This is a genomic window from Microvirga zambiensis WSM3693, assembly GCF_016735695.1.
Lineage (GTDB): Bacteria > Pseudomonadota > Alphaproteobacteria > Rhizobiales > Beijerinckiaceae > Microvirga > Microvirga zambiensis.
Genome location: NZ_JAERQD010000001.1, coordinates 284,118 through 337,768 on the forward strand (window position 1 = coordinate 284,118; position 53,651 = coordinate 337,768).

Below are 53,651 nucleotides of genomic sequence, written 5' to 3' on the forward strand. Positions count from 1 at the left end.
CCGACGCTCGATTACGGCAACAACATCCGCCAGATGGCGAAGGAGGAAGGCGTCGACAACGCGTTCGACTTCCCGGGGTTCGTGCCGGCCTATATCCGTCCGCTCTTCTGCCGCGGCATCGGCCCGTTCCGCTGGGCCGCGCTCTCGGGCGATCCGGAGGATATCTACAAGACCGACGCCAAGGTGAAGGAGCTCCTGCCCGACAACAAGCACCTGCACAACTGGCTCGACATGGCGAAGGAGCGCATCAAGTTCCAGGGCCTGCCGGCGCGCATCTGCTGGGTGGGACTGGGCGACCGCCATCGCCTCGGCCTCGCCTTCAACGAGATGGTGGCGAAGGGCGAACTGAAGGCGCCCATCGTGATCGGCCGCGATCATCTCGATTCCGGCTCGGTCGCAAGCCCGAACCGCGAGACCGAAGCCATGAAGGACGGCTCGGACGCCGTCTCCGACTGGCCGCTCCTCAACGCCCTTCTCAACTGCGCTTCCGGCGCCACCTGGGTGTCGCTGCATCATGGCGGCGGCGTCGGCATGGGCTTCTCGCAGCATTCGGGCATGGTGATTGTCTGCGACGGCACGCCGGAAGCGGCCAGGCGCGTCGAGCGCGTGCTCTGGAACGATCCGGCGACCGGCGTGATGCGCCATGCGGATGCAGGCTACGACATCGCCATCGACTGCGCCCGCGAGCACAACCTCAACCTGCCGAGCCTGCGCTGATGGTGCGGATCATCCGCAACGCGGATCTCATCCGCGTTCCCTGGAAGAACGGCGGCGGCACCACTGCGGAACTCGCCGCCTTTCCGAAGGACTCGAGCTTCGAGTCCTTCGGCTGGCGCATCAGCATGGCGGATGTGGCCTCCGACGGGCCGTTCTCGATCTTTCAGGGCATCGACCGCACCTTGATCGTGGTCGAGGGCGACGGCATCGAGCTCGATGTGGAGGGCATTGCCTATCCGCTCGACGAGGCCTCGCCCAAGCTCTCGTTCTCGGGTGATGACATCACGACCGGGCGCCTGCTCTCGGGCCCGATCCGCGATCTTAACGTCATGACGCGGCGGGGGCGGTTCCGGCACCGGACGCGGTTCGTGGAATCGGGTGTCGCTCTGCTGTCGGAGGACACGAGTGTTGCGTTCATCGTCGCCCTCGACGGCTCCTTCGACGTCACCCTCGATTCGACGATCCATTCGCTCGGTGTGCTCGACACGCTGATGCTGGAGGCGACGCAGGAGCTGATCCTGCTCTCCGGTACCGGGCGGGCGATTCTCGTCGAGATCGCCCATGACGATCCCGAAAGCCTGAATCGTGAATCTCCCGCCTCATCCTGAGGAGCCACGAAGTGGCGTCTCGAAGGAGGGTCCAGAAAGCACTGGAGACGCCCTCGTCCTTCGAGACGGCCTGACGGCCTCCTCAGGATGAGGGCTCAGAAGAGCATTGCTCATGGCCAGACGTTAAGGAGCGCAATTTTCGGCGCGAAATGCTCAAAACAACGGCAGAGATAAATGTCTATACATTTGACATTGCCGCTGCGTCATGGTGCCATTCGCCCGCTCGAAAACGCTGCCGGACGCAGAACCTGCAAAACCTTCCAGAGGGTGCGGTCGGCGGTGCGAGACAGAGATTCGAAGAGAACGGAGGCTTGAGATGAAGGCGTTATTGGGTGGTTTGGCCGTGTTGGCCCTGGCGGTCGGGTCCGCCTCGGCGCAGGAGACGAAGGTGACAGTCGGCATCTCGGGCTGGACGGGCTTTGCGCCCCTCACGCTCGCGAAGGAAGCCGGCATCTTCAAGAAGAACGGCCTCGACGTGACGATCAAGAAGGTGCCGCAGGCGAGCCGCCACCTCGCGATCCAGTCCGGCGACATCCAATGCGCCGCCACCACGGTGGAGACTTGGGTCGTATGGAATGCCAACGGCGTTCCCACCAAGCAGATCTTCCAGCTCGACAAGAGCTACGGCGCCGACGGCATGGTGGTGAGGAACGACGTCGCTTCGATCAAGGACATCAAGGGCAAGCAGGTGGCGGCCTCCGCGCCAGGCACCTCGCCCTATTTCGCCCTCGCCTGGATGCTGAAGAAGAACGGCCTTTCCGTGAAGGACGTGACCGTGGTCAACATGGAGCCAGGCCCCGCCGCCCAGGCCTTCATCGCCGGCCAGAACGACGTCGCCATGACCTACGAGCCGTATCTCTCTTCCGTGCGCGCGGCGCCGCAATCCGGCAAGATCATCGCCACGACTCTCGATTACCCGATGGTGATGGACACCTTCGGCTGCACGCCGAAATTCCTCGCCGACAATCCGAAGGCAGCGAAAGCGCTCGCCGACAGCTATTTCGAAGCCCTCGAGATGATCGCCAAGGATCAGGCCAAGGCCTACGAGATCATGGGCGCCGACGTGAAGCAGACTGGCGAGGCCTTCGGCAAGTCGGCGCAGTTCCTGCGCTGGCAGGACCGCGAGGCGAACAAGAAATTCTTCGCCGGCGAGTTCAAGACCTTCTCGGCGGAAGCGGCCGACCTGCTGCTCGAGGCGGGCATCATCAAGCAGAAGCCGGACATGGACGCGCTGGCGGATACCAGCTTCATCCAGTAACGATCTTGCCGCGGCAATGGCCTGCCTCCACGCAGGCCATTGCCGTATCCTTTCCTCATCGAGGCCGTTCGGACGAGCAGGTCCGAACGGCAGAGCAGATCCTTCATGCCTCGTCCTCTCGAACCCGTCAGCCAGGGCACGCGCGTCACGCTCGGCATCTCATTCTTCATCCTGTTCTTCGCGGCATGGGCCTTCGCGACGCTGGGCGGCTTCGTCTCGCGCACCTTCCTCGCCGATCCGATCACCATGGTGCAGGACGGCTGGCTGCTGCTCACCCGCTTCGGCTTCATGGGCGATATCGGCATCACGGTCTGGCGCGTCGTCGGCGGCTTCATCATAGCGGCGCTTATTGCCGTGCCGCTCGGCATCATGATGGGGGCGTATAAATCCTTCGAGGCCTTCCTCGAGCCCTTCGTATCGTTTGCGCGCTACCTGCCCGCCTCCGCCTTCGTGCCGCTGCTCATCCTATGGGCCGGCATCGGAGAGATGCAGAAGCTCCTCGTGATCTTCATCGGATCGGTTTTCCAGATCATCCTGATGGTGGCGGTGGCTGTGGGCAACACGCGCCGCGACCTGGTCGAGGCCGCCTACACGCTCGGCTCGAGCGATCGAGGCGTGGTGCAGCGCGTGCTCATCCCCGCGAACGCGCCGGAGATCGCGGAAATCCTGCGGCTCGTGCTCGGCTGGGCCTGGACCTACGTGATCGTCGCCGAACTCATCGGCTCGTCTTCCGGTATCGGCCACATGATCATCGACAGCCAGGCGCTGCTCGCGACGGGACAAATGATCTTCGGCATCATCGTGATCGGCATCATCGGCCTGATTTCCGATTTCCTGTTCAAGGCCCTCAACCGCAAGCTCTTTGCCTGGAGGCTCGCATGACCGGCACGATCCTCCAGATCGACAACGTCTCCCGCGTGTTTCCGGGCGTGCGCGGCGGCGCGCCCGTGCGTGCGCTCGAGCCCACGAACCTGCAGGTGGCGCAGAACGATTTCATCACCATCCTCGGCCCGTCCGGCTGCGGAAAGTCTACGCTCCTGCGCATCGTCGCCGGCCTCGACCGCCCAAGCGGCGGGCGCGTACTGCTCAACAATCGCGAGATCAAGGGACCGGGTGCCGATCGCGGCATGGTGTTCCAGTCCTACACGCTGTTTCCCTGGCTCACGATTGGCGAGAACATCGCCTACGGCCTGCGCGAGAAGGGCGTGCCGAAGGCGCAGCGCCAGGACATCGTCGCCTCCTATACGGAGAAGGTGGGCCTGCGCGGCTTCGAGAACCATTATCCGAAGCAGCTTTCCGGCGGCATGCAGCAGCGCACGGCCATTGCCCGCGCGCTCGCCAATGATCCCGAGATCCTGCTTCTCGACGAGCCCTTCGGCGCCCTCGACAACCAGACCCGCGGCCTGATGCAGGAGCTGCTGCTCGGCATCTGGGAGCGCGAGCAGAAGACCGTGCTCTTCGTCACCCATGACATCGAGGAAGCGATCTTCCTCGCCTCCCGCGTCATCGTCATGTCCGCCCGCCCCGGCCGCATCAAGGCCGACATCCCCGTCGACCTGCCGCATCCGCGCCACTACACCATGAAGACGACGCCGGAATTCTCCGCCCTGAAGGCGCAGCTGACGGAAGAGATTCGCGTCGAGGCGATGCAGGCGGAAGGCGTGCATTGAGCTGATCAGCGGTCGCAGCAAGGCCTGAGCACCGCGTGATGCTTCGCGTCCTGTCGCCGTCCAAGCCAACCGGCAGATCAGCCTGACCGCGCAAACATCATCCCGAGCGGCGCGCGAGCGCTGCCGGTGTCCGTCTTGACCTGCACCTGGACCCCACCCAGACCTCTCGTTGCGGAAACACAGACAAAGCCGATACCTCGAATTTTCTAACGAGATAACGTTATTTTTGTCTTGAAGTGACTAAGTTGGTCACTTATACATTGTTACATGAAATTCAGGGCATCAGCTCCGTCGTCCAGTCTCCGCTACGTCCTCTACCTCCGACCGGCGGATCAGGAGGCCATTGCCGATACCCTGGTGCAATACGCCTCCATGATGGTCCTGTTGGAGGAGGTTGCGTCCCGGGAGGGCATCAAATCCGACATCGTTCGGCTGCAGAGGCTTTCCTACGAGCGCATCCGGTCGGAGACGCAGCTTCCCGCACAGATGGTTCTCTTGGGGATCCGCGATTTCGCCGCCCAGCGCAGCTGGGGAGAAGACCTGCCCGGCATCCCGCTCGATGAGAAGCTCTATGCCATCAAGGGGCCGATGACGCTGACGCTATCGACCGTTCAGGGACGCGTCACCGTGCATTACGACGTCGCCGGCTACCTGGAGGGCTGGCGCGGGTCGGCCCCCGCCCGCCTCGTTCGCAGCGATGCAGGCTTCGAGATCGTCATCGGGGTCAAACCATTCATTCGTCCACAAGAGGAGAAGTCGATGGCTTACGAAGGCATTCTATCCCGTGTCGGCCGTCTGGTCGCGGGTTTCGCACATGCAGCGGTCGACATGGCCGAGCAGAAGGATCCCGCCGCCCTCGTCGAGCAGGCGATCCGGGAGATCGACCGTGAAGCCGAAGAGGCCCGCGCCGCGCTCGGCAAGCATACGGCCGAACAGCACAGGCTCGAGAACCGTGCCCGCGAGCTGGATACGGAACAGCTTTCCCTTTCCGGCAAGATCGCAACCGCGCTGCAGCAGGGGCGTGAGGATCTCGCAAAGGCGGGGATCGGGCGGCAGATCGATATCGAGGCGCAGATAGCGGCCCTGCAGGTTGCCGTTGCCGACGTCAACGAGCGCATCGAAGAGGCTCAAGGAGCCGTTCAGGCCGTCATCGCCGCGCGCCGCGAGGGCGAGGCGCGGCTTGCGGAACTGAAGCGGTCTCTGGCCAGCGAGCAGGCAGCGACATCGTCACATGCCGGCGCTGCTCGCACGGCATCGCCTGCGGACAAGAGCCTCCGCTCCCTGGAAGCGATATCCCGCGTGACCGGCGTCCCATCCTCGGACGGCCATCCCCACGCTTCGCAGATGAACGAACTGGAACGGCTGCACAGGGACCGGACCGTCGAGGAGCGTCTTGCCGCATTCAAGGCCAAGACCCGGGAATAAACGGAGCGTTCCATGGACGTCCTGCTGTCAGGAAGCTACCAGCCCTTCATCGTTGCCGGTCTCGTCATGACGTGTCTTGTCGCGATCGAGACGATATCGCTGGTCGCCGGCTTTTCCTTGAGCCACTTCATCGATCAGAGTTTCGAGTCCGAAACCTTCGGCGGGTACCACGCCGACACGGGCGAGACCGGATTCATCGGCGGCCTGATGGGCTGGATCAATGCGGGCCGGGTTCCACTGCTGATCGTCATCATCACGTGGCTTGCGGCTTTTGCCGCCGCGGGCTTCATGCTTCAAACGCTTGCCGCAAGCCTCTTGGCTCCCCTGCCCGTCGCGGTGGCCGGCTTTATCGCATTCGGCCTCGCCGCTCCCGCGACGCGATTCACGACACGCCTGGTGTCCCGCATCGTTCCGCGCGATGAAACCTATGTGGTGTCCGATGCCGACCTGATCGGCCGTGTTGCGGAGGTCACCCTGGGACCGCTCGACCGAGGCCCTGCAGGCCGCGTGAAGGTTCGTGACACCCATGGGAACTGGCACTTTCCCATGGCCAAACTGGCCGACGGGCACGATCCCATCCCGGTCGGAGCCCAGGCTCTTCTCGTCGAGAGAAACGGAACGACGTTCCTGGTCATCCCAGCGCCCGACGACCTCAAGACAATCACCTAGAACAGATCTTCCGGAGAACCCACCATGCTCAATGGCATCATCATCCCGGTCGCCCTCAGCCTCCTTGCCATCCTCGGCATCGGCGTGGTGGTCGGCATCCTCTACAAGCGCTCGACCCGCGACCAAGCCTATGTTCGCACCGGCCTCGGCGGCAAGAAAGTGGTGCTCGACGGCGGCTCCGTCGTTCTCCCCGTCTTTCACTCCAGCGCCTGGGTCAATCTCAACACCCTGCGGCTCGAGGTTCGCCGCGGCGAAGGCGATGCGCTGATCACGCGGGATCGCATGCGGGTCGATATCGGAGCCGAGTTCTATGTGAGAGTGCGCCCGGAAGCCGATTCCATCGCGCTTGCGGCCCAGACCCTCGGCGACCGCACGAACAATGCCGATGCTCTGCGTCAGCTGATCGAAGCGAAATTCGTCGACGCGCTCAGGTCGGTGGCAGCAACCATGTCGCTGAACGATCTCCAGGAGAAGCGCACGGAGTTCGTGAAAGCCGTGCAGGAGACGGTTGCAGCCGATCTCACCTCCAACGGCCTCGAGCTCGAAAGCGTCTCGCTGACGCGGCTCGACCAGACCGACATCAAGCATTTCAACCCGAACAACAGCTTCGATGCGGAAGGTCTGGCGACCCTTACGAAGATCACCGAGCAGCGCAAGAAGGAGCGCAACGAGGTCGTCCGCGATACGGAAGTCGCCATCGCAGAGAAGGATCGCGAGGCGCTTCAGCGCAAGCTCGAGATCGATCGAGCCTCGAAGGAAGCGGAACTCGCCCAGCAGCGCGATATCGCCAATGCCACGTCCAAGACCCGCGCCGAGCAGGCTGAAAAGGAAGCAGCGGCGCGCCAGGCGGAGGAAACCGCAAGGATCGCCTCCGAGCTCGCCATTGCCGAGCGCGAGGCGGAAGCCAAGCGCATCAAGGAGAGCGCCAACATCGTGGCAAGCCGCGCCGTTCAGCAATCCGAGCTGGAGGCGAGACGCGACGTGCAGATCGTCGCGCAGGAGAGCGCCATCGCCGTTGCCAACAAGAGCCGCGAGGAATCGGAGGCGAAGGCCGCCGCCAAGGAGGCAGAAGCGCTCGCTGTCGCAGCCGACGAAAAGGTTGCAACGGCACGAGAGGTCGAGATTGCGGAGCGCCAGAAGCGCATCGCCGTCATCGCCGCGCAGCAGGATGCCGAGACCGAGGCGACGAATGTGACCGTCGCGGCTCAGGCGGACAAGGACGCAGCCGAGGACAGGGCGCATGCCATCAAGACGATCGCGCTCGCGAACGCAGAAGCCGCCAAGATCGAAGCCGCAGGCATTCGCGAGAAAGGTGCCGCCCAGGCCGAGGCCGAGGCTGCGATGACGGAGGCCCGCAACAAGCTCTCTGCGGCCATCATCGAGTTTGAGCTCACCCGCGAGCGGATCCGCATCATTCCGGAGGCTCTGGCGGAGGCCGTGAAGCCCATCGAGAAGATCAAGGACATCCGTATTTTCGATACCGGCGGATTGGTCAACGGCAAGGCGAACTCCGAACGCGGAATTGGTCTTGGGGATGGCTTGGCAGGGCAGCTCCTGTCGCTTCAGGCGAACAAGCCCATCCTGAACAGCATTCTCGCCGAAGCCGGATTTTCCGGCGGAAGCAACGCCCTCGACACGCTCCTCGGATCCGTCACCGCAAAAGGGCAGATCAAGGTCGAAGATGTTACGGGGGCTCCCAATACCCTTGCTGCCTCCGGCAAGGCCCCTTGATTGAATCGTCCCGGATCGTCCGTCACGGTACGGCGATCCGGGAATAACTTCTGCACCACCCGGATATCCTTCCGGGTGAATTGACCCGCTGCCCCGCTCGGGTGACGCTTTTTGCCGTCTTTGTTGCGGGGTGGGCCCGATGCTGAAGTACATGTTTGCCGGCGCCATGGTGCTTGCCGGCAGCCTCCCCGTTCGGGCTGAGATCGTCATCGATCAGGCCATGATCGCCGGCGGCGAATTGCGCGTTCTCGGGCGGTTGAGCAGGCCCCGTCAGGCGCCGGTATCCCTCGACGAGCAGTATCAGACGAAATCGGAAGCCAATGGACGCTTCGCCTTTCGCATCATGTATCACCCCGCCACCTGCATCGTGACGATCCAGGCGGAGGAGGAGCAGCGGCAGGTCGTGATCGGATTTTGCGGGCAGCAGGGCCCGGCCGCTTCGGGCGATGCCCTGAAGGCCGCTGCGACGTCGCTCCCGCCCGGGCCGGCCGGCCCGCAGGGCCCTGCCGGGCCGAAAGGCGAGCCGGGTCCGCAGGGGATCGCTGGGCCTTCAGGCCTCCAGGGTGAGCGCGGCAGCGACGGGCCGCAGGGTCCGGCCGGTCCCATGGGCCCGCAGGGGCCTGCAGGCCCTCCTGGACCTCCCGGCCTGACTGGGACCGCAGAAGCGCGCCTCGCATCCGATGGTCAGCCGGGTCCCGTCGGGCCGGCCGGTCCGACGGGTTCCGAAGGACCTCCCGGGCCTGCAGGGCCGCAGGGACCGCAAGGGTTGGCAGGACATCAGGGACCGCAAGGGCCGCAAGGACTTCCCGGGCCGCGCGGCGAACCGGGCCCGGCCGGACCTCCCGGCTCCATCGGACCGGCAGGCCCCGTGGGACTCGCCGGCACCATTGGCCCTATGGGCCCTCCCGGACCGCAGGGCGGTGCCGGTGATATCGGTCCGATCGGACCTCCGGGACCGATAGGGCCCATCGGCCCTGTCGGCCTCACTGGTCCCATCGGCCCGCAGGGCCCGGCTGGGCCTGAAGGAAAGGCGGGACCGGAAGGCAAGTCGGGACCGGAAGGAAAGTCGGGACTGGCCGGAACGATCCTGCGGGTCCTGGTGCAGGAATGTGCCGCGCAGGCGCGATGCATGGCCCGCTGCGACGAGGATGAATATCCCGTCAACGGCACATGCAACCGCGGCGACCGCTTCGACATGGACGAGGCGGGTGTCTACTGCTTCTCCACCAGCGAGAGCCCGACCGGCATGAAGGCACGGGCAATCTGCGCGAAGAAATAACCGGAAGTGCCACTCCGCATTCTGCTGAACGGCAGGATGCGGTGACGGTTGCGAAACCCGCCGGGTCTCAGCTTTCGGTTGACGGCTTGCTTGTTTCCGCAGCGGGAGCAGCGGCCTCAGTTGCCTTCTCGGCGATCGCTTTCGGCTTGCGGACTGTCTTGCGCGATGATGATGTCCGTGGCGCCTTGCGAGGCGCCGGCTCCGCCTTTTCGACCGAAGCCTTCTTCTCCGCGCTTTCGCGATTGGCGGGGACATCCTCCTTGCGAAGCTGCGCCAGTCCCCTCTGCACGGCCTTCAGGAAGGCCTCTGCAGGCGATCCCGCCTCCTGGACAATGGTGAGCTTGGTCAGCGTGCGCTCCAGCTTCTCGCCACGCCGGATCGCTTTTGCAGTGAGAACGAGTTCATCGCCGACGACACGGGACTTCTTTGCCATAGGGCTCTCTCTTCGGTAAGGGCGCTCCCGGTTAGCAGCCTTGGCGCACCGAAAACAGTGAAGTTTCTATGACAGTTTGATGACACTCCGTCGGGGCGCAGGAATGCTGCCGTCAGGTCCGCGATCGCGCCGTCGCCTCGAGAGCAATCAATCCGCCGGCTATCCTGAACGTCCCCTTCGGCCCGCAAGGTGAATGTCGACGAACATCTCTTCGTACTGAGCAATGACGGATTGAAGCTCGAAAGCGCTGACGGCATCGGGTGAGACGTGCCTCCGCCCTGCCTGAACGAATTCGTCGATCGCTTCGGCAAGAGCCACCGCGGTGAAACCCTTGGCCAACCGGCATTGAGGAAGCTGCTCGAACAGGCTTTCAAGACCGGGAACAGGTGTTGCGACGACCGGCGTGCCACAGGCGAGCGCCTCTATCACGACGTTCGGGAAGCCCTCAAAACGCGAAGACAACAGGAACCCGTCGGCACGCGAGAAAAACCGGTAGACGTTCGATCTATGCCCGGCGAAATGCACCTGATGCTGCACCTGCATCCGGCAGGCATACTGCTCCAATTCCTCGCGGAGCTGACCTGCTCCCAGGATGGTGAGGTCGATATCCCGATGCTTCGCAAGTTTGATCGCCTCGATGGCGACATCGAAACCCTTTTGTGCCTCCAATCGCCCCGCCGCGACGAGATTGAATGTCGAGGGTGCTAATTCAACCTCATCGGAAGTTTCGATCGCGCACTTTCGCAGATGCGCAAGATCGATCGGATTGCGGATCACGATTCCGGATTTCTTTTTCCAGTTGAGATGGGTCGCATAATCATCCCGCATCTCCGGAGACTGGAACACGATTTGGTCGGCAGTCGACAAGGCAGCTTTGGTGAGACCGCGCCAGATGTGAGGGATGCGGCGCCCTGCCAACGACGCGCTCAGCAAGATCGTTGGACGGGCAACGAACTTCGTATGGCGTGGCCAGAAGCGTCGTGTCGCGGCCAAGGCTACGCTGAAGTAGTCCAATGTCGAGAAAACGATATCGGGATTATGATCGCGAATAAGCCGCGTGATGCTTGGCAAGGATGATCTGACACGCATCTGCTTCAGGTCGATCAGATTTATGTCGGGAGGAAGATCCTGGGAGAGCACATCGCCGTGGCGATTGAGAACGGCAAGTGAAATGTCGAATTTTTCTTTCGAGAGATTTCGGATGATCGTCAGCACGACACGTTCAGCGCCGCCGGCGACCAAGGTTGGCAGAAAGAACAAGATTCGTGTGCGCTCACCCATCACTTGGGCTTACCTGACATTTGAGCGAACCATATCGATTCACATATTGTCATCAGCGATCTCGAAGCACTCTAGAGTTCTATCGCAACGCTGATGTCCTCTGGGTTTGTGAGCCGTCATGCGAACGTGCCGCATCAGCCCGGGACCGTTCCAGCCTCATGCTCTCACGGCTACTCGACTGGTGTTGGGTCGAAGCGCACTACCCTTGAGTTGATGTTGGTAGGAGTTCTCGTCCAAATGCTGCCGCTTCCATGAATCGAGGACAAGAAGCCGCCAGAGATACTCGGAAAAGTCACGGCGACCGCGGTTATGCAGATCCAGCAGACGGCTTGCTCCAGCCGCGTCCCAAAGGTCGCACCCACGGGATGCGTCACCCATCAGACGGTCAGTGATCATGGACCTCCATTGAGGTTGCCGCATCCAGGCGCCGATCGGAACCCCAAATCCACTCTTCCTCGCGTGTGCCGTCTTGGCAGGCAGCCTGAGGCGAGCAAGTTGGCGGAGAGGCAGCTTTCCCTCTTCGCCATTCGCGAGAGCCGCGGGAGACAGCGTCGCAGCCCATTCGACCACCCGATAATCCAGGAGCGGCGACCTGACCTCGATGGAGCTCGCCATCGAAGCCCGATCGACTTTGACCAGGACATCGTCCGGCAGATACAATCGGTAATCCAAAGCTCTCTGACGTGAGAGCGAATCGAGCCTCGACCCGTTCTCCCAATTCACATGCACGGAGTCGAGCACATCGCCGGCCTGAGCGAGCAGATCCCGCGGCAGGATGGAGCGAAGCGCGGGGTCGCGTGTCATGCCCTGCCCATCGAAAACCGCAGCCATCTGGTCATGAGGAAGGGTCGCTTTGGCCAGGCGATAGCGCAAGCCGGAATGGAGCGGCATCACACGCGACAGCGCGTATCCAACCATTTTGGCGGCGCTCGGAACTTTACTGATCCAGCAATGCCGGGCTGCTTCGAGGTAGCGTCGATATCCACCGAAAGCCTCGTCTCCCCCGTCCCCCGACAGAAAGACCGTTGCGTGCTCGGACGCGGCGGAACACAGAAGCATGGTCGGCAGAGCCGAGGCATCGCCGAAGGGCTCGTCGAAGGTCCATGAAAGCCGGTCTATGTCGTCGATGCTTGCCGCGCGTTGCTGCAGAACCTTCAGCTTCAAGCCAAGATGCGCCGCCGTCTCCTTGGCGATCGACGTTTCGTCAAACGACTCTTCCGCAAATCCGACCGTCAGTGCGAGAGGTGGTGCGGCGGACTCGGCCGCGAACGATGCCACGAGGCCGCTATCGATTCCACCGGACAGAAATATGCCGACGGGCACATCGCTTCGAAGGCGAATTTTGACGGCATCGGCCAGAAGATCCTGAAACTCCGACAGCCGTTCCGTCGTGACCGGACCGGAACCGGAATCCGGAGAGATATCGACGGACCAGTAGCGGGTGGTATTGAGGGCCGGCCTGTCCAGGGAGCCTTCAGCATACGTGCCGGCCTCCAGCTTCCCATAACCTTCCAGGATGCATGAATTGGCTGGAATATAGCCTAGTGAGAGGAATTCCAGAACAGCCTTCCGGTTGATCGTTCGCGGGGCGTCGGGCCAAGCAAGAAGCCCTTTCAACTCGGAAGCGAAGCGCAATTTTCCTCTCTGATTGTACCAGTAGAGAGGCTTCACCCCGAGACGATCGCGCGCGAGAAGAAATGTCCTTTTCGTCAAGTCGACAAAGGCAAAGGCAAACATGCCGTTCAAGCGCTGCAATGCAGCGGGGCCATGGCGCACGAGAAGCTGCAGAAGCACTTCCGTGTCGGATCCGCTCCGAAACGTCACACCGTCCTGTTCAAGGCTGCGGCGAAGCTCCAGATAGTTGTAGATCTCGCCGTTGAAAACCAGCCAATGACGCCCGTCGGGCGTGGACATGGGCTGATGGCCTGCCGGGCTTAAATCGATGATCGCAAGCCGCCGAAAGCCGAGCATCCAGTTATTGCCGCTTTCAAGTCCGTAATCGTCCGGGCCTCGATGCTCCAGGACATTCAGCAGCCCGGCGTATGTATCGGAATTTGTCGAGGATTGGGGAGATCCAAACTCGCCGAATATGCCGCACATTCTGCCTGTCTCCTCACCCGGTATCGTTTTTTATTTGGCTGCAGTACGGAACCTGCGCTTCCTTGAATCTAACTTAGCAAGTGGCGACATGCGGAAGACCCGGAAGGAGTGAATCATCGCGTGCGTCTGGGATTGGAGGGTAGGTAGCTATTCAGATCGATCCAATTCAGACACACGAACCTCGGTCACGAGCGTTGTCGACAGGGACCGCTTGCGCTGCGGGCTCATGGCCTCCTCTTCATCGAATCTCACGCGAGGCGAATATGAGATCAAGTTGCGTCTGCTGATCTACTCCGACCCAGTTGTACCCGGTTAATCCGTTCGTTTGATTGATAAGCAATCACTCCCATAGGCAAAGATTACGCATGTCGGCACGCCGCAGCTAGATTCTATTTGGGTTACGAACGACGGCACAAGGCTACCAATTGAAGTACATCTTAAGGGCGCGCGCCGCGGTGGATCTTCTCTCCAGATCTCCAGAAATTGGACCATCGAACGTGCGAGGTGCCCGGCAAACGTGATCGCGACAAAGGCGATGGACTCACGGAGATGTCCCCGGAGCGGGCCGATCACTGCCGTGCTCTGACGGGTTGGCAGCGGCAGGATGGATCCATCCTGAGGCTATGGAGGCCGTCGGCGATGCCCCGCTTGTTCCCTGCTCTTCGTTCGAAGGCTCTGGAGCCGGCGGAGAGGAAACAGGAGTGCGCGAACCTCCGAAGCGGGCTCGAAAAGGATTCTTACTTCAAGGAGATAAATGGTGCCCAGGGGCGGAACACACTAAGCCTTATCCCCCAAAGACTTAGGCCGAAGTGGGACCCAAAGTCATTCGCTGGAATCATTAGGCTTTTTCCGCCTTGAGTCCCACCGATTTTGTTATCATCGGCATAGCGGCTTGGCGGGAGGCTGATTATGCTTTCCCGAGGACGAATGTAATAAGGACGGAGGGCACAAAAGCCCTCTCTCTACAAGAAAGGGAGGTGACGTGACCGAGGAGGAAGCCGCCTATTATGAGGCCAACCGGCAGGTCAGGGCTTACAAAGGGCACACCCGAAGCCCTGAATGGCGCCGGCTGCTCGACGCTGCTCAACAGGCCGAGTGGCGATGGCTCGCCAAGAAACGGCAAATGGAGTCTCCTCCTCCTGCTTCTCTTCCAGAGGAGTGATCAGGGCTGAAGTGGGGCAGCCGCCTGCGCAGATTGGATTTGCTCGTTCATCAGGCGCTCGACGATTGAAAAAAGGTGGGCGAGGTCCGGACTGCCAGTCGCAGAGAATGAATCATGAGCCTTCTGGAGCGCATCACAGTACTCATTTCGCTCACGTCTGATAAGTTCGGGCAGGATCGGAGCGCCATCAGGCCATCCGCCAAGCTTGAGGCAGAGCACGAAATAGCAGGCTGCTCGCGCAGTACGGCCATTGCCATTAATAAATGGATGAATGTTATTGAGCCGCCAGAGGACGTAGGTTGCGAGGAAAATCGGATCCGCAGACTCCCAGTTGCGGTTCACTTGGTTGATGAAGTCATCCATCGCCGCAGAAACGCGATAGTATGGCGGCGGAATATGAGGGCCAACCTGCACGTCGCAAGGCCTATACTCGCCTGCAGCGATATGCAGACAAGTAATCGCTTGGAAATTCAAGGCCTTAATAACGTGCTGAGAGAGAAAGGGCCGCCCCATATCTAATGAAGCGGCCACGATAGATCTCAAAAAATCGTACTGACGATTACCATTAGCGACTTCAAGGGCCTTGTATACAGGGTGAGCTTCGCTGTTGGTCAGCTCGTGGATAATCATTTTAGCCCTGCTTCTTGCCTTCCTGCTGCTCCAGCACGTCTTGGATCTGCTCACGGGTCATATCGCTCTCCTCGGGGAGCGAACCCATGATGAACGATATCCGCTGCCGCTCGACTTGAGCGCGCGACGGGTTTCTTGAGGTGGCCCTCTTCAGGCGTGCCAAGAGCGACTCATCGGTCCTAAGATCGGTCATAGCGCCTCCTTTATTACCTTCGATCAATGGCTTACCTCCCAGATTGCAAAGTCATATGCACGGGTGGAGCGTTGATTCCGGTTTAAAATGTATGGTTAATACGCCTTATAGGCTAGCCCAGTTCCTGCCAAGTCATGTTTTCTGCCTCGGCAATTCGGAGATAAGGCTCACGCAAGCCTCCCTTCACCCCTCCCCCATGACCTACTCCCGCGAAACCACCGCCCTCCCCGAGCTCACCGGCCAGCCAGAGGCAGCCTAAGCCCCTGGCGGCTTGCTCGACGGCCCATAAGGGTAAGGCGATGGACCGGCCTTCAGGTGGAAGTGCGTTCGGTCGCCCGTCAGCAGCTCGGCCAGGTCATCGATCCTGGCGATAATCTCTCCGGCGGCCCGATACTCCGCAGTGTTGAGCGGGATGCTGGCCCCGCATAGCTGCCGCCGCGTCTCGCCCAGCATCTTGAGCAAATCCGGCCCATGGAATTTCCGGTAGTTTTCGATCGACATCCCTCTGCGGCGACTCATGCATAGCCCCTCAACGTGAACAGAATGAGAACATATGCCGGGCAGGACGATCAAACCATGCAGTGCGCCCTGTGAACTGCGGGAATAGCGGTGAAAACAAAAAGGCCCTCCAAAGCCGAAGCTCGGGAGGGCCAAGTTTAGGGAGGAAACGCCCCTTCCGGGGCCTCCCCCGCCGACGCCAGCCGACGGGGAAGCTCTAGATAGGTGGGACCTTGAGGACGGGCAGCTCCTGCCAGACGGTCCAGAGACCGTGCCGAAGCGCGTAATTGGCCGATCCTCGAAGGGTCAGGTTCGGAACGTTATCCAACTCGAGGGGGATCTTCGCGCAGAACTCATTGGATCCAGGACCGAGGGTGGCTGTCTTGATATCCCGGATCAACTCTCCGTCCCTCTTTCGGGACACGACAGCCGGGTATTCAACCGCCGTCCCATCGACCACCAGCGACCAGGCGATGACTGTCGGCTGGGCATAGCGCTCCTTGTGCCAGGAGTAGCGCCAGCAGACCTTCGTCGGCTCACGCTCTATCACCTCAACCCGCTGCTCGGTCAGGACCGGGGCGAAGCGCGCCTCTAAGATCGGGCTGACGTAATAGAACAGCACCATGCCGAGGAGACCCATGACGAGCCACACCACGGCGCCGGCCAGGAGTTTGCGCTTGGTCATTTGCCACCTGACATTTTGAACCAGATGAGGGTGCAGACACCCATGACGAAGAGACCGACCATCGACAGGAAGCCCTGCTTGACCATGGCCTCCTTGATCTCGCGCCATGAGCGCAGAGCGTCGAGGTCCTTGCGAAGCCGTCCGATTTCGTCAGGTTCGACGCCGATCCGCTCGAGGAAGCGGTCAATGGCTTTGTCCACCGCCGCCTCCGCTGCGTTGATGGCCGCCGTCTCCGCGATCTGCTTCACCTCTTCCTTTGAAGGTGCCTTTGCCAGGGCTTGAGCAACGGCATGATCCGCCGCCAATCTAGCCAGGTTCTCAAGTTCTCTAATGGGAATGATGGCGGGCGGGCTCGTGCCGAGATCGGGGATGTCCGTCATTCAATCAGACCCCGGCAGGCTTCTCAGGCGAGCCCGCCGCGTTGCCAGCCGGTGCCTCTGCAAGAAGCGTAATCTTGCTGGCCGCCAGTTCAGCTAGCGCCGACGGGCTTGCACCCAAAGCGTTGAGGGCATCCGGAACAGACCTTTGAGCCCATTCGACAGCCTCTTTGATGATCACGCTTTTGGCGTCGATCGACACCTCTGACGCCTTCAGGCGCCCTTTGGCGAGGGCAGCTGCGACACCGGTCATCATGGCGCTGTGCAGGGCCTCGCGGTGCTTCGCCTCGATCTGGATCCCAGTCCATTGCTTCACGATGTTCGTGAGCCAAGTCAGGATGCCGACGACGGCCGCACTGGCGAGCATGAAGACGTACGGTGAGATTATGTCGTAGATACCCTCGGCACCGAGGCGGGTATCGAAGACCTGAGCCCAGGCAATGGAGGGAATAAAGACGAGCATCAGCACGCCGGGAAAACGAACTAGGTTCATGGGTATCTCCATTTCGGGAAGTAGCCGCGGGATATGCGCGCGACCGAGCGCAGGAGGCGTCAGGCCTCGTTCGTGGACAGCTTGCCGGAGCTCGTCAGATGCACGCGGCCAGTGGCTGGCGCGGCCGCAGTTGTAGGCCAGCGGTAGCCTTGCAGGCGGTCCTTGCCGACGCGCGTGACGTTGACCGTGTTCGATTGGTTGCCGCCGAGCACATGCACCGCTGTCGCGTCCTCACCGACATAGAGACCGACGTGTCCGCCGCCGGGACGCTTGAAGACCGCAATGGCGCCGACGGTCGGCACGGTGAGCGCTCGGCCGAATGTGAGCCAGTTCAGCGCGCCCAGTGGGTTCGACGGCAGAACCTCCCCCGGCAGCGTCTTGCCTATCACGTGGCCGATGAACAGTCCGCACCAGGGCGTGTCGTCATTCTTGTAGAAGGATGCGACCCAGCCGCCGAGCGCCTTGGCCCATCCGAGTATTGTCGGGTTTGACTTCGCGCCCGCGATCTCCTTGACGCCCTTCAGCCGTTCCGCCTCGATATGCCAGACTGGGAGAACCGGACCCGCCTTGCGCAGTCCGAGCGCCACGATGGTCGTCTCGTCGGGCTGACCGGTGACCTTCAGGCCCATTTTAGCCTGGAAGTCCTTGGCGGCAGCGGTGGAGAGCCGTCCCCAATCGCCGTCGACGCCGTTCTTGGTAGGGCCGCTGTTGCCCAAGGCGTAGCCGCGCGCCAAGAGAGCGCGCTGGATCTCAGCAACGTTCATGATGTCCTCGTGATATGGATGATGCAGAAAAGTCTCAGTTCAATGCCGAATAGATCCAGCTACGGAATCAGGCTTGATCAACCGCTTGTTGTCTGCGCCTCGTCGCCATTCTTTCAGCGGTTGCCTATCCAATGCTGTCCGTGTGCATTGCCCTTGCTGTCGCCACCCTCACTGCAGGCTTCGCGGTGACGTTCATTCTTTGCTTAGACAGAGCTGCGCCACAGGTTCGACAGATAAGCAAGGAGGTCTATTCCCGCCTCAGAGGGCGGCGTTGACAGTTCAGAGATCGAGGCCTAGTTCATGCCCCGCGACTTATGCTCATGAGCCGCACACGCCCTGGCCGGAGGTACTCACATACACCCCTCGGTCGGGGCGTTTCTATCTCGGAACTACTCCAGAATGCGATGACGCATATTCAGGGACCACAGGCCCCACCTTCTGGGACATTGAGAGACAGCCCGAAGAGATTATCCTGTTACTGGTGGATTGCTTGTATCCCCCCTGGAAAAGCAACCACCAGCGCCCTGGCCAAGATCAAAGCGAAACTCACTTGGCTAGGGCGCCCCAATCAAACACCTGTTGTTTACCTTGCTCGGTCAGGATGATTGCACCGGGCGGGTAGCTCAGTACTCACCCGAACAAATGCGGAGGCTCTACCCCTCCGCTGGGCGCCCTGGCTGAGGTTTTCGACAATGGCCTCAGCTGGGGCGTTTCTCTCCCAATGTCGATTGGGGGTCTCACCCCCTTCCCTCAGCCTATGGCTGGACGTGGGGATGGGAGGGGTTAGATCATCAGTGCCTTGGCGACGAGTTGAACGCCCCGCCATCGCGGTAGGCCCGAGCGACATTCAGGACATCATTTCAGCGACCACAGAAGTCTGGACGGGACACCCGTTGGAACCGCGTGTGCTGAATAGCACCAAGAAGTAATGCTTCTGCCCGCCGCGTCTTCCGGTTGGATTTGAACCAACGCCACACCTACCGAAGTAGGTAGCTCGACCACTGGCTTACGTAATGACGCGGCGGGCATTCTCAGTATAGCTGATATCATCCTCTCCGCAATCAAGGCCCGCCTTATGCGAGCCTATGGCTGGACGTGGGAATGGGAGGGGGTTAGTTGGCCTTCCGCACCGATGCGGATGCAAAGGTCACATCGCCCGAGACGGCCAGCGATGACGCGGGGGACATGAAGCGCACATACAAGAACAGGTACATGGCGCTCGGATTGGCTATCAGTTTGCGGCGCGGGGTCAGCATAACCCCCGCGTCGGCTGCTGTTGGGAACGGTACTGTTGCCACCCGCTCGAAATCGCGGACCCAGTAGTTCGTTCCGTTTTCAACGGTCCAAAGCTCTGTTGTCACAGACAAGGCGCCTACAAGATTGTTGAGGATTACCTCGACGCTCGCCTCCAACTCATCGCCAGCCTGAAAGCTTCCCGTCGTTAGGTTCGCCTGAAGATGCGGGCCGAGGTTTGATCCTGTAGCCGCGCCGCTGAGAGCAATCTTCTGTCCTGGACGCCCATCAGCCAACGTTACCTTGGATGCCGTAGCTACGCCACCACCCATCGAGGAGGTATTAAACGTCCAACTTGTGGCCACTGTCGTGCCACCGTTGAACATCCCGTTAGGGACAAGATTGCCCCTTGGGTTTTCGCCTGGATCGTACAGATCAGATTGGTTCGTGACGCTGTAGAACCAATCGGGGAAGACCTTATCCGCTATGTCTGCGGCGCGTCTGCCAATGGCGCGGGCTCCAATGTTGGCTGGATGAAGTCCGTCTGTCGTGTAGCCGGTACGGTCAGTCCATGTCGGCGCGGCCGGATCATCAAAGACCGTGCCGCAATCCACAACATAGAAGTTGCGGCGGATACGCCCCTGTGCCTTGATCCATGAGTTGATGGCATTTGCCTTCTTTAACTGTAGAGCGGAGAAGGCGTTAGCACCGGAACGGCCTAAGATCAGATAAGCAAAAACAACGGTTCCATTCTTATAGAGCGCATCATAAATCTCAGTCAGGTTATCAATAGTGTCTTGAACCTCAACACCGGAATTAACATCGTTAGTGGCAGCGGGGATATGACAGAGGCCCGGAGCTGCCGCTATAACGGCAGGGAGGCGTTGCACCATGTCGTAAGTTTTATCACCGGGCACACCGAAGTTGTTGCTGGCGGGGAAATGGAACCGCTGACGGGTGTAGAACCGGAACCAAGTTAGAAACCCGCGCGGTGAAAAGCTTACAGAATTAGTACCAATGATCGTGCTTTGGTCGGTGATACTGTCCCCGAGGGCAGCCATCGTCGGTAGGATTGGCTGACTGGCAGCCAGAATATTCCCCAGCGTGTCAGAGACTGGGGAGCCGGTGGGGGTGATGGGGACAGAGCCAAGGCCTTCCATCGCCTCAGCCACTTTCGTCTCAGCCGCACCGGCTGCCTCTGTGGCCGCCGTCTGCGCAGCCTGCACCGCCTGCTGACGGGTCGTGGCGTCGTCCACCACCGCAGCCGTCATGTTGTCGACAGCAGTCGTGAGAGCAGCGATATCCTGTTGAATCGTCATGGTCAGATCTGCCCGGTAATAAGCTGAATGATGCGGGTGGACTGGTTGGCATAGGCGGTCGCCATCTGGACGAGCGGCGCTGCGATCTCTTCGGTCTGGTCGAACTCGACCCAGTCGCCCCAGGTGCTGTCCTGCTGCCTGAAGCGGATGCGGGCTCCGTCGACCTCGTGCTCAGGCAGAGGCCCCTGAACGCCGCGCGTGAAAGCGGTGACCAGCTTTGTGCCGGTCGGCTGTGGAACGGCCATGCTCAGGCTCCGGGATAGAGGGTGATGGGAATTCGGCAGACCCACTCGGAGGGCTCAGAGCCGTCTGTGGAGCGGTAGAGGTCAGCCATGACGCTGATGGGCTGGGATGGGCTCCGCACGAAGCCTGGGCGGTCATCCACGGCTAGCGTGATCTCAAGGTTCGGCTCGGGCTGGTTCGATGCGGTCGGAGCGGGATCCACGATGACGATTGAGCCGTCGTCAGTGGTGGCCTCCCCCACCAGGGCACCGGCAGCATCCATGCAGGACAGCTTCAGCCGGGAGCCCGTCAGGATCACCGGCACCCCATAGGTCGTCCCGTCGGCGTCGGCCACGCGCACGGGCGCGCTCCACACCGCCTTGGTGTTGAAGTTGAGGGTCTTCATCGATGTCTCGGGCTAGGGGATTACAGGCCGCTAAAGCGGATCCGTCCGCAGGAACTGGGCATTGAAGCGCCAGTCCGCCTTGGAATTGAACGTCGGGGCCTTCATGGGGACTCCGGGCATGAAAAAGCCCGCTCGGAAGCGGGCGCAATCGACAGAATGCGAAGCGAGTTATTCTGGCCCCCGCCCTGCCATGACAGCCGCCTTGCGCTCCGAAGAGATCAACCCAGCGTTCACGAGAGCCTGGAGACCCGGCTCGGTCCGAGGATCATCGAGGTCGATGAACTGCGCACCGAGGGCCTTGTCGTACCAGAGCTTGATTGCCGGTATGGACATCGACGCCTCGACGAGTGTCAGTTGTTCTTGGTCCGTGAACAGGTCCATGAACTCGAGGAACGTGAACTGTCTCTGCACCACCGGTGCCGGACCAGGCGGAGGCGAGAACGTGCCATCCTCGTTGACCGTGTAATAGTTTTCCACGACCGTGTTCCCGTGGACGCGACGCCAGAGCGCCGCTTCCTCTTCGGTGCCCCATGTCGGTTCGTGATCTAACTCAATGACGTTCGTGACGAGGTCTCCGACAATGCGGACATATTTCATGATGCCTACCCTTAGTAACGAATGATGACAGCGCCCACGCCGCCCTTGCCGCCGGCATAAGCGTTTGAGCCGCTTTGGCACCAGCCGCCACCACCGCCCGATCCAAAGGACGGTCCTGGCGATCCAGCCGACCCAGAATTGGACGACCCGCCCCCGCCGAAGAAGCTCGACGCGCCGAGCCCGCCGAAGACCCAGGTCACGCCGGCCGAAAGGAGCCCGGCCTGTCCAGATCCGCCGGCGATGCCGAGGCTGTTAGACGCACCGCCGGTGCCGGCACCGCCGTTGCCCGGAGCGCAAGGGCCGCCGACGTTGCCGCCTCCGCCGCCCGCCGCAGTAATAGTGAATGACCCACCTAGTGAAATGACGCTGGACTGCCCGGCCGCGCCCTGCCCGCCAACTGTCGTTCCCGCGCCGCCCGCGCCGCCATCGCCGACCGTAATGGAAACGCTGTCGCCGGGATTGACGGACTGGCCGGACACGACATAGCCACCGGCGCCGCCGCCACCTCCTGAGAATCCGCCAGCGCCCTGGTTGCCGCCGCCTCCGCCTCCGCCGCCGCCGACCTGTTCCATATAAAGACGCCGGATTCCCGCCGGAACAACGAAGGTATAGGAGCCCGGCACGGTATAAGCTTGGATGGTCGTGAAGCTGTTTGTGATGTCAGCCGTTCCAGGGTTCAGGACTTCAAAGCTTGTCCCGTTGTAGAAGAGTTCCACAACAGACCCCGCAGGAAGGTCGCCTTTCTTGGCGTTCGCCAAGGCTCCGGCAACTCGGCGAGTGATTTGTTTGGCGCCGAGTCCGTTGACATTGATTGTAGGCGCGTCTGCCGTGTTGGTCGTCGCAACCAACCCGCGCAGCGGCACGCCGAGCAGGTCGGCATATGACGCCGGCGCCGGATCCAGCGTCATGGTTAAAGCGTTCGCGGTGCCGCCGATCGTACGCCAGTTCAGGGCCTGCGAACGAACCGACTTTAAAAGCTGCAAAAGGTCCGTTGCGCTCGGCGTAAGCCCACTTTTCTCGATGAGCGAGTGCAATTCGCGCAGATGATGCTCAATGGCCTCGGCGGGCACGCGGGACCCCTGCGTGCCGGTCCCGAGGTTCCGGTTGACATAAGGGTCATTGGCGGCCCCGCCGACGGGAGGCTGGTACTTCATTAGGCGACTCCGCTGTAGTCGAATATGAGGGTGGTATGAAGGGGCGCTACGCGCCGCAGAATGCATTCCAGGTCAGTTGCAACGACGAAGCCGCCGAGCGGCGTTTCGCCCACGATTCCCTCACCCGCGTAGAACCAGATGTCTCCGAGATTGATCAGGTGGACGATCCACTCGTGATGCATGTTCGCCGCGACTACGGTGTCATCTCCGCCGCACTCAGAGACGCCGCAGATGAAGTCGCTTGGCTCTGTGATGGTGATGTCGAAGCCAACCGATGCGGCAAGGCAGATGAAGTAGGCTGGACTTGCCCCGCCCTGCGCACCGTAGCGAGCCCGCACAGCGTTAATGCGGCCCGTGTCGCCGGAGGCCGGCGAAGTGCAAGGATCCGGCAGTCCGTATTCAGCCTCCCAATCGTCGAGCGAATAGGTGATGGCTGAGGGAAACGTCTGGATCGCCGCCTCGAACGCTGCCTTGTAGTAATCAGACAGCCAGCCGGCCAATGCTGTCCAGACTTTGCGCATCACCGGGGAAGCGCCAGAGCCGTCGCTGACCTCGTCCGTTCCCCAGATCGGACCGCGAGGCGCGACCGCGATCACTTGAGGCAGGAGATCGCTGGCAGCCGGCCCGCCTTCCCGGTCAGCCACAGAGGGTGGTTGCGCTGGGAGCAGTGCGCACGGCCAGCCGTCAGGAATCGCCATTGAGATCTCGTCAGGAAGGGTAAGTGACGACGCCGCGCACCGGCATCTGGCCGGCCGTCGAGTACGTCAGGTCGGATGCCGGAACCGTCAGCGTGTGCTTATTCTCGCCTGTCGCCCGGGAAATCGCCTCTGAGATCCAAGCCCGCCAGAGGATGAAGTTCGTTGAAGGCGTCGCTGGGGCGACCTTGTCCGCGAACATGGCGTCGAGCTCAGCCTCGACCGCTGCTCGTATGGCCGGAGTGTCAGGGGATAGGCCTGTGATGGTGATGTCTACTGGCTGGGGATCCGGCGCCACAACCGAGACACGTGCCGTTACCGGGCGCCGGATCGGATCTTCGACATAGGCCTGTACCGCGGCTACGTCAGATGGCGTCGGGATTCCATTGGTGCGATCAGATCGAAGGAAGCTGATCCAGACCTCACGGCTGTCGTTGATGAAACTGTCGACGAAGACACGAGTGATTGCGCCGGAGCTTTCCTTGGTCCACCTAATCCAGTCTGTTGCAGATCCGCCCTGAGGCGGGTTGCGCTTTCGATCTAGAATGCGCTGCCGGAGCGTTTCGATGGGCTCTACATCTGCGCCGCCGCCAAGTCCGCCCGCCGAGACGGTCGCTGTATCGCCGAGCCCCGTGACGACGCCGGTGTCTACCAGCGTCAAGGTCTGAGCTGCATCGGTATTGCCGAGCGTGCCGGCGTCGATGGCCTCGAACTCCAGACTGGTGCCTGCCCCTGCCCCGATCGCGCTCGTGCGGGTCCTAAATAGCGCCCCGTCGGCGCGCCTAAAGGTGATGCCGTACGGCACGACCGTCGAGACAGGGACATCGACCGTGACATAGCCCGTGGCGACCTTCGCCGGAATCCGAGTGATGCCGAGCTCGAAGCCGTGGCGCACCAGCCAGACCTCATCGGCGGTGGACGCGAACAACTGCCGATAAAGGAACTTCAGCCGGAGGTGCCACTCCTTGCCGAGAAGGGCGAGGATCTTGGCCAGGATGGGAAAGAGATTCGGCCACAGATCGATCGTGGCGCCTTCGGTCGCCTCTGAAATGATCAGCCGCGCCCGCTGCGACAGATCAGACAGCTTCGGAACAACAAACGTCATTGAATGAGCTTCCAGAGTGGATCGAAGCGGACATTGGCGGTGTTGCGGCCATCGCGACCGATAACGGCCACCTCGAGAAGAATGCGGCCCTCAGCCTTCTGCACCGTCGCCCTGACGTCGATGCGGGTAGCGAGGCCCTGACGGATGAGAGTCTGTAAAGCGCGCCGGGCTTCGTCCTCGACCGCCCTGCCCGTCTCATCGATCAGCTCATGCCGCCGGTAGAGCCAGAGCTTGGAGCCGAGTTCGGTCTCTCCGCGTGAGGTATCGATGTCGAATCCGTCGCCCGGCCAGCCGCGGGCATCGCCAGCATGCTCGTGGCGGAGCTCGTCCTGAGAGGCGCGGGCATCGGTCAGCAGGCAGAGCGCAATCGCCGTGGCGATCGGGTTCTGAGCCCTCAGGCCGGTGCGCTCGTCCAGAACGAAGTCGCCCGTCGTACCGTCGATGATCACGACATCGGGCGGCAGGACCGTGCGGTCCGCCGTCGACAGCGGTTTAATTGTGAGCATGGGCGCCCTTTCAGGAGCACTCGAAATTCGGCGAGCCGTCGGAGATCACGGCACCGCACCCGCAGACAGATCCAACACGGGCAGCAGGCTTGCCCTCGACCTCAAGATTCGGAGATCCGGTGAGGATCGGGGTCACCCCATGGCCTGGGATTGGGCAGGAATGGAGATCGTCCACGCGGGCGATCAGGATGCCGTCGGCTTCCGTCCGGGATGCCGACGAGATGATGACCCCACCATGACTGGAAGGATCGCCTAGTCTGGCCACTCTCGGCATCAGGCGTTGATCTTCACTTTGCCGCCTTCCATGACGATGGTGGCGCCGTCGCAGACCATCTCAACCTTCTGAGCGTGTACAAACCGCATGTTCTGTTGGACGAGAGAAATCATCGATCCGAACGCATCGTAGATGATGTGCTCGCCTGGGTTCTGCAGGCGCGGCCGGTGTTGTGGATGCTCAAGCCCAAAGGCAAGAACCAAGTCCCTACGCCCTCGCAGCGGAATGCCGATACCATGTGAACCCACAGGAGGGATCGCGGAGCGTCCGAACTGCTGGACACGATGGACCTTCGTATACTCATCCCCATTGACGCCGATCACGCTGACGGTCTGCTGACCGTCACTATCCTGGGTCTCAATCAACTGCATGCGGAATGGATCGAACATTACTCGAATGTCCCTGCCTTGGTGCCGTAAGCCTTGTCAGATTTCCCCTTCGGATCCTTGCCGCCGTGGCTGCGCGGGTCGACGAAGGTCAGTTCTGCGGTTGTTCCCCCGGTCACACTTTGCCGAAATGTGACGCTGGAAAGCGTCATGTCCTGATCGACCCGCTCCGACGGCAGTTTGATCGCCATCAACCGTCCGGGGTCCCAGAGGAGGCCAGATTCATCGCGCCAGGTGCTTGCGGTGATGGTGATTGAGGTACCCTCGCCCTGCCGACGCAGGCGCTCCCATTGGGCACGGTTCTTCAATTCCTTCTCGGTGCCGTCGCCTTCCAGGAAGATGATGAGCGGTCGATAGCGCCCGACTTCCGGGTCGTATTCCTTGACCTCCTGCCGGAGATCCTTGGGACTCGTGCCAAGGGCCCTCTGACCTTTGACGATGATATCGCTGTGCTTCCCCTCGGACGAGAACTTCACGCCATATCGCTTGATCGGAGAGTAGCCCTCGACCAGCGCGCCGGTATGACGCTTCGTCCCGGCTCGCGTAATGAGGACCGACCCGTCCGGCTGGCCCACCAACAGGAGGCCCTGCTTGTAGGCCTCCCGTGCCAGCGTCTGATGCAGGGGTTCCAGCGGATGCCTCTGCACCTTCGGAATGGGCTTCAGTTCGACGTCCGCCTTATAGCCGACATCGAATTCGTCAAATTCCCGCGCGACTTCCTCAAGGTTCTTGCCCTCGACGCGCCCCGTCTTGTGCTTCGCCGGCGGACAGTCGATGGCATCGGCCGCCTTTGAGCGTCCGGAAACCCGAACCTCATGTGTGGCGCCCTCGCCATGATCAGCCTCGTAGCTGTCGATGTAGCCACTGCATAGAAGGTCGCCGTTGGAATAGAGCTCGACTTTCGCGCCCAGTCGCAACGCCCAGGCGTCTTGATGCCAAGCTGGATTGGTCGCCTTCAGTCCGAAGGTAATCGCTGCCTGGTCGATGGACCTCGTGACGTTGACTTCCTCGAAACCGGACAGCCTCTGGCCTCCAACGACCAGTGTGACGATCTCGTCGATCATTCTGCCAAGGCTTCCAGTGACGTGGGCATGAAGAGCGGGGTGGTGCAGCTATTCCGCTCTACCAGCTCCTCAGCGCGCTCTGGGTCGCCATAGAGGCGCCAGGCGAGCACCGTGGCCGGGAAAGAGCGCATCGCCTCGACGAGCACGACTGGCTTCAGATCCAGGGCGCCACGGCCGAGATAGTCGATAGCCTGCCGCACAGCGTCGGACGCTGCCCGCCAGACATCCTCGCCGCCGTTCTCAGCGATGCGTTCAAGCGAGGCATCTGCAAGATTGGCGAGACGACCGGACGCCGCCTGCGCCGATGGCCTATCCATGTAGGAGCGCTCGGCCACCGCCACAGCGACCTCAGCCATGACCGCAGCCTCAACACAGGCAACCGCTGCACGAGCGAAGTCCGAGGCCAGGGTCACCGCCGGCGAAGACGTCGCCGGGATGGCATTGGTCAGGAGCGGTATGGCCGCCGCGCCTAGGCCTTCGACTTCAGCAGGGTCGGCCTCGCTGCCCATATCCCTGATGATGTCGCATAGGTCACCGACAGCATTGGCGATGGTAGAGACCAGCACGGCGCCAACGAGCCCCGCCCGGGTGCGGGCGATGCGCGTCGCGATATCAGCTGCCACATCGGCGTCGAGCGTCAGACCGGTGCGAAGGCTCTCCACTTGATCGCAGAGACCCTGCACCACGCCGGCGGCGATCGTTACGCGCTCCGTCATGGTCTGAAGCCTCCGAGATAGGTTCGGGCTGCCCCGGCGATGGTGCCGGCAGCCGTGGCTGCCAAACGATTACCAAGCGGCAGGCTTGGGAAGAGTGAGGCACCACCAGCCTCCACCGCCTCGAACTGGATCCCAAAGTAACCCAGCTTCGAACGCTCGTGATTGGTCCCGATGTCCCCTGAGATCATCACTGAGACCGGACCAGCCATCGGCAACACAAGCATGCCGGCGCCAGGGACAGTCAGTGCCGCGATGAGCGCTTGACCATGGATGTCAGCAAGGTCATTGGCTACATAGGCATTCACGCGGTAGCGCGTTGCCTTCCGCCCCATGTCCTCGGCCCAGACCTCCTCTGACCTGACATGCTCGTGAACAACGATGTTCCGGCCCGCCGAAACACCCTCGCTCTCGACATAGAATGGCACTCCCCGAAACGATGCCGATCGGAGAGTTTCGACCCAGTTGCGCATGCTTTAACGACCCGAAGGGTTGAATGAACGAGTGCTGTCCATGGGGGCGTTCGTTCCAACCCTCGCTTGGATCGGTCCGGTCGCCTTCACCGCCATCGAAGTCACCCGAGAGATGAAATCCGGTGTCGGCTCCGTTCGGACGGTAACCGATGCCTGAATGGTCCCGGTCAGTTCGGCCGTAATCTTCCCAGACAGATCTGCCGCCGTGAGTGCTGGAGCAACCAGCGGCGGAGCCTCGCGGGTCATATCACCCGCATAATACGGATAGTTGCCGGACGGCCCGGCCGCCTGCCGCAGCTGGCGACGGTTCCGGTTGAAGGCCGTATCGAAGTTCGGATCAGACCTGAATGTCAGCGGCTTGCTGGCATTCTCCTTGACCCAAGGATCATTCGGCCCGGTATTGAACAGCGGCCTGTCCCGTATCCAGTCCCCTGCCCCAGGTCCGAACATCGCCTCCATCCGGCCCTTCATCCAGGCCCGCTTCTTGGTGTCGTCTTCCTTGAGATTTAAGGCGTTTTCGTTGAGTTTTTGCTCAACAGCTTTCGCAGCATCGGGGCCAGTCTTGGTGACAAAATCGAACCATGCGCTGATCTTGTTCAGCGTGTCCAGAAACTCTCGCGCCTGAGTATGCGCCTGAGCAAAAGCTTGCCCCATTTTATCGCCAGCATCCTCACCGGAAGCCGCAGACGTAAGGGCCGTGAACTTCTTGCTCAGGTCTTCCAGTGCCGCGCCGAGACTGTCGTAGCCCAGGCCCTTGGCAAAGCCTTTGGCGCGGGCTTCGAAGTCCGAAGCCCAATCGTTGAAGACCGTCTCGCCACGGTTCATTCGTTCAATGAACTTGATCAGCCCTTCAGCGCCCTTGTTGATATAGGGCAACAAACCGTCACCGATCGAAATCCCGAGGATCTTGGCGTTGGTGCCTAATCGCCGAAGGGCAGCGTCAGTTGTCTGCGCCCGTTGACTGAAGGTCTTGGACACCGAATTGGCGTAGTTCTCTTCCTTGGCGACTAGCTCCAGCTGACGGCGGTACTCCTTTGCCGAGCCGGCAAGGCGGGCGATATCGTCGGAGTACTCGGCCCCAGCAAATTCGAGCAGCTTTCCAATCCGATCCTTCTCTGGGATTTTTTCGATCGCATCGAGGAACATGAGGATCGCGCCCTGCGCATCCTTCCTCATCAATTTGTCAAACTTCTTTACATCCAAGCCCAGTCCTCGGAAGGCCTTCTGCACTTTCGGGGATGACTTGCTGACTGTGCTGAGCTTGGTGAAGAGCGCATTGGCGCCTGTAGCCGCGACCTCCTCACTCATGCCAAGGGATAGAAGCGTCGATCCCAGGGCCGCCGTTTGCGTGCCGAGAAGGCCAAACATCTTCGCCTGGCCGCCGGTCCGCTGTAGGAACCCGAGAATATCAGACTCGCCCGAGACCGAAGCGTCGGCCAGCGCATTCACGGCATCTGCCAGCTTCCGAGCATCTCCCTGAGTCAACTGCAGGACGTTCCGCGTCTTGGCCATCGCCGAGGCTGCCGCCTCCTCCGTCATGTCGAAGGCGACCGCTACCTCTGCCGTGTCGCGAGCGAACTGCTTGAGATCTCCACGCTCGATACCCAACTGCCCGCCGCGAGCAAATGCAGCTGCAATCGCCTCGGGGCTTGCCCCGCTTTCGATCTCCCTCGAAAGGTCAAGGATCTCCTGCCGGAGGTTCTTGAAGTCCATCTCGTCCGTCGTGGTGACGTACTTCCGCACATCAGCCAGGGACGTTTCGAAATCCTTGGCCGCGTTGGCGCTGGCGATCAGGCCAGAGCCTAAGGCCGCAACGCCCGCGCCGCCTGCCACGACAGCCAGACCGCCGGCGAAGGCCGTGATGGCACGATCAGCGCGCACCAACTGGGCGGCCAGCATGCCCGGCCCGCGGCTCAGATCGCCTGTCCGGGAGAAGACACCTGAGGCGCGCTCGACCCCTTTCAGGGAGCGCTCAAGCAGCTTCGCCTTCGCGGTGGCCGAAGCGAACCCCGGCCCGGTCGCATCCCGAGCCGAGATGACCGCTTCTGCTTTGATGGTTCGGGTCATTTGCGCTTACTGTGCTCGATCTCGCGGACGCGCCATTTGATCAGACCGTCAAGGGTCATCGCCTCGATCTCACCAAAGGGCCGACCGAGCCGGAAGACGAAGTGATCAGCAATCAGATCGTAGGTTCGCCCGCTGTACGAAAAAAACTCTTGATCACGTCCCGGATCGCCATGGCATCCGCGAGCGAAGCCTTTTCCAGAAGCAGAGGATCGGTGTCGATCAGGGCTTCAGCATATTCCCTGATGACGTCCATCGCCTCCATCGGTACCGCCGACCCCTGGCCATAGACTAGGACAGTGGGATCACCGAGGCGCATGAAAAGACCATAGGTCGGCGGCCTGATGGTCACTTGGATGATGGGACCGCTATGCCCTGTCAGGGGCACATCAAGACGGACGGTCTTGCTTCCATCGGCATTTGAGGAGATTTTACCTGCCTTCGGCTCTGTCATGTGTCTTTCCAAGGGGTGGGAATGCGTAAGAAGGCTTTTACGGCCACGGCGGCTCTCGCTGGCGTGGCACTCATGGGATTCACTGTTGAGGAGGCTGGCCAAGCCCTCAACGGGGAATGGCAAGGGACGGTAAATCCGGTAGCAATGTCCTACAATTCGTCCAACAGTACCGCGACATACGTAGATGGTGGGACTAAAATTGCTGGCTCTTTGACGATCCAAAGCGTGGTGGCGAAAAGTATTACCTTCTCTATTGGATCAAAGAACTTCGTTGCCCACATCCTTGAGGATGGTTCACTTCAACTTGCAGAGGCCGGGCGTCGCGGAACTATTACAATGAAGCGAGTGAGGTAGACTGCACGATCCTAAAGATTGAATCGACTCCCCGGCATTTGCGCCTTTTATTAGCACTTTCAGATATGGGGGCATGTCATGGAGTGGCTTTTCGGCCTAGGCGTAATCGTTCTTATTGCAGCAGCGTGGAGAACTCGAACCAAGAATAAATCTTCTTTCACCGGAGAACAGACAGGATACTCGTCTAAGCCTCTGCCGCCGGTGCGGCATGAGTTGCTTGACAAGCATGCCATTAAGCCACCTCTAAACACACAAGGCCCGCAATCGTTAACAAACCGACCACCAAGGTCAGACACATACTCTATGGAGTATGGCGACGTAGATGGCGTGGTTACTCGACGCGAGTTCAAGCTCAAGAGAGCGGAGCAATATTCCGGCAATCTCTACGCGATCTGTCACTGTTTCTATCGGGGGTCAGAGCGCACTTTCCGAGTTGATAGAATATTATCTCTGTCTCATACAGACCTTGGGACCATCGCTGATCCTGTCTCACACTTCTCGGCTTTTATCGACCCGGCGACGCTCCCTGATCCAGATCACGAAGCAATCATGGCCCGGGTTAGACCTGGACTGCGAGCATTAACGTGGATCGCGCGGTCTGACCACGAACTGTCAGAGGACGAAGTTCAAATCATTCTGAGATTTGTTGACCAGCGCTCTAAGCTCGCCGGTCCATCGCGAGAGAGAACCTGGAACCGCGATCTGGCTCGAATTGAGATTGAGAATGAACGGTCAACCTTCGATTCCTCCGCTGGTGCCCTTGCGCGCATCTCGCGGACCAGCCGAGAGGCGGCGCTTGTTCGGGAATTCGCAACCGAGATTTCGAGACTTGGCGGAGATAGTTCGGCCAAGCGGGCGCAGAAACTCCTCAAAATCATATCCTAGTGGAGTGAAGGACGTGCTACGGAACCCTACTTCATCCACAGCAGGACGAGAGCTGCTATCCCGCCGACGAGAAGGCTTCCCCAAGCCACTCGCATGGCGATGATCAGCTTCTTATTGCCCAACTCCATGCAGGTGTTGTTGCTGTCGATCATGCCAGCATAGTGATGGCATTGCTCTGCCAGTGATGCCTCAAGGCTAGTCCCATTCTCGACGTCGGCAACCCACTGAGCAGGGGAATTGCCGACGAACTCGAAACCAATGGGTTTAGCGACGTGCATAGCGATCGCCATAGCCAGCAGAAAGGCGGCCGCTATGCCGAAGCAGACTGAGCCCAGGAGCCAGTCCTTGTGATTGAGAACGAGTGTTCCGCCGGCGCCGCCAAGGACCACCGTTGCGGCAGCCAGCAGTCCAGTGAAGGTCATGGCCCGCTGGTTGGCTGCCAGAGCCGACGTTAACTGCGCCGAGAGATACGACTCCGCGTTGCGGCAGATCTCTTTTAGCGTGTCCTTGTCGGCTTTCGACAGACTCTCATGGATCGACATATGCATACCTCTGTACAGGCGCTTCCAGGAAAGCCGCCAACCGGATCAAAGGGCCCGAGCGGTAGTACTACGCGGAAGGGAGGGACGGCTTCGACTCCCCGTCCGGCTCCTAAGCCAACAACCCCGAAGCCATCTGGCGGCGGGAAGAAAAAGTAACTAGGCAGAGACGGGATGACGATAGAGATCATCCCGTCTTTAATGCCGGCCATTCCTGGCCTCACCTAGCCTAGTCTTGCTCGACCATGCCTCGCCTGCCTCGCCCCATCGTTCCGCAACTCAGCTCGCCGTGCCGTCCCATACCGTGCCATGACTGCCCAGCCCCGCCGCGCCTGTCCATGCCTTGTCTCGCCTGACCTAGCCTGCCCTGCCGTGCCCGTCCGAGCCCTGCGCCGCCTCACCACACCATACCTTGACTGCCCTGCCGTGATCCTCGCCAGCCGATTAGGGCAATCGGCTCCGCGCTACTCTACTCTGCCGCCAGTTGCTGAGGTTTGGTTGCTTCAAGCTGCCTGATGGCTTCTTCTAAAGTTTCCGGCGATCCTCCTGCGTGGAGAAGCGCTGACTTATATCTGTTCTGCCAAGCCCGAAGTGCAATGGCGGCCTGCTGACAATGCTCGATCATGTGCGCTGGGTCGTCGGGATTGACGAGAACATAACCCCCGCCGTCCTTTCGGCCCTCCATCGGACTGAGCACGAGAGGCATTGCCGCCTGTCGAACCCGAACCGGCTCACTTCGTCCTACTTCCTCGACTGTGAAGCTGACCCGCAGGTCGCGAGCAAAGCTGCGTGCCTGCTCAATTTGATAGTTTAGCGCTGCCTTGTTCTGATCCCACTCGAACCATTCGAAGGCTGGATGCTCGGGACCTGTCTCTCGTACATGTTCAAGAAAGAGAGTTGGGTTGAACACTCCGTTGTGACGAAGCGCGAACTCCTTGACGATCTGCTGCCGAAGTTCCTTGGTGAACCTAGTCATGCTTCCATTCCTTGTCGGATGAGCCTGCCAAGCCTAGCCGCAACGCGACCTGCCCGGCCTTTCCACGCCTCGCCTGCCGTGCCAAGTTAACTGCTTAGGCTGCGCGTCTCTTCACTTCAGAATGAAAGAACTCCATCAGATCTTCGGTATCTTTGTCAGCATAGTCCGGCTCGTTCAGCGCCAATTCCTGCACGGCTCGACCATGGTTTGTAACCAGAGCATCCCATTCAGCGTCTTCCTCGCCCTCACCGATCACTCGGAAGCTTCCGAAAGCGCCCTTGCCTTTCTCTTGCCGGAAATCACCGACACCGATCAGGACGCCTGCATTGCAGAGAAGCGCTACGACCGACGATACCGACAACTGCGGCGTGATGAACTGGACTTCGATTTCGGCACCCCACTTGGGCAGGAATGCACGAGTACGGACGTCCGGCGTCTTGTTGATGTCAGCACTTCGAACGACATCCATCCGAAGCTGAGGCGTACCGTATAGCGGGACGAAATCGCCCGGCATGAACAGGAGCCGCTGCGCTGAGGACTTGGTTAGTCCGGGAGTTTCGAGGGCTGCCGTTGCCATTGCCGCCTTCACGGCCGTGACGCGCAGGCCAAGAGCAGTTGGGCCGCTCGGAAGGATCTCTGCGCTGTCGCGATACTCCTGAAGCGGATTGTGCTTAATCTGAACGCGGTCGGCCTTACCTTTCTTCGATCCACCAACCAAAAGCTGCTGCTTCGCTTTGTTGGCCATACGGTTTTGGAAGAGCGGCGTCACGCCGATGATCCGGAGCTTCACCGATGCGCGGCGGAGCGGCTGGATTGTAACTTCGGCAGTTTCGGTGGGCTTCTTAGCCATATCATGTCTCCATCGGCGCCCGGCCTGCCAAGCCCTGAGCGCATCGGGGGTCGTTCTCACGACGCCGGGGCCGATGAAGCTCCGTGTCGCGCTCATCCCTCATGGCAGCGAGGGAATTCTCAAATGTCTTGTGATCGAGTTAGGCGGCCAGACCGTACATCTCGCGGACCCGCGCAAAGACGGCTTCCCTAAGCTTAGGGTTAGATCTCAATGTCTCATTGAGCTTGGTCACGGCATCATGGTCGTACGGGCTGTCGACCCAAACACTAATCGACTGATGCATTTGGCCGTTGGGCTGCGGGATGAACCTCACCCCGAAGCGCTCATACTGATCCAACGTTCCTTCGACCGCCCAGTCCCACATCTCAGGCGTCCACCAATCGCAAGGATCAGCGGCTGCAACAGAGGCTCCTGCAACGCTTGTGGCAACAATCGCAGCAGCCGCCCCTACAAAAAACGCCCGACGTGTCGTAGATATAACTTCAGCCATCGCCGATCACTCCATTGATCGTCGTTTCGGTAAGGCCTCCGTCGGTGCTGCTACACCTTCGGGGGCCGACTGATTTAAGGGGTCAGTTCAGGCCGAGCTGATCGGCAAAGAACTGGATGCCTTTGGGCGTGACGAAGGTCCGGTATCGGGCCTTGTCCTCCACCATCTCCATCTTCACGGTGAAGAGGCCGCGCTCGACATAGGTCCGGTAAGGGACCAGGGCTCCGCCTTGATAGAAGAGGTACTTCCGCTTGAGGCTGTCGATGAACTTGTTCGGCGGCTGCTTGAGGACGCGGCCGGCGTTCTGAAGACCGTAGACACCATCTGCATTCGCGAACTGGTCGTAAAACTCGACTTTCGGCTTGGCTTCGGCAACTTGTCCCTCAAGGGCAATCACCTTCTCGACGTTGATTAGAAGCGCCTTGCGAAGGTACTCCGGGTCGTTGAGAGCCGCCGCCATTGGATTGGCTTTGGCGCGGCGCTCGCACTCAAGAAAGTACTGCCGGATCTGGCGACCCTTCTCATTGCGTTCGACCATCCCGAGTTCCTTGCCCATGTCTAGGCTAAGAAAATACTCGGTTTTGACCCCACGATTTCCCGCTCCCCCGTTTTGGGGAGCGGCCTCAATCACAACGAAATCAACGTCTTGCTCGAAGCCGTAGGACGCAATGCGATCCTTGATCCAAGTGGTGTAATCCCGACCAACTTCCAGGAAGCGGTGCAAATCGCGGGCGTTAACGGTCTGGATGATATTGCCGCCAATCGCCCCTTCACGGACGATGGGGAATTGATTATCTGTATCATCAGTCATCGTTGGTTCTCACATAACCAGGGTTGACGGTCAGCCTGCGCTAACAGGCTGGGTTTCGGCGGCGGGGTATGCTTGTCGAGGGCCTTCCCCCGCCGCCACTCGATCCATCCTCTCGCGGATAGACCGGATCACTTCCGAGTTCTGAGAACTGCCGTTCCGGTCAGCCTGATCTTTAAGCCAGTGCCTAAAACCATCCGGCAATCGGACAACTAATTTGTCCAGATCTCTGCTTGGCGCCGTTGCATTCATCTCCTTCTCCATGCTGGCCAGTGGCCTACGTTGCTTACTATGGGCCACTGGCCATCATTGTCAACCGATTGTTGGCCAGTGGCCAAGATTTTCTTGCTGGCCATTAGCCAATATGCTCGCGCAATGAGTGAAGATTTCCCCAGCCGTTCCCTCGATAAGATCGTCGTCCGTCTCCCCGAAGGCATGCGTGAGCGCCTAAAGGAAGCTGCCGAGCAGAATAAGCGAAGCGTGAATGCTGAGGTCGTTGCTCGCCTTGAGGAGTCCTTGAATTTCAAGTCCTTCGATGAGCTTGCCGGTATGGCTCATGAAGACCTCGTCCTGCATATGCTCACCCGTCTGGAAGAGATCGACCAGATGCAGAAGAACGCCCACAAGGCTCTGCGAGAGGCGATCACGAAACTACCAGTTAAGAGCAGATCCTCCGCCTCAAGCCGCCTCCAGGACGTCGAGGTCACCCCTTCCAAGAGCCGGCTCCATGATGCGAATGTCGACGAACCCTCTTCCGAGAAAGTTCCGGACACCCTCAACGTGAAGCGCCAAGTGCAGATAGATGTCCCGGGATACGAAAAGGACCAGGAAGAAGCCCGGTCCTCCGCTCGCAAGCTGGGTGGGGGCGTCGGCGCCAAAAGACCTGCCAAAGAGAAGAAATGAGCCTGGAACCTCAAACCAGCGGGAACGTCCATTACATGTCCTCACCGATCCGGAACCGAGACGATCACCCCCAATCTGGCGAGCCCTCCTTGTCAGGAGGCGGTGGCGGGAGCACATTTGACCCTATGGAAGCACGCGTCACAGCCCTGGAAGAGAACTTCAAGAAGATCGATGGCAAGCTGGACAAGCTCATCGAGACCGTAGGCGATTTCCGCCGCAACACCGAAGTTCACCTTGCCTCCATCGAAGCCGAACTGAAAATTCGGGCGTCTGCCACCGATCTGGCCGAGGTAAAGGGGCGTGTATCCAACCTCCCGACAACGCTCCAACTCTTGGCATTTGTGGTTGCGGTCATGGCAGCCGCTGGGCTGCTCAGGTATTTCGCCCCCTAAACCACCTGGTAACTGTCGGTGGCGATGCTAATACCGGACACTTCGCCGGTTGCCGTGTTGATCGCGGCACCATCACCGACGAAGCTGGCGCGAGTGAAAAGGTGGGTCTTGGCTGCCCCGGATTTGTCCGTCTCGATGAACGTGACGTTGACCTCCTGCAACAACATCGCCTCATCCCACTTCAAACCGATCCCGCGATCGAATGAGAGTTCGAGCGTCGCCAGCCGGGGCTGAACGGTCCGGTAGCCCGTACCGTCCGAATTGGCCTCAGCCGTGATCCCGACCCGGCTCGGATTGATCGTTGCCTCGCCGCGCCCAGAGTAGATGCGACCGTTAATTTCCAAGCTGGCTCGTCCGCCTTTTGTATCCACGGCTCAATTCCTTTTACGAGAGGGGGCCGCTCACTGAAGAGCGGCGATCTGGTCATTGAGTTCCGGGAAAATGGTCACGTTCGCCGCGAAGACCCGGAGTTGGTTGGCCACGTCGAAGGGGATGTAGGCATTGACCCGGTTCGGATCGGCCGAGCGCTCGACGATTACGTATTCTGCGAAGAGTTCCGGCTTCTCGGCCAGGCCGCCGTCGAACATCTCCCGATAGGCGTGGATGAGCGTGGCCCGAATCTGCGCCGGCGTCGTGACACCCTGCACAGAGCGCGGGTTCTCGTCCTTCAGCACCGACCGGGGATAGGTCGCCAGGATGCGCTGCTTGAAGTAGCGGGCAGCGTAGGCGGCGATGTAGACCGGTTCCACATCCAGGAAGGTAGTGTCGGCTTGGCCCCAGGCATTGGTCTGGTAGGTGGTGACCACGCGATCCAAGGCCGCCTGGCCGTCGGCGCGGAAGACGACAGCCGAGATGCCGTTCCGGTAGAGGCTGTCCCGGTCCGCCATCTTCCATTGATCGGAGACGCTTTTCGGGCCGCGCAGCCCCTGAAGTACGAGCGTCTGAAGCGGGCGCGCAATCTCGACGGCTTCTGTAACGGAGCGCCCGAGGTTCTTCGAGAACCCGACCACCGCCGTCAGAGCAGCCACCCAAGCCCAGGGAGCCTGAGGATAGTTATTCAGTCCCAGGATCGAGACATGCGGGTCGTTGCGGCCCGAGCCCAGAGAGGTCTGAGCCGAGAGATTGCCGCTGTTGGTCGTGAAAAAATGACCGTACAACCCGACTGTCGGCGACCAGCGGCCGGAGCCGCTGTCGGACAGGAACTGCCGCACGGCGTTGAGCTGCGCGGTCGAAGAGTACGGCCCACCGATGTGATCGAAGGGCTGGTCGCCGAGGGCGGCCAGAGCCGTCGCCAGATCTACGTCGCCGGTGCCACCGGTGAGAGTGGCAGAAGCGATCGTGACCGTCAGACCGGCCGGATCAACCTCATTGCCGTCGAGACCAGCCTCGACGCGAATGGAGTTGCCCTCCGTGCCGACATGGCGCGCGGTCAGGGTGATCGTGCCGGTGGCGACGCTGGTCGTGACAGGTGCCAGCTGGGCGCGGTTGTACTTCGTGTAGCCCTTGTCGATGGCTGCCTTCAGAGCCGCGGCGACGGTCGCTGCGGTGTCGCCGACGGCAACACCGACCGAGTAGCGCTCACCGGCGATGTAGCGGACCAGGGTGCCGGCCGCCGTCGCCGTGCCGGTGATGGCGATCGTGTCTGTGGCCGCGGTGCCTGACGGGTCGGTGACCGGAAGCGCCCAGATCTCACCGTTCGGATTGTGCCAGCGGGCGATGATCGCCATCTCGGCCAGCATCGAACCCGGACCAAAGAGCGAGTTCGGGTCGCCGGCGCCGAGGTTGATCGGGATGCCGAGCTGCGCCGAGCCGCCGGCGAGCTTGCGGCCGAGGAGTAGCGTGCGGGAGGTGCCAGAATACGGCGGGATGCCGGCATTGATCTCGAAGTAGGCGCCCGGGACGCGGATATCGCCGGGCATGTTGTTGTAAGCGACAGCCATCGCGGTCTTTCCTTGAAGAAACGGCCGCGCAAGTCGGCCCGGTGGAGATTAGGATTCGGGGGTGTCGGAGTATGGCTCCGGATCGGACGTCGGCTGAGCATCGACGGAGGGCCGGTCGTCGGCCTTCTCGGGCTCGGCCCGCTGTGCGGGCGCCGCGGTGCGCTTGGCCTTCGGCTTCGCCTGGACCGGCTCGGTCTCGACCTCCTTCACGGTGATGTCGCTGCGCTCGAGCAGGCCTGCCCAATAGGGCGACCAGTCAACCTCGATGCCTTCCCAAGGCAGGTCTCTGCCGCGATCGGGGTCCGGGATGGACGCGCCCTTGCGGGCAGGCTTGATGAACTTCCGCTCGGTGTCGGACATGGCTCACTCCTGGGTGATGGTGGCATCGACGCCGACGAACGGCGCATGAGGTTCGCCCTCGGTAGGCTGCGGCAGAGGCGCGGAGGGATCGGGGCGCATGGTGATGTCGGCGCCCTCGAAAAACTCGACACCGACCGGCGGCAGGGCATCGGAAATCATCTGGCAGACCACGGCGCCCGATGTGCCTGCCGGTAGAAGCTGGCAGACGGTGCGCAGCGGATCCGGCAGGTTGGCAAATGGGCCGGTGGGAACGACAGTGGCGTCCAACTGGTCCTCGCCCTTCATATCGAAGGTCAGGGTGATAACTCGGATCGCAAGGCGCAGGCCATTCTCATTGTCAGGAAACCGCGAGGACTTGTACTTGGTCACTCGGCGAGACACCTTGCGGGTCAGCGCCGGCCCCTCGCCTACCGTGATGACCTCGACCGCACGATGCTCGATAAGATCCAGTGCGGCCTCAAGTTCGCGATCCGTGACCGGATTCTCGATTGAGATGGTTTCACCCTCACCCTTTCCGAGAGCGACCATCGCAATCTCAAGGACGAGATCGACGGTCTGGTCGAAGGGAATGCCACCGTTCTGGGGGTCAAACGCCTCTCCGTTGTCATCCTCGCTCGTGACGGTAATCGTTGGCCGGAATTCCTTTGATGTCGGCGGATCCATGATGCTGTCAAACACTCGGCCGGGGCAGAGCGCAGCAATGACCGGATCGGCCAGCAGGTCGCGCGAGACAGCCAGCCTCAATGCCGTTCGAGCAAGGCTCATCAGATCCTCAAGTTTATCTTGGACGTGTTGAGGTCGTCAGGAACGACGCTGGTGACGGTGAACGTCTCGTTGGTGGCGACGCGCTTCGCCTGGTCACCGGAAGCGATCCAATCAGGCAGAGCTACGGTTGCAACCTTGATGTAGGCAGGCTGGGCCACGTACTGACCGGTCCATTCGCCAGAACGCCCCCTGCCCTGCGCCCGGGCCATTGCGCCCTCGGCCGTGAAGGAGCCGATAAACGGGAATGGCGGGCGGGAGCCATCGCCGGTCTGCCGGGCGTCGGGATCGGTCTGGGAACGGGTGCGGGCGAGGAGGATGAACTCCTCGCCGAACACCTCGTCAAAGGTGGGCTGTGCCGCAGCCCATGCCTCGCGGAACAGGCTGGACATGGGCTTACTCTGCCGGCGACTTGAGCGCTGAGAGGATTTCGTCCTTGGACTGAGCGGGCTTCACGTCGACACCGCGCGTCTTGGCCTCTTCGAGCAGCTGCTCCTTCGTCATGCTGTCGAGGGGATCAGCCTCCGAGGATCCCGTGGGCTGAACGGAGCGGCGCGCGCGGCCCGACGCTGAAGCACCGGCCACAGCCTGCGCCTCGGCGACCTCGCCCTTGGATGCCTTCCGGACGGCGCCTTCAGCCTCGAGTTCGTCGAACTCGTCCTGATCGAGGTCGAATACAGCGCCAGGCTGGTGCTGGTTGATTCTTGGCGCCTTGAGGACACGACCATCCTCGCTCACCTTTGCCGCTTCAGCGACCACGTACACGCCGTGAAGCGCGAATGCTTTCACCATGAGATTTCTCCAATGAGTTGGGCACGGCGCGAAGCCCGCGCCGGCCTCAATTACGCGAGGACGCGGGCCCGGAAGGTCCGGTTCGGATTGACCGGGATCATCAGCGGAGCCGACTGGCTCATGATGAAGCGGGCTGGCGGATCGTTCTCGTCCCACATCTTCGGGAAGATGTCGGTCGGCTGCAGGTTGTTGTGGTCGAGGATGGCGCCGAAGGCACGCACCCCTTCCACACCAGGAGCCGACAGCACGATATCGCGCGGGTCCATGATGTTGGCGGTCGAGCCATCATCATTCTGGAACGTGCCCGAGTAGACGTAGCACTCGATGCCGGCGCCGAGAGTGCCGACATAGGTGGCAGGCTGATCGACGTCGCGGCGGAGAATCCCGCGGTTCAGGTTGATGTCGGACGGGCTGCGATAGCGGGTGTCCATCGCGTCCTTCAGACCGGTGTCTGCCTGGGCTACGGCCCACGCGCTGGCACCGAAGGTGATGCGGTTCGGGAAGCCGCCGAACGCAGCTCCTGCCATCGTGTTGGCCCATCCCTGGATCGTGCCGAGGATAGACACACCGGAATCGCCCCAGCGAGCGCCGGCGCCGAGGGTGACCGTATGGCCGGCATCGCGGCCGAACGACACCGTCACAGACGGATAGTTAGAGCCGCCGTCGCGGATGTAGTTCACCGTCACCGCGCCATCGAGGATCGCCTTGGCGGCCATGAAATCCCAGAGGCGGGTGATGGCGTTGCGCTGGAACTGCGCAATCCGGATCACCTCGGCGTCGAAGCGAGCCTGAGGGGTCACCTGGGGCATGCCAAGGATCTCGCCGGGCTGGCGCTTCAGCATCTCGGTCGGGCGGACGGCATCCTTCGGCTTGGTGTAGGCCGGCTTGAAGGACTGCAGGGTCTCGCCCTGCCGGCGGTAGATCGGCTTGCCCTGCTCATTGGGGAGCATGAACGGAGCGATCTTACGGCTCGAGGGGATCTTCTCGAAGTAGATCTCCTCGGCCGTCGAGAGGAACGTATCCGGGAAGAACTGGTCGAGCCAGTAGGAGGTCGGCGCGTCCAGGCGATCATCATACATGATCCTGTAGAGTTGCCGAGAAGTGTAGAAATCGAGGGCCATGTATGTGACGCCTTTCCTGAGTTCGAGCTACCGGATTGCCGTTTCTACGGAACGGTCATCGTCCGGGGCGCGCGGATGACAATGCTGGTGGGGGACGGAGCGCCGTTGAACGCCGTCTTCTTCTTGTCGACGGTGTCATAGGAGGCCGGCCAGTTGATGACGTCGGGGTTGAAGACCCCCTGACGGTAGATCGGCACGCGGGTCGTGGTCTCGCCGGCGCCGGTGGTCACCGCCACGACGGTGATGCCGACAGCCTGCGTGGTGCCCTGCACGGCCGGGACAAGAGCCCCAGACGAGAAGCCAACCGGTGTGCGAGCCGGGATGGTCTGGCTGGCAGCCACGAGCTCGTCCGTCGTCACCACAGAGGGCTCATCGCCGGTGATGAACGGATCGAAGTTCGTGATGCTCTCGGTCGAGCTGGCGGCGATACCGGCGGTATCGGCGCTGGACGGGATGTCGATAGCCATGGGATGAGGTCTCCTCTATCCGGATGCGTTACGGGATGATCAGGCGACCTTGCGCGGGGCGTAGCCGGCGCTGGCGAAGATGCCCTCGACGTCGTCGGGATCACGCTGTCCGCTCTCGCCGCCGGCGCCAATGACCGGGTTCGGGGTCTGACCCATCGCCTGCTCCAGGCGGTTCGGCTCCTTGCCCTTGGCGTCGGTCTTCGGAGCTTTTGCCATCGCGGCGATTGCCTTCTCAGGCGCATCGTCAGTATCGAAGGCGTAGTGGCTCGCGAGATCTTCGCGGCCCTTCGCTTCGTCAGAGCCGAGGATTGCCTTGACGCGGGTCCGCTCTGCGGTTGCGCCTTCCTTCACGCCAGCCTCGCGACCGGCCTTTTCGCCCTCCGTGCGGCCCTCGGCGCGCGCGGTATCCAAAGCGGCTTTGTCGGCCGCTGCCTTGTCCTGAGTAGACATTTCGTCATCCTCTGTTTCAGGGAACAATTCAGCCGCAAACGCAGCCGTGGAATCCTCAAGCGAGCCGATTTCGTCGGCCAAGCCGTTGGACAGTGCTTGTGTGGCCGTGAACGTCAGGGCTTCCGTCTTCCGGATCGCCTGCTCGTCCATGCCCCTGTTCCGTGCCACGGTGGACACGAAAACTCCGTACAGCTCGTCGATGCGAGCCTGAATCCGGTCCTTCACATCGTCCGGCAGGGCCTCATAGGCATTGCCGTCCACCTTGTGCTTGCCGGCGTGAATGAAAGTGATCTTGATGCCCGAGGCATCCATCGCCTTGCTGATGTCGATATGGAACGTCACCACGCCGATTGAGCCGACGCCGCCAGTGCGGGACACCACGATCTTGTCGGCAACCGACGCGATCGAGTAGGCGGCGGAATAGGCGCTCTCAGCAGCGAAGGCCCGGATGGGCTTGTCACCGCGGGCGGCGAACATCTTGTCGACCAGGTCGAAGTTGCCGGCAACGTGTCCGCCCGGGCTGTCGATGATCAGCGCAATCCCCTTGACGTTGCCGTCGGCGAGCCCGCGTTCGAATGCCTTCCAGATGTAGTTGTAGCCGGTGGCCCAGGAGCCAAGCTGATAGCCGAAGTCGTGAAGCAGCACGCCCTTGATCGGGATCAGCAGGACGCCGTCCTTGACGATGTAGGGCCGGTAAACCGAACGCCAGTCGCTGGCGTCAAACCAGAAGTCGTCGGCCATGACGGCCGGCGCCTCAGCTTTTTCGATGCTCTCTAAAATGGAAGAGGCCCGCGACAAGCAGGCCTCGAACATCCCCTTCATCTCGACCGCGATCAGCGATGGCTGCAAGTCGAAGCTCGCCAGCAGTGAGTTATGCATTCGGGATCACCTCTGGCTGCTCTTCATTGGCGAGGAACGCATCGTCCGCGGCCCGCCGGGCGGCATCGTCTTTCTGAGCCGGGGGCCATGGCAGACCAGCGGTCTCGTAGGTCTCTTTCTCGTAGGCAAGTTCGCGGGCTTTCTGATCGATCTGCTCGCGCCAGTCGCGCCCCTGCTCGCCAGCCTCGTCGGCAAGCGTCGAGACCCCATTGCTAAGGCGCTCAGTGGCGGCTTTGGCTTCCTTCAGCGGGTCGACCCAGCCACGGCCGGCGAATATCCACTTGCATCGGGTCCATGCGATCTGATTGGCGTAGTAGTCATCTGGCGTGCAGTCCGGAATCATGCCCCGGTTCACCGCCTCTTCGAACCACAGGTCGTAGATTACCGCGCACCAGTGATCGATCAGGAACTGCCGGACCGACGCGAAGTAGCGCCAGGCCTCGAGGAGCGCGGCCCGGGCCGAGGAATAGTTCGTCTTCGAGAAGTCTCGGAAGACGAGCTCGTAGGGCATGTTCAGGCCAGTGCCGATGCTCCGCAGCATCACTGTTGCGAAGCTGTCTAGTTCTGTCAGTTGCTGGTTCGGAGCAAAGGTGTTCAGCTTGGTGCCCGGTGGCAGCGGAATTATCGTTCCGCCTGACATCTGGATCCGCCACTCGTCGAGCGACTGCCGATAGTATCCCATCGGATCGTCTTCGCGACCAAGCATGTCCGCAATCTGCTGCCCCTCCATCGGGGTTTCCAAGCCCGCGAAGATCAGCGAGTTCAGCACCGCCTTGCGGAGGTGTTCTCGGGTCATGTGGTCGAACATCTTGAAGAGCCGCGCGACCGACGTGACAACGGCTTTGCCGCGGGTCTGCCCTACGCGCTCGCTCTCATATATGTGGATGACGCGCCGACGCCCCCACGGCATGTAGGCCGGGATGCGCTCCCATTCGCCGATGCCGCCCGCAAGCCCGAAGCCATAGATGTCGCCAGGATGGGACTTGCGAATGTGATAAGCGGTCGCCGCCGTGGTGACGGGGTCAAGCTCGATTCCGCCGCGGAAGTTGACGCTCTCAATCTTGCCCATCGGATTCGACAGGCGGGCCGGATCGACCAGCTGCAGGCAGGTATTCCAGCGCGATCCATTCCGCTTCGTCCAGAGCGGCAAGGCAAGCGCCTCGCCGGTGGCCGCGATCGTGCGAGCCTGCAAGCGGCTCGAAGTGTGGAAGTTGTAACGCAGACCGGCGTCGAACCAGTCGGTGTCGGTGAAGGTGGTGAAAAGAGATTCCACCTCTCGGGCCCAGCCATCGACCCAGCCGGCCGACTTGCCCAGCGTAACCCGGTCCGGGTTCGGCTTGCAGGTGATGCGAGGACCGATGACATTATCGATGAACGTCCGCTCGGAACCAGCGGCGACGCCGTTGTTCCGGACGAGGTCGTCGATGCGGCCGGAGATCGTGTCGAGTTCGGGCAGCAGCGCGGCATCCGGCGACAGGCGCGACGACGGCCAAGTCGCCATGTCCTTCGCCAGATATGAGGCGGCATGGTGCGAGGTCTCAACCTCGGGTACCGCCATCAACTCGCGGCCAGATCCTACGCTCCGGGCTTTCAGGCCTGGCGCACTTCTATGATTCCAAGATGGCTGCATCAGAACGAGATCACGAATGGGCCACGACGGGGAACAACCGGGTTTTCAAGCGCCGCGATCTGGCGTTTGAGGTCGTCGATGTAGTTTCGCAGCTGGCCGATATTGCCGGCGGTATAGGTGATTTTCCGTTCGCCATCCGTGATCGACACAACTGACGTGCCGAGCGACAGGCGATGAAGCGCGAGCTCCGCCTCGGTCAGGCGTTGCCGCAGGATGACGATATCCACCATGTCACTCTCAGAGATAAGGGTCAGAGGCCCGAGCTACGGGTCGCATGAGCGCTCGATTGGGCAGGCTCGTGGGTGTCGCGCGCTTCGTCGGCGCTAATTCAGGTTCGCGGTCCAGGTCTCGGTTTTCACGCAGCGTCGCCCATCTCGTCGGTTTCCAGGCAGCCACTCCCATGGTCCACAGAGCCGCCCGGGCGTAGACCCGACAATCCAGCGCTTCGTTGCGCTCGTGTTCCTTCTTCCACTCGTACCGGCCAGTGCTGCGGCGGATCCGCTTCTCGGCCGTCAGCTGCTTGCACCAGTCGGCATCCATGAAGTCCGGCACATGGACGTAGCCATGCGGAAAGCCGTTCTCGGCGATCTCCTCATCCGTCGGGCGGGAAAGCGCCAGAAACCTGTAGAGTTCCGCCTTGAAGACATCGCCGGTTACCGACCGGAGACGGATTGCCCGCTTCCGCGTGCCGAACGGGATGTTCGTCGGTGCCGCGACCGGAGCGTTGATCTCATACCCCCGCTTGCCCTTTACAGCGTAGACGCGGCTCTGATCCTGCTTCGAGATCCAGGAGTAGACGGCTGTCGTCTGGTCGCCGGTATCGACGGCCAATAGATCCAGCTTCAGCTCTGCTCCCGAGGCGTGGGTCCAGGTATCTTCGAGAGCCTGCTCGACCATCTCCCAGGTTTTGGGATCATCGGCCTGCCCGTATTCGACTCTGCGATCAATGGCCCAACTCTCAAGCCCCTCGCCGAAGCCCCAGACATGAAGCTCGACACGAGCCGGACTGGCCTGAACGTCGACAGCACCAATCAGGAGAGTGACACCGGATGGCAAGGTCCCAGGCTTCCAGGACTCACGCCGCTCGTAGATCCGCTCCCAGTCAACCTGCTCGCCCTGCTCGAACCACGTCTCTCCAAGGCGAGTGTTCTTGAAGGTCTTGAGCTTCGAGACGTCGCCCTGCGCTGCTTCCCACTCCCTAGCGATGTCCTCCCAGGACATCCAACCAAGGGGTGAGTAGAGCGCCGAAATATGAAACCCGATCGTGCCAGGATCCTTTGGCTCGGCCGTCGGCTGCCATATCCCTTCCAGCAGCATCGTCGCCTTATGCCGTTCCTCGATAAGCGCCCCGCAATGCTCGCAGACGTAGTGAACTGTCTCAGGCTGTCCGCGCTCCCACCGGAGCCGTTCGAACTGCAGCCACTGCCTTTCCTCACAGTGAGGGCATGGCACGAAGTAGCGGCGCTGATCGGACATCTCGAACTCACGTTCGATGCGTGACTCCCCGTGTACCGTTGGTGTCGACACCAGGAACATCTTGGCCGTCCGCCCGAAGGTCGTCGTGCGGTTGGCGACCAATGCGATCGGATCGCCCTCCCCGTCCACGTCGCCAGGATAGGCATCGATCTCGTCGCAGAATGCGTACCGCGCTGGCATGGAGCGCAGACCTACTGCCGAGTTCGCTCCGGTCATCACGAGGATGCCGCCGGGAAAGCTCTTGGCCAGAACCGTGTTGCCGCTGTCCTTCTGCTTCGCCGGTGCAATCAGCTTCGCAAGTTCCGGACTGTCCTCAATGAGGGGCCCGATACGCTGCTGAGAAACCTTCTTTGCCGTGTCGACCGTCGGCCATACACCCATGACAGGCGCCGGCGACCAGTGGACGATATAGCCGAGCCAGTTATTGCCTGCCTCTGTCGCACCGACCTGCGCGCCCTTCATGAACACGACCCGGCGCGCTGGATGCGTCGGTGAAAGAGCGTCCATCACCTCTCGCAGGAACGGAGTTCGATCCGTGCGATACGGACCTGCCTCTGCGGCAAGCTTGGTCGAAAGGATCCTGTATCGATCAGCCCATTCCGAAACAGTCAGAACCGGATCGGGCTGGAGTGACTTGCGTATGGCGTTCTCGATCGCCTCCGCGCCATCATAGGCTGCGTCAGGCTCGGACCACCGGGCTTGAGAGAGCATCGAGTTCCGCCGCTATGGCTTTCGAGAGCGCCGCATCGAGAATGGCCGGGTCACATCCGACCTCCGCAGCAATCGCCGCCACGTGGCGCGTTGGCAGCCGCTGGACGACCTGCCGGAAACCGATGAAAGCCTTCTCCACGTGTTCCTGGACTTTGGTGAGCGGCACGAGTTCCTTGCGCCGCTGGGCCATCTTCAAATCGCGCTCATAGGCCTTAAGGATCGTGTCTGCCGTCCGGGCCATGCCGAAATCGACCTCGGCATCCTCCTCGACGCTAGACCCTTCCGAGCGCAGAACCTTGATGATTAGACCGACTGCTGCCCTCGCCTCATCCTCGGTGCGAACAACAGGAGTGCGTTCACCCCGTTCTCTGTTCACATCATCAGGTGAACGGTGAACAACTTTCCGGCGCGCCGGATCAGTATTGGCTTCAAGAGCCGTGCGCACCTCCGCCTCGTCGAAAGAACCGTCTGCCTGCCTAGGGATCTGCCCATTCTTGGCGAGCTTCGACAAACCCGATTTGGCTCTGTCGAGACGCCTGGCTAACTCGCTGAGACTGATGCCCGTGGGCACAATCGTTCACCTTGAAATTTTGTTGCAACACTAGAGGAATTCCGGGATCGACGCCGCCCGCAGTGAGGGCGGCCTTAGAAGGACCCGCAATACTATTACACGCAATGATATTGCATCATACCCACGATCTGTCATGTTATAGTGTATATCTAAAAGACCTTCCCGCCCTTGGTCTTGAACACATGGCCACCGAGAATCAACCCTAGCTCATGTGCAATATCACCAGGCAATTCAGCCTGAGCGACCCTGAAAAAGGCATCTTCGGTTGCGCCCTGAACCATCTCCTCAGGAATTACAACGCCTGATCTCGCCTGCTCAACTGGCCACTTGCCGCCGCCGGTGCGCCGGTAGACATGACCACCCGTAAGCTTGCGCTTGATGGCAGTTCTCTTTGGGAAGCTGCCGCCCTTCATGAAAGTGCCGGGGAAAACTTGACGACGTCCGAATGGCTTTGCGCTCACCCCCGATCTTGTCTCCTTCGGATCGAAGTACTTGAGACGAATGTTCCCGCCACTGCTATCAATCGAGAACTCTAAATTTGTTCGCGTTGCCCTGTTAGTGCGAAGAGCCCGCACAACCACCTTACGCTTCAGGCCCGTTTGAGCAGTGAGCGACCGGATCATTGCTGTCCGAGCCTTCCCACCAGTTCGATTGATCGCTCGAGCAATGGCGACCGGCGCCTTATCACCCGCTGCGGCGATCATGTTCGCAAGTCGACTGATGTCGACGGTATCAATCCGCAGATGAACGGCCATTTCTAATCGTCCTTCGACGGGGGTGGTGCCCGATCTGGCTGTGTCTCACTGACCTCCACCATATCGGCCAACCAGCGAAGGAACTCAGCTGACGGGAGTGTGTGAAGCACGGTATTGCTCCCCCGGCCATACTCCCTGAGGACGGCGCCGATCTTTGGCCTCTCAGGACGGCTGCTGTCATCCACGCTTGCGCACAGATATTCGACCAGAGGCTGGATAGCAGCCATATGATCCTTCACACGGATGATAACCTGAGTGCGCATCGGTGTGCTCTTAACCTCGTTGAGGCAATGACATCTCCGGGGCAGGAGGCTTAGCGGTCGGCCCTCACTGTCGCAGATCTCAATACGGCCGACCTCATCCACCGCACTTCCCTCTCCGCCTTGCTTTGTGGTCCAGTAGCTTGGGCATTTAGTCACGATTTAGTATATAGCGGCATTCGAACCGCAAATGGATGCAATCCATGGAGCCGCCTAAGGATCGCTTTCGGGATATTGTGTTTGAAGTCGTGCTAGCAGTCCTCGCAGCATTCGCAGTATCCATTCTGATCCACGCTGCGAGGCAGCTGATTTTCTAGCGAGCCCTGTCAGGAGAGATCATGATCGAGAAGCTTCCTCCCCTCGACAAATCAACACCTTTGCACGTTTACCGGGCCTACCAACTCAAAGACAACGGCCATTTCCTGAAGGTGTTCGAGCTTTTTTGTCGGGATGACCAAGACGCGATTGAGCAGGCTCGTCGACTTGCCGATGGCCGCGCCGTCGAAATCTGGGAATTGCACCGGAAAGTCGCGTTCATTCCGGCACCTTAGCTCATCAAAAGCCCCAGCCTCTCAGTTACTCGGCAGGGGTGGAGTCGACGTAAAGGTTGAGGCTGATTTCGATCATGAGACAGCCATCGTCCCGGATGTAGGATTTGCGTGAGGACATGGGGCAAAGAAAAACCCGCCGTGCAGATGGCGGGTGGAGGTGCTGCTCGCTCGGGAATGACCGTACCCAAGCGCCGGGTTCCTCCGGAGCGCAGGGCTCGATACTAACATAGGCTAGTCTTAGGACAAGATGCCCGATGCATGAAAAAAGCCCGCCGGGCGAACCAGGCGGGTCTGGATGAATTTGGCGCATGCACCGCACTTGCGGGTGAAATAGGCTTCAGCCCTTCACTCCCAAGCGGTAGAGCTCAAGCCCAATTGGGCGAGCACCGTGCACCACAACAACGTATCTAATGCTAAACAGCTTCCAAGTAAAGTAGTTCAAGTTCCACTTCTGTTGCTCGGCCGAAAATATCAACAAGCACCTGCGCACGGCCATTCGGCAACACAGCGACAACCGTTGAAAGAAACGATGCGAACGGTCCCTTTGCAACCCGGGCCTGTGCTCCCTCCTGAAGTTGCTGCGCCCATGGCTGCGGCGCCAAGTCTTGCTCCTCATGGCTGAGGCGAACAATTTCCTTCATCGCTCCCTCTGGCAGAGCCAGTGGCTTCAGATCATTCGTGATGATCCGGTGGACGCCATCCACCTGGCGGATCGGATACCAGGGCTGCCCGGCGAGATTGACGAGCAAGTAACCGGGGAACAGCGGGCGCGTGACCTCCTTGATCTGACGGCCGCTCTTCACTTCCTTCGCGTAGGACGGAAGGAAGGTCTTGTAGCCTCGGAACTCCAACCCGAGCTGAGCACGCCGCTCTTTCTGCGGATTGGTCGCGACCAGATACCAAACTGCTTCGACGTCAATATCGGCTGGCGCAGGCAAACGGCGAACTTTCACGACACGATGCGTGAGTGCGGACGGCTTGCGGCGATGGGTCGACGGCTTCTTGCGACGGTTCTTGCTCACAGAAATGCCTCCTGAAGGGCGGGATTTGGGTTGCGAGGCATAGGCGCAGCGGGAGGCATCCACCTGTCCCTATCAGCCTTGATCTCTTCGTAATTGCGAGGGTGCTGAGCCATGAAATCGGGGAGATAGGCCCCTGCGACGTAGCCATGATCGGTCTTCTTCAGCCAGCCCGTATAAGGGTCAGTCCAGCGGGTCGGAGATATCTGCAGGGCTTTGAAGTCCGCTCGGGTGACGGGCCGCTCTTCTAGAATGATTGCAAGCTTGATCGCCTTGACCTTCCAGACCGACAGAGACACAGGCGAGGCAACGCCGGCGGCGACATCAGGCACATAGGCAGGCACTTCGCACCGCTTCATAGGGGCCCATTCGTGCCAATCTCTTGCATCCACGTCTCTGGTGCTCGGCAGTTCAGGGCCGTAATTCCGATACCAGCGGTTGCCTGGATCATCACCCCGGCAGGTGATGACCGTGATGCCGAGTGCCGCGCAGACTGAGGATAGAGCACCGTCCTTTCCAGCTGGGACGAGGACAGCCCTATAGTCAGGTCCTGTTGCGGCGTAGGAATAGCTGACATGGCCGGGTAGGATCTGAGACAGAACCTTCGCGTTCAGTGCCAGCTTTGCCTCAATCCCGATCTGCACGCCATCATCGCGTACGAGCAGGATGTCGAAGCCTGCCGTCTCCGGATAAGCCTTCCATGTCCCGTCCTTTGTGGCGGCTTCGATGAAGGCCGCGCACAGGTCCGCCTCTTTCTCAAACTGCGGCTTGCTCATGCAGCTGCCTTTCAGAACGGGATGTATTCTTCGGCATCACGGAGCTCGCGTACCTCAACGGGCTCGCGGAGCTTTGCGATGGCACGGGCCTCAAGGACAATGAACTCCTGCCCTCGGTTCAGGCCAGCGAGGCGAACAGCCTCACGGCGAGCATCGTCATAGGTTGGGTGCCGAAAGGTCGGCGGGCCGGCGAATGGGTTCCAGACGACGAAGAACGACTGATCATGGCTCATGCTGCTGCCTTCCGATCTGTGCGGGCGAGTTGGGCTTCAAGGGTTTGCAGACGTACGACCTCAGCCTCGAGGGCCTTGATCCGGCGGTCCTTCATCTGCATCGGCGTCGGCGGCCGGCGCATCTTGGCACGGGGATCGCGGTGAACGATGCCGAGAACAACGCCCTTGGTGAGCCCGAACTTGCGGCCGATCCGAGAAGCGCTGAGATCTGTCGTGTTCCAGAGCCAGACGATGTCGTCCTTGGGGAGCGTCATGCGACACCCCATAGCTGATAAATCTCTTCAATAGGTCGACCGGTGGCTACGGACTCATTTCGGGCTTCTTGTCGACGCTTCCGGCGATGGTTGAGGGCTTTCACCTTCTCAGGGTTACGAGCCTTCCATGCCCTGACGCTCTTGCGGCGGCTCTCGATGAGGGCCATTACATTGGTCATCGTCTCCCAAGTGCTGAACTTGTGGCCGCTCTCACAAACACGGCGCCGCCGGATCGTGCCATCTGCCTGAAGGCGGGTATCCTTCACCTGGGTATCGCGATGGCAGTGAGGACACTTCATGCCGCCCTCGCCGCGTGGAAGTTGAACTCTGCCAGGATGTGAGCGGGGATCATGCAACCAGGCTCTCCGGGCCGGGGGCCAGCCTTGGGTGGCCAGGTGCCGGGGAACTCCTTGAACCGGCGCAGCATGAACCGGTAGCCATCATCCAGCTGCTTGGCGTCAGGCTGGGACGCCGTCTGCCCTGCGCTGGCCTTCGGCGCCTTCGCTAGGCGGTCCTGAGCGGCGCGGCGGACCCATCCCACCATCTGCCGCCAACTCCTGGCTCGGAAGTTCTCTTTCAGGGCTGCCGAAATGCCCGCTTCGATATCCGCGCTTGTGATCCCATCATCGATCAGAGCTTTGATCTCATGGGTATCGAGGGCCAGCATGAGCGGCTGATCCTGGACCAGCCCGCGCAGCCATTCGTCCAAATTCTCAAAGGAGGGTAAGGGAGGATTATCTTTTCTTATCTTATCTAGATGCTTAAGCCCGGCTTGCCCTAAGTCATTGTTTTCCTTAGACCGGCGTTCATTTTCAGCGCGCTTTCGTCCACCTTTCGCGCCGTTTTCGGCGAGATTATCCGAAGATAATTTTGAGTTCGCGATCTCGGCGGCAGCTCGGATGTTCATCAAACGACCGTCTTCGAGGGTCAATTTTCCGGCCTTGATCAGACTCTCACGGATGGCGTTCCACTTGCGAACCGATACCCCGCAAATCCCTGACAGCCAGCGCGCGTCATCGGCAATCGGACCGCCGTACTCATAGATCAGATCCAGGCAAAGGCTGTACGCGCCCTTCTCCTCCAGCGTGAGGCCCAAGGTACCATGGATGAAGTCAGCGCCGCAGCGCTTGTACCAACGTTTGCTCATTGATGCCTCGCCAGTGGTCGAATGGCCGAGCGGCCGATGTCGCAGAACACGTGAATGGTCTGCTCGCCTTCGCCGTTGCGGTTCTTCGGGATGATGATTTCGAGCTTGTTTTCGCACTCGGTCAGCTCATGCATCAGAGCTGCCTGTTGCGCGGGATCGGCTGCCCGCATATCGCGACGCAGGTAATAGGCATGCCGGTAGAGCATCAGGACGACATCGGCGTCGTTCTCGATATCCCCCGACTCGCGCAGGTCAGCAAGGGTCGGACGCTTGTCATCCCTGCCCTCGACACCGCGGTTGAGCTGCACCAGCAGGACAACGCAGATACCAAGGCGCTTGGCGATATCCCTGAGGCCTGTGGTGATCTCGCCCACCTCATAGACACGTTGCCCCCGGTAGCGGTCCGAGGCGGTCACGTTCTTGAGATAGTCGATGAAGACCACTCCGAGACGCGAGCCTTGGCGCTCGAACCGGCGCTGCATGGCGCGGCAGGTAGCTTCAATCTCACCTACGGTGGCTACCGACCGCCCGTCGATCTCCAGCGCCCTGCCCTGCAGGTCTTGGGAGGCTCGGTGAAGCAGATCACGGTCGTACCGATCAATCTGACCGCCACGGATTGCAGAGTGGGTCGGAGAGTTGGCCCGCTCATAGGCTAGATCCGC

General features: G+C 60.9%; 66 protein-coding genes (2 of these 66 cut by a window edge). 14 read left to right on the forward strand and 52 right to left on the reverse strand.

Translation table 11 applies throughout. The features are described 5' to 3' along the window. The 9 genes from hutU to JKL46_RS36230 form a co-directional block, all read left to right on the forward strand. Positions 1 to 717 carry the 3' end of a urocanate hydratase gene (hutU, locus tag JKL46_RS01325; RefSeq protein ID WP_201829490.1) on the forward strand. 948 nt of this gene lie to the left of the window's left edge, so only the last 717 of its 1,665 coding nucleotides appear in the window; its start codon lies off the left edge, out of view; its stop codon occupies positions 715 to 717. After that, complete coding sequence (locus tag JKL46_RS01330; protein WP_210381146.1) at positions 717 to 1,325, forward strand: HutD/Ves family protein; 609 nt, start codon at positions 717 to 719, stop codon at positions 1,323 to 1,325. The genes hutU and JKL46_RS01330 overlap by 1 nt, the downstream gene beginning before the upstream one ends. A 316-nt stretch (positions 1,326 to 1,641) precedes the next feature. Beyond that, entirely contained in the window at positions 1,642 to 2,583 is a 942-nt protein-coding gene (locus tag JKL46_RS01335) for an ABC transporter substrate-binding protein (protein WP_201829492.1), read from the forward strand. A 105-nt stretch (positions 2,584 to 2,688) separates the two neighbouring features. Beyond that, a complete protein-coding gene (locus JKL46_RS01340; RefSeq protein ID WP_201829494.1) occupies positions 2,689 to 3,465 on the forward strand; it encodes an ABC transporter permease in 777 nt (258 codons plus the stop codon). Beyond that, positions 3,462 to 4,253 (forward strand): ABC transporter ATP-binding protein, encoded by a 792-nt coding sequence (locus JKL46_RS01345; RefSeq protein ID WP_201829496.1) that lies wholly within the window; start codon positions 3,462 to 3,464, stop codon positions 4,251 to 4,253. The genes JKL46_RS01340 and JKL46_RS01345 overlap by 4 nt, the downstream gene beginning before the upstream one ends. Positions 4,254 to 4,520: 267 nt before the next feature. Continuing rightward, positions 4,521 to 5,678: a PspA/IM30 family protein gene (locus JKL46_RS01350; protein ID WP_201829498.1), complete on the forward strand. Its 1,158-nt coding sequence runs from the start codon at positions 4,521 to 4,523 to the stop codon at positions 5,676 to 5,678. A gap of 12 nt (positions 5,679 to 5,690) precedes the next feature. Then, the gene (locus JKL46_RS01355) at positions 5,691 to 6,347 is read left to right on the forward strand and encodes an OB-fold-containig protein (RefSeq protein WP_201829500.1); all 657 of its coding nucleotides are present in this window, start codon (positions 5,691 to 5,693) and stop codon (positions 6,345 to 6,347) included. A gap of 24 nt (positions 6,348 to 6,371) precedes the next feature. Further along, entirely contained in the window at positions 6,372 to 8,078 is a 1,707-nt protein-coding gene (locus JKL46_RS01360) for a flotillin family protein (protein WP_201829502.1), read from the forward strand. Positions 8,079 to 8,217: 139 nt separating this feature from the next. Further along, positions 8,218 to 9,357, forward strand: coding sequence for a collagen-like domain-containing protein (locus tag JKL46_RS36230; protein WP_281399821.1), 1,140 nt, complete (start codon positions 8,218 to 8,220; stop codon positions 9,355 to 9,357). Positions 9,358 to 9,424: 67 nt separating this feature from the next. Here JKL46_RS36230 and JKL46_RS01370 read toward each other — a convergent pair whose 3' ends face one another. The 3 genes from JKL46_RS01370 to asnB all read right to left on the reverse strand — a co-directional run bounded on the left by JKL46_RS01370 (position 9,425) and on the right by asnB (position 13,171). Beyond that, complete coding sequence (locus JKL46_RS01370; protein WP_201829504.1) at positions 9,425 to 9,790, reverse strand: hypothetical protein; 366 nt, start codon at positions 9,788 to 9,790, stop codon at positions 9,425 to 9,427. A gap of 159 nt (positions 9,791 to 9,949) precedes the next feature. Then, on the reverse strand, positions 9,950 to 11,071 hold the full coding sequence (locus JKL46_RS01375; protein ID WP_201829506.1) for a glycosyltransferase: 1,122 nt from the start codon (positions 11,069 to 11,071) through the stop codon (positions 9,950 to 9,952). A gap of 156 nt (positions 11,072 to 11,227) precedes the next feature. Beyond that, on the reverse strand, positions 11,228 to 13,171 hold the full coding sequence (gene asnB, locus JKL46_RS01380; protein WP_201829508.1) for an asparagine synthase (glutamine-hydrolyzing): 1,944 nt from the start codon (positions 13,169 to 13,171) through the stop codon (positions 11,228 to 11,230). Positions 13,172 to 14,153: 982 nt separating this feature from the next. On the opposite strand from asnB, the gene JKL46_RS01385 reads away from it, so the two are divergent. Beyond that, the gene (locus tag JKL46_RS01385; RefSeq protein WP_201829510.1) at positions 14,154 to 14,333 is read left to right on the forward strand and encodes a hypothetical protein; all 180 of its coding nucleotides are present in this window, start codon (positions 14,154 to 14,156) and stop codon (positions 14,331 to 14,333) included. On the opposite strand, the gene JKL46_RS01390 is transcribed toward JKL46_RS01385, so the two are convergent. The 22 genes from JKL46_RS01390 to JKL46_RS01495 all read right to left on the reverse strand — a co-directional run bounded on the left by JKL46_RS01390 (position 14,334) and on the right by JKL46_RS01495 (position 30,638). Further along, on the reverse strand, positions 14,334 to 14,963 hold the full coding sequence (locus tag JKL46_RS01390) for a Fic family protein (RefSeq protein WP_201829512.1): 630 nt from the start codon (positions 14,961 to 14,963) through the stop codon (positions 14,334 to 14,336). Position 14,964: 1 nt separating this feature from the next. Next, positions 14,965 to 15,156: a hypothetical protein gene (locus JKL46_RS01395; protein WP_201829514.1), complete on the reverse strand. Its 192-nt coding sequence runs from the start codon at positions 15,154 to 15,156 to the stop codon at positions 14,965 to 14,967. A 255-nt stretch (positions 15,157 to 15,411) separates the two neighbouring features. After that, a complete protein-coding gene (locus JKL46_RS01400) occupies positions 15,412 to 15,675 on the reverse strand; it encodes a hypothetical protein (protein WP_201829516.1) in 264 nt (87 codons plus the stop codon). Positions 15,676 to 15,871: 196 nt separating this feature from the next. Then, entirely contained in the window at positions 15,872 to 16,339 is a 468-nt protein-coding gene (locus tag JKL46_RS01405; RefSeq protein ID WP_201829518.1) for a hypothetical protein, read from the reverse strand. After that, positions 16,336 to 16,719, reverse strand: coding sequence for a hypothetical protein (locus JKL46_RS01410; protein WP_201829520.1), 384 nt, complete (start codon positions 16,717 to 16,719; stop codon positions 16,336 to 16,338). Before JKL46_RS01410 ends, JKL46_RS01405 begins: the two co-directional genes overlap by 4 nt. A 4-nt stretch (positions 16,720 to 16,723) precedes the next feature. Then, positions 16,724 to 17,209 carry a hypothetical protein gene (locus JKL46_RS01415; RefSeq protein ID WP_201829522.1) on the reverse strand — a complete coding sequence of 162 codons (486 nt, stop codon included), beginning with the start codon at positions 17,207 to 17,209 and terminating at the stop codon, positions 16,724 to 16,726. Between the two features lie 59 nt (positions 17,210 to 17,268). Continuing rightward, complete coding sequence (locus JKL46_RS01420) at positions 17,269 to 17,973, reverse strand: NlpC/P60 family protein (protein ID WP_201829524.1); 705 nt, start codon at positions 17,971 to 17,973, stop codon at positions 17,269 to 17,271. 1,112 nt (positions 17,974 to 19,085) lie between these two features. Continuing rightward, complete coding sequence (locus tag JKL46_RS01425; protein WP_201829526.1) at positions 19,086 to 20,525, reverse strand: SGNH/GDSL hydrolase family protein; 1,440 nt, start codon at positions 20,523 to 20,525, stop codon at positions 19,086 to 19,088. Between the two features lie 2 nt (positions 20,526 to 20,527). Further along, entirely contained in the window at positions 20,528 to 20,770 is a 243-nt protein-coding gene (locus tag JKL46_RS01430; RefSeq protein ID WP_201829528.1) for a hypothetical protein, read from the reverse strand. Between the two features lie 2 nt (positions 20,771 to 20,772). Continuing rightward, positions 20,773 to 21,153, reverse strand: a complete 381-nt coding sequence (locus JKL46_RS01435; protein WP_201829530.1) for a hypothetical protein — start codon at positions 21,151 to 21,153, stop codon at positions 20,773 to 20,775. Between the two features lie 168 nt (positions 21,154 to 21,321). Continuing rightward, a complete protein-coding gene (locus JKL46_RS01440) occupies positions 21,322 to 21,750 on the reverse strand; it encodes a hypothetical protein (RefSeq protein ID WP_201829532.1) in 429 nt (142 codons plus the stop codon). Positions 21,751 to 21,761: 11 nt separating this feature from the next. Continuing rightward, positions 21,762 to 22,904: a glycine-rich domain-containing protein gene (locus JKL46_RS01445; RefSeq protein ID WP_201829534.1), complete on the reverse strand. Its 1,143-nt coding sequence runs from the start codon at positions 22,902 to 22,904 to the stop codon at positions 21,762 to 21,764. After that, positions 22,904 to 23,602: a putative phage tail protein gene (locus JKL46_RS01450; protein ID WP_201829536.1), complete on the reverse strand. Its 699-nt coding sequence runs from the start codon at positions 23,600 to 23,602 to the stop codon at positions 22,904 to 22,906. The genes JKL46_RS01445 and JKL46_RS01450 overlap by 1 nt, the downstream gene beginning before the upstream one ends. Positions 23,603 to 23,612: 10 nt before the next feature. After that, entirely contained in the window at positions 23,613 to 24,704 is a 1,092-nt protein-coding gene (locus JKL46_RS01455) for a baseplate J/gp47 family protein (protein WP_201829538.1), read from the reverse strand. Further along, entirely contained in the window at positions 24,701 to 25,210 is a 510-nt protein-coding gene (locus tag JKL46_RS01460; protein ID WP_201829540.1) for a phage GP46 family protein, read from the reverse strand. Before JKL46_RS01460 ends, JKL46_RS01455 begins: the two co-directional genes overlap by 4 nt. A gap of 10 nt (positions 25,211 to 25,220) precedes the next feature. Beyond that, positions 25,221 to 25,484, reverse strand: coding sequence for a PAAR domain-containing protein (locus JKL46_RS01465; protein ID WP_201829542.1), 264 nt, complete (start codon positions 25,482 to 25,484; stop codon positions 25,221 to 25,223). After that, complete coding sequence (locus tag JKL46_RS01470; RefSeq protein WP_201829544.1) at positions 25,484 to 25,873, reverse strand: phage baseplate assembly protein domain-containing protein; 390 nt, start codon at positions 25,871 to 25,873, stop codon at positions 25,484 to 25,486. Before JKL46_RS01470 ends, JKL46_RS01465 begins: the two co-directional genes overlap by 1 nt. Next, positions 25,873 to 26,934, reverse strand: coding sequence for a phage baseplate assembly protein (locus tag JKL46_RS01475; protein ID WP_201829546.1), 1,062 nt, complete (start codon positions 26,932 to 26,934; stop codon positions 25,873 to 25,875). The genes JKL46_RS01470 and JKL46_RS01475 overlap by 1 nt, the downstream gene beginning before the upstream one ends. Beyond that, on the reverse strand, positions 26,931 to 27,650 hold the full coding sequence (locus JKL46_RS01480; RefSeq protein WP_201829548.1) for a hypothetical protein: 720 nt from the start codon (positions 27,648 to 27,650) through the stop codon (positions 26,931 to 26,933). Before JKL46_RS01480 ends, JKL46_RS01475 begins: the two co-directional genes overlap by 4 nt. Beyond that, positions 27,647 to 28,120 (reverse strand): DNA circularization N-terminal domain-containing protein, encoded by a 474-nt coding sequence (locus tag JKL46_RS01485; RefSeq protein ID WP_246529081.1) that lies wholly within the window; start codon positions 28,118 to 28,120, stop codon positions 27,647 to 27,649. The genes JKL46_RS01480 and JKL46_RS01485 overlap by 4 nt, the downstream gene beginning before the upstream one ends. 3 nt (positions 28,121 to 28,123) lie before the next feature. Further along, positions 28,124 to 30,187, reverse strand: coding sequence for a phage tail tape measure protein (locus JKL46_RS01490; RefSeq protein WP_201829552.1), 2,064 nt, complete (start codon positions 30,185 to 30,187; stop codon positions 28,124 to 28,126). 112 nt (positions 30,188 to 30,299) lie between these two features. Then, complete coding sequence (locus tag JKL46_RS01495) at positions 30,300 to 30,638, reverse strand: hypothetical protein (protein WP_201829554.1); 339 nt, start codon at positions 30,636 to 30,638, stop codon at positions 30,300 to 30,302. Positions 30,639 to 30,659: 21 nt separating this feature from the next. On the opposite strand from JKL46_RS01495, the gene JKL46_RS01500 reads away from it, so the two are divergent. Further along, a complete protein-coding gene (locus tag JKL46_RS01500; RefSeq protein ID WP_201829556.1) occupies positions 30,660 to 30,992 on the forward strand; it encodes a hypothetical protein in 333 nt (110 codons plus the stop codon). 911 nt (positions 30,993 to 31,903) lie between these two features. Here JKL46_RS01500 and JKL46_RS01505 read toward each other — a convergent pair. The 6 genes from JKL46_RS01505 to JKL46_RS01530 all read right to left on the reverse strand — a co-directional run bounded on the left by JKL46_RS01505 (position 31,904) and on the right by JKL46_RS01530 (position 35,804). Continuing rightward, positions 31,904 to 32,419, reverse strand: a complete 516-nt coding sequence (locus JKL46_RS01505) for a hypothetical protein (RefSeq protein ID WP_201829558.1) — start codon at positions 32,417 to 32,419, stop codon at positions 31,904 to 31,906. 466 nt (positions 32,420 to 32,885) lie between these two features. Then, positions 32,886 to 33,392 (reverse strand): hypothetical protein, encoded by a 507-nt coding sequence (locus JKL46_RS01510; protein ID WP_201829560.1) that lies wholly within the window; start codon positions 33,390 to 33,392, stop codon positions 32,886 to 32,888. 94 nt (positions 33,393 to 33,486) lie between these two features. Next, positions 33,487 to 34,242 (reverse strand): hypothetical protein, encoded by a 756-nt coding sequence (locus tag JKL46_RS01515; RefSeq protein ID WP_201829561.1) that lies wholly within the window; start codon positions 34,240 to 34,242, stop codon positions 33,487 to 33,489. Positions 34,243 to 34,381: 139 nt separating this feature from the next. Next, the gene (locus tag JKL46_RS01520; protein WP_201829564.1) at positions 34,382 to 34,732 is read right to left on the reverse strand and encodes a hypothetical protein; all 351 of its coding nucleotides are present in this window, start codon (positions 34,730 to 34,732) and stop codon (positions 34,382 to 34,384) included. Positions 34,733 to 34,814: 82 nt separating this feature from the next. Then, a complete protein-coding gene (locus JKL46_RS01525; protein ID WP_201829566.1) occupies positions 34,815 to 35,543 on the reverse strand; it encodes an antA/AntB antirepressor family protein in 729 nt (242 codons plus the stop codon). Between the two features lie 30 nt (positions 35,544 to 35,573). Then, entirely contained in the window at positions 35,574 to 35,804 is a 231-nt protein-coding gene (locus JKL46_RS01530) for an Arc family DNA-binding protein (protein ID WP_343073997.1), read from the reverse strand. A 66-nt stretch (positions 35,805 to 35,870) separates the two neighbouring features. Here JKL46_RS01530 and JKL46_RS01535 point away from each other — a divergent pair, with 66 nt between their 5' ends. After that, a complete protein-coding gene (locus JKL46_RS01535) occupies positions 35,871 to 36,443 on the forward strand; it encodes an Arc family DNA-binding protein (protein WP_201829570.1) in 573 nt (190 codons plus the stop codon). Between the two features lie 125 nt (positions 36,444 to 36,568). Further along, positions 36,569 to 36,835: a hypothetical protein gene (locus tag JKL46_RS01540; RefSeq protein ID WP_201829572.1), complete on the forward strand. Its 267-nt coding sequence runs from the start codon at positions 36,569 to 36,571 to the stop codon at positions 36,833 to 36,835. Here the strand turns inward: JKL46_RS01540 and JKL46_RS01545 are convergent. The 14 genes from JKL46_RS01545 to JKL46_RS01610 all read right to left on the reverse strand — a co-directional run bounded on the left by JKL46_RS01545 (position 36,832) and on the right by JKL46_RS01610 (position 48,749). Further along, the gene (locus tag JKL46_RS01545) at positions 36,832 to 37,206 is read right to left on the reverse strand and encodes a phage tail tube protein (RefSeq protein ID WP_201829574.1); all 375 of its coding nucleotides are present in this window, start codon (positions 37,204 to 37,206) and stop codon (positions 36,832 to 36,834) included. The two genes, JKL46_RS01540 and JKL46_RS01545, sit on opposite strands and share 4 nt — an antisense overlap. A 30-nt stretch (positions 37,207 to 37,236) precedes the next feature. Next, positions 37,237 to 38,775 (reverse strand): phage tail sheath subtilisin-like domain-containing protein, encoded by a 1,539-nt coding sequence (locus JKL46_RS01550; RefSeq protein WP_201829576.1) that lies wholly within the window; start codon positions 38,773 to 38,775, stop codon positions 37,237 to 37,239. Positions 38,776 to 38,823: 48 nt separating this feature from the next. Then, positions 38,824 to 39,135 carry a DUF2635 domain-containing protein gene (locus JKL46_RS01555; RefSeq protein WP_201829578.1) on the reverse strand — a complete coding sequence of 104 codons (312 nt, stop codon included), beginning with the start codon at positions 39,133 to 39,135 and terminating at the stop codon, positions 38,824 to 38,826. 3 nt (positions 39,136 to 39,138) lie between these two features. Beyond that, on the reverse strand, positions 39,139 to 39,900 hold the full coding sequence (locus tag JKL46_RS01560; RefSeq protein ID WP_201829580.1) for a hypothetical protein: 762 nt from the start codon (positions 39,898 to 39,900) through the stop codon (positions 39,139 to 39,141). Beyond that, positions 39,900 to 40,289 carry a hypothetical protein gene (locus tag JKL46_RS01565; protein ID WP_201829582.1) on the reverse strand — a complete coding sequence of 130 codons (390 nt, stop codon included), beginning with the start codon at positions 40,287 to 40,289 and terminating at the stop codon, positions 39,900 to 39,902. Before JKL46_RS01565 ends, JKL46_RS01560 begins: the two co-directional genes overlap by 1 nt. A 4-nt stretch (positions 40,290 to 40,293) precedes the next feature. Further along, complete coding sequence (locus JKL46_RS01570; protein ID WP_201829584.1) at positions 40,294 to 40,689, reverse strand: hypothetical protein; 396 nt, start codon at positions 40,687 to 40,689, stop codon at positions 40,294 to 40,296. A gap of 50 nt (positions 40,690 to 40,739) precedes the next feature. Next, positions 40,740 to 41,810, reverse strand: a complete 1,071-nt coding sequence (locus tag JKL46_RS01575; RefSeq protein WP_201829586.1) for a major capsid protein — start codon at positions 41,808 to 41,810, stop codon at positions 40,740 to 40,742. A gap of 44 nt (positions 41,811 to 41,854) precedes the next feature. Next, on the reverse strand, positions 41,855 to 42,277 hold the full coding sequence (locus tag JKL46_RS01580) for a head decoration protein (protein ID WP_201829588.1): 423 nt from the start codon (positions 42,275 to 42,277) through the stop codon (positions 41,855 to 41,857). 39 nt (positions 42,278 to 42,316) lie between these two features. Next, on the reverse strand, positions 42,317 to 43,606 hold the full coding sequence (locus JKL46_RS01585) for a S49 family peptidase (protein ID WP_201829590.1): 1,290 nt from the start codon (positions 43,604 to 43,606) through the stop codon (positions 42,317 to 42,319). Continuing rightward, the gene (locus tag JKL46_RS01590; protein WP_201829592.1) at positions 43,599 to 45,164 is read right to left on the reverse strand and encodes a phage portal protein; all 1,566 of its coding nucleotides are present in this window, start codon (positions 45,162 to 45,164) and stop codon (positions 43,599 to 43,601) included. Before JKL46_RS01590 ends, JKL46_RS01585 begins: the two co-directional genes overlap by 8 nt. Before the next feature lie 71 nt (positions 45,165 to 45,235). Then, positions 45,236 to 45,466, reverse strand: a complete 231-nt coding sequence (gpW, locus tag JKL46_RS01595) for a gpW family head-tail joining protein (RefSeq protein ID WP_201829594.1) — start codon at positions 45,464 to 45,466, stop codon at positions 45,236 to 45,238. Positions 45,467 to 45,473: 7 nt separating this feature from the next. Then, positions 45,474 to 47,423, reverse strand: a complete 1,950-nt coding sequence (locus JKL46_RS01600; protein ID WP_201829596.1) for a phage terminase large subunit family protein — start codon at positions 47,421 to 47,423, stop codon at positions 45,474 to 45,476. Next, on the reverse strand, positions 47,392 to 47,868 hold the full coding sequence (locus JKL46_RS01605; protein WP_201829598.1) for a hypothetical protein: 477 nt from the start codon (positions 47,866 to 47,868) through the stop codon (positions 47,392 to 47,394). Before JKL46_RS01605 ends, JKL46_RS01600 begins: the two co-directional genes overlap by 32 nt. 275 nt (positions 47,869 to 48,143) lie before the next feature. Further along, on the reverse strand, positions 48,144 to 48,749 hold the full coding sequence (locus tag JKL46_RS01610) for a phage tail protein (RefSeq protein WP_201829601.1): 606 nt from the start codon (positions 48,747 to 48,749) through the stop codon (positions 48,144 to 48,146). A gap of 598 nt (positions 48,750 to 49,347) precedes the next feature. On the opposite strand from JKL46_RS01610, the gene JKL46_RS01615 reads away from it, so the two are divergent. Continuing rightward, on the forward strand, positions 49,348 to 49,560 hold the full coding sequence (locus tag JKL46_RS01615) for a hypothetical protein (protein ID WP_201829603.1): 213 nt from the start codon (positions 49,348 to 49,350) through the stop codon (positions 49,558 to 49,560). Positions 49,561 to 49,973: 413 nt separating this feature from the next. On the opposite strand, the gene nusG is transcribed toward JKL46_RS01615, so the two are convergent. The 7 genes in view from nusG to JKL46_RS01650 are tightly spaced (at most 29 nt apart) and all read right to left on the reverse strand, a layout consistent with a single transcriptional unit that may run on beyond the window. Then, positions 49,974 to 50,582, reverse strand: coding sequence for a transcription termination/antitermination NusG family protein (gene nusG, locus JKL46_RS01620; RefSeq protein ID WP_201829604.1), 609 nt, complete (start codon positions 50,580 to 50,582; stop codon positions 49,974 to 49,976). Beyond that, positions 50,579 to 51,355 carry a hypothetical protein gene (locus JKL46_RS01625; RefSeq protein WP_201829606.1) on the reverse strand — a complete coding sequence of 259 codons (777 nt, stop codon included), beginning with the start codon at positions 51,353 to 51,355 and terminating at the stop codon, positions 50,579 to 50,581. The genes nusG and JKL46_RS01625 overlap by 4 nt, the downstream gene beginning before the upstream one ends. Positions 51,356 to 51,366: 11 nt before the next feature. Next, complete coding sequence (locus tag JKL46_RS01630) at positions 51,367 to 51,588, reverse strand: hypothetical protein (RefSeq protein WP_201829608.1); 222 nt, start codon at positions 51,586 to 51,588, stop codon at positions 51,367 to 51,369. Further along, positions 51,585 to 51,842: a hypothetical protein gene (locus JKL46_RS01635; protein ID WP_201829611.1), complete on the reverse strand. Its 258-nt coding sequence runs from the start codon at positions 51,840 to 51,842 to the stop codon at positions 51,585 to 51,587. Before JKL46_RS01635 ends, JKL46_RS01630 begins: the two co-directional genes overlap by 4 nt. Next, positions 51,839 to 52,108, reverse strand: a complete 270-nt coding sequence (locus JKL46_RS01640) for a hypothetical protein (protein ID WP_201829613.1) — start codon at positions 52,106 to 52,108, stop codon at positions 51,839 to 51,841. The genes JKL46_RS01635 and JKL46_RS01640 overlap by 4 nt, the downstream gene beginning before the upstream one ends. A 29-nt stretch (positions 52,109 to 52,137) precedes the next feature. After that, positions 52,138 to 52,989, reverse strand: coding sequence for a YdaU family protein (locus JKL46_RS01645; RefSeq protein WP_201829615.1), 852 nt, complete (start codon positions 52,987 to 52,989; stop codon positions 52,138 to 52,140). Continuing rightward, on the reverse strand, positions 52,986 to 53,651 hold the final stretch of the coding sequence (locus JKL46_RS01650) for a replicative DNA helicase (RefSeq protein WP_201829617.1). 780 nt of this gene lie beyond the right edge of the window; the window shows 666 of its 1,446 coding nt (coding positions 781-1,446); the start codon falls outside the window, past its right edge; it ends in the stop codon at positions 52,986 to 52,988. The genes JKL46_RS01645 and JKL46_RS01650 overlap by 4 nt, the downstream gene beginning before the upstream one ends.

Excerpts from the sequence above, each read along its gene's own strand:
- JKL46_RS01330 (WP_210381146.1), top strand. The coding sequence starts at position 717 with ATGGTGCGGATCATCCGCAACGCGGATCTCATCCGCGTTCCCTGGAAG.
- JKL46_RS01335 (WP_201829492.1), top strand. The coding sequence starts at position 1,642 with ATGAAGGCGTTATTGGGTGGTTTGGCCGTGTTGGCCCTGGCGGTCGGG.
- JKL46_RS01340 (WP_201829494.1), top strand. The coding sequence starts at position 2,689 with ATGCCTCGTCCTCTCGAACCCGTCAGCCAGGGCACGCGCGTCACGCTC.
- JKL46_RS01345 (WP_201829496.1), top strand. The coding sequence starts at position 3,462 with ATGACCGGCACGATCCTCCAGATCGACAACGTCTCCCGCGTGTTTCCG.
- JKL46_RS01350 (WP_201829498.1), top strand. The coding sequence starts at position 4,521 with ATGAAATTCAGGGCATCAGCTCCGTCGTCCAGTCTCCGCTACGTCCTC.
- JKL46_RS01355 (WP_201829500.1), top strand. The coding sequence starts at position 5,691 with ATGGACGTCCTGCTGTCAGGAAGCTACCAGCCCTTCATCGTTGCCGGT.
- JKL46_RS01360 (WP_201829502.1), top strand. The coding sequence starts at position 6,372 with ATGCTCAATGGCATCATCATCCCGGTCGCCCTCAGCCTCCTTGCCATC.
- JKL46_RS36230 (WP_281399821.1), top strand. The coding sequence starts at position 8,218 with ATGCTGAAGTACATGTTTGCCGGCGCCATGGTGCTTGCCGGCAGCCTC.
- JKL46_RS01370 (WP_201829504.1), bottom strand. The coding sequence starts at position 9,790 with ATGGCAAAGAAGTCCCGTGTCGTCGGCGATGAACTCGTTCTCACTGCA.
- JKL46_RS01375 (WP_201829506.1), bottom strand. The coding sequence starts at position 11,071 with ATGGGTGAGCGCACACGAATCTTGTTCTTTCTGCCAACCTTGGTCGCC.
- asnB (WP_201829508.1), bottom strand. The coding sequence starts at position 13,171 with ATGTGCGGCATATTCGGCGAGTTTGGATCTCCCCAATCCTCGACAAAT.
- JKL46_RS01390 (WP_201829512.1), bottom strand. The coding sequence starts at position 14,963 with ATGATTATCCACGAGCTGACCAACAGCGAAGCTCACCCTGTATACAAG.
- JKL46_RS01395 (WP_201829514.1), bottom strand. The coding sequence starts at position 15,156 with ATGACCGATCTTAGGACCGATGAGTCGCTCTTGGCACGCCTGAAGAGG.
- JKL46_RS01400 (WP_201829516.1), bottom strand. The coding sequence starts at position 15,675 with ATGAGTCGCCGCAGAGGGATGTCGATCGAAAACTACCGGAAATTCCAT.
- JKL46_RS01405 (WP_201829518.1), bottom strand. The coding sequence starts at position 16,339 with ATGACCAAGCGCAAACTCCTGGCCGGCGCCGTGGTGTGGCTCGTCATG.
- JKL46_RS01410 (WP_201829520.1), bottom strand. The coding sequence starts at position 16,719 with ATGACGGACATCCCCGATCTCGGCACGAGCCCGCCCGCCATCATTCCC.
- JKL46_RS01415 (WP_201829522.1), bottom strand. The coding sequence starts at position 17,209 with ATGAACCTAGTTCGTTTTCCCGGCGTGCTGATGCTCGTCTTTATTCCC.
- JKL46_RS01420 (WP_201829524.1), bottom strand. The coding sequence starts at position 17,973 with ATGAACGTTGCTGAGATCCAGCGCGCTCTCTTGGCGCGCGGCTACGCC.
- JKL46_RS01425 (WP_201829526.1), bottom strand. The coding sequence starts at position 20,525 with ATGACGATTCAACAGGATATCGCTGCTCTCACGACTGCTGTCGACAAC.
- JKL46_RS01430 (WP_201829528.1), bottom strand. The coding sequence starts at position 20,770 with ATGGCCGTTCCACAGCCGACCGGCACAAAGCTGGTCACCGCTTTCACG.
- JKL46_RS01435 (WP_201829530.1), bottom strand. The coding sequence starts at position 21,153 with ATGAAGACCCTCAACTTCAACACCAAGGCGGTGTGGAGCGCGCCCGTG.
- JKL46_RS01440 (WP_201829532.1), bottom strand. The coding sequence starts at position 21,750 with ATGAAATATGTCCGCATTGTCGGAGACCTCGTCACGAACGTCATTGAG.
- JKL46_RS01445 (WP_201829534.1), bottom strand. The coding sequence starts at position 22,904 with ATGAAGTACCAGCCTCCCGTCGGCGGGGCCGCCAATGACCCTTATGTC.
- JKL46_RS01450 (WP_201829536.1), bottom strand. The coding sequence starts at position 23,602 with ATGGCGATTCCTGACGGCTGGCCGTGCGCACTGCTCCCAGCGCAACCA.
- JKL46_RS01455 (WP_201829538.1), bottom strand. The coding sequence starts at position 24,704 with ATGACGTTTGTTGTTCCGAAGCTGTCTGATCTGTCGCAGCGGGCGCGG.
- JKL46_RS01460 (WP_201829540.1), bottom strand. The coding sequence starts at position 25,210 with ATGCTCACAATTAAACCGCTGTCGACGGCGGACCGCACGGTCCTGCCG.
- JKL46_RS01465 (WP_201829542.1), bottom strand. The coding sequence starts at position 25,484 with ATGCCGAGAGTGGCCAGACTAGGCGATCCTTCCAGTCATGGTGGGGTC.
- JKL46_RS01470 (WP_201829544.1), bottom strand. The coding sequence starts at position 25,873 with ATGTTCGATCCATTCCGCATGCAGTTGATTGAGACCCAGGATAGTGAC.
- JKL46_RS01475 (WP_201829546.1), bottom strand. The coding sequence starts at position 26,934 with ATGATCGACGAGATCGTCACACTGGTCGTTGGAGGCCAGAGGCTGTCC.
- JKL46_RS01480 (WP_201829548.1), bottom strand. The coding sequence starts at position 27,650 with ATGACGGAGCGCGTAACGATCGCCGCCGGCGTGGTGCAGGGTCTCTGC.
- JKL46_RS01485 (WP_246529081.1), bottom strand. The coding sequence starts at position 28,120 with ATGCGCAACTGGGTCGAAACTCTCCGATCGGCATCGTTTCGGGGAGTG.
- JKL46_RS01490 (WP_201829552.1), bottom strand. The coding sequence starts at position 30,187 with ATGACCCGAACCATCAAAGCAGAAGCGGTCATCTCGGCTCGGGATGCG.
- JKL46_RS01495 (WP_201829554.1), bottom strand. The coding sequence starts at position 30,638 with ATGACAGAGCCGAAGGCAGGTAAAATCTCCTCAAATGCCGATGGAAGC.
- JKL46_RS01500 (WP_201829556.1), top strand. The coding sequence starts at position 30,660 with ATGCGTAAGAAGGCTTTTACGGCCACGGCGGCTCTCGCTGGCGTGGCA.
- JKL46_RS01505 (WP_201829558.1), bottom strand. The coding sequence starts at position 32,419 with ATGTCGATCCATGAGAGTCTGTCGAAAGCCGACAAGGACACGCTAAAA.
- JKL46_RS01510 (WP_201829560.1), bottom strand. The coding sequence starts at position 33,392 with ATGACTAGGTTCACCAAGGAACTTCGGCAGCAGATCGTCAAGGAGTTC.
- JKL46_RS01515 (WP_201829561.1), bottom strand. The coding sequence starts at position 34,242 with ATGGCTAAGAAGCCCACCGAAACTGCCGAAGTTACAATCCAGCCGCTC.
- JKL46_RS01520 (WP_201829564.1), bottom strand. The coding sequence starts at position 34,732 with ATGGCTGAAGTTATATCTACGACACGTCGGGCGTTTTTTGTAGGGGCG.
- JKL46_RS01525 (WP_201829566.1), bottom strand. The coding sequence starts at position 35,543 with ATGACTGATGATACAGATAATCAATTCCCCATCGTCCGTGAAGGGGCG.
- JKL46_RS01530 (WP_343073997.1), bottom strand. The coding sequence starts at position 35,804 with ATGGAGAAGGAGATGAATGCAACGGCGCCAAGCAGAGATCTGGACAAA.
- JKL46_RS01540 (WP_201829572.1), top strand. The coding sequence starts at position 36,569 with ATGGAAGCACGCGTCACAGCCCTGGAAGAGAACTTCAAGAAGATCGAT.
- JKL46_RS01550 (WP_201829576.1), bottom strand. The coding sequence starts at position 38,775 with ATGGCTGTCGCTTACAACAACATGCCCGGCGATATCCGCGTCCCGGGC.
- JKL46_RS01555 (WP_201829578.1), bottom strand. The coding sequence starts at position 39,135 with ATGTCCGACACCGAGCGGAAGTTCATCAAGCCTGCCCGCAAGGGCGCG.
- JKL46_RS01560 (WP_201829580.1), bottom strand. The coding sequence starts at position 39,900 with ATGAGCCTTGCTCGAACGGCATTGAGGCTGGCTGTCTCGCGCGACCTG.
- JKL46_RS01565 (WP_201829582.1), bottom strand. The coding sequence starts at position 40,289 with ATGTCCAGCCTGTTCCGCGAGGCATGGGCTGCGGCACAGCCCACCTTT.
- JKL46_RS01570 (WP_201829584.1), bottom strand. The coding sequence starts at position 40,689 with ATGGTGAAAGCATTCGCGCTTCACGGCGTGTACGTGGTCGCTGAAGCG.
- JKL46_RS01575 (WP_201829586.1), bottom strand. The coding sequence starts at position 41,810 with ATGGCCCTCGATTTCTACACTTCTCGGCAACTCTACAGGATCATGTAT.
- JKL46_RS01580 (WP_201829588.1), bottom strand. The coding sequence starts at position 42,277 with ATGGCTATCGACATCCCGTCCAGCGCCGATACCGCCGGTATCGCCGCC.
- JKL46_RS01585 (WP_201829590.1), bottom strand. The coding sequence starts at position 43,606 with ATGCATAACTCACTGCTGGCGAGCTTCGACTTGCAGCCATCGCTGATC.
- JKL46_RS01590 (WP_201829592.1), bottom strand. The coding sequence starts at position 45,164 with ATGGCGGTACCCGAGGTTGAGACCTCGCACCATGCCGCCTCATATCTG.
- gpW (WP_201829594.1), bottom strand. The coding sequence starts at position 45,466 with ATGGTGGATATCGTCATCCTGCGGCAACGCCTGACCGAGGCGGAGCTC.
- JKL46_RS01600 (WP_201829596.1), bottom strand. The coding sequence starts at position 47,423 with ATGCTCTCTCAAGCCCGGTGGTCCGAGCCTGACGCAGCCTATGATGGC.
- JKL46_RS01610 (WP_201829601.1), bottom strand. The coding sequence starts at position 48,749 with ATGGCCGTTCATCTGCGGATTGATACCGTCGACATCAGTCGACTTGCG.
- JKL46_RS01615 (WP_201829603.1), top strand. The coding sequence starts at position 49,348 with ATGATCGAGAAGCTTCCTCCCCTCGACAAATCAACACCTTTGCACGTT.
- JKL46_RS01625 (WP_201829606.1), bottom strand. The coding sequence starts at position 51,355 with ATGAGCAAGCCGCAGTTTGAGAAAGAGGCGGACCTGTGCGCGGCCTTC.
- JKL46_RS01630 (WP_201829608.1), bottom strand. The coding sequence starts at position 51,588 with ATGAGCCATGATCAGTCGTTCTTCGTCGTCTGGAACCCATTCGCCGGC.
- JKL46_RS01635 (WP_201829611.1), bottom strand. The coding sequence starts at position 51,842 with ATGACGCTCCCCAAGGACGACATCGTCTGGCTCTGGAACACGACAGAT.
- JKL46_RS01645 (WP_201829615.1), bottom strand. The coding sequence starts at position 52,989 with ATGAGCAAACGTTGGTACAAGCGCTGCGGCGCTGACTTCATCCATGGT.